The organism is Pseudomonas sp. FEMGT703P (genome assembly GCF_002786345.1).
GTDB lineage: Bacteria > Pseudomonadota > Gammaproteobacteria > Pseudomonadales > Pseudomonadaceae > Aquipseudomonas > Aquipseudomonas peli.
The window spans coordinates 279397-336303 of sequence record NZ_PGCM01000003.1 but is presented as its reverse complement, the minus strand read 5'-3'; the positions used below and the strand labels follow the sequence as shown (position 1 = coordinate 336303).

The following is a 56907-nucleotide window of genomic DNA, read 5'->3' as shown; positions in this document are numbered from 1 at the left end:
CAACTGACCGTGATCGCCGAAGGAGTTGAAACCAAAGCCCAGGAACTGTTCCTAGCTGCCGAAGGGTGCGAGCAAATCCAAGGTTTCGTTGTAAGCCGCGCGATCCATGCGGACGCCTTCGCACAAAACTTCCTCACCCCGCGCCATTCGGTTGGCGCTGCAGAGAAGGCACCGGTATAATCCGCCCGCCTCTGAGGGCCCATAGCTCAGTTGGTTAGAGCAGAGGACTCATAATCCTTTGGTCCACGGTTCGAGTCCGTGTGGGCCCACCACCTTCAAAGCCGCGCATTGCGCGGCTTTTGCGTTTCTACCTGTATCGACTTCATATCTACTCTTCAACCATTTTGCCTCTCCACAAACGCAGTAAACGCTTTTAAGGGCAGCGGCTTGCTGAACAGGTAGCCCTGAAACTGCATGCAGCCGTTACTAAGCAAAACCTGCTGCTGCGCGTCGGTTTCGACACCTTCAGCAATCACGTTCATGCCCATGCTTTGTGCCAGGGCGATAACGGTGCGCACGATGGTTTGGCTGCTGGTGTCGGTGAGCAGGTCGCAGACGAATGAGCGGTCGATTTTCAGGGTGTTGAGGGGCAAGCGTTTGAGGTGGCTGAGGGAGGAGAAGCCGGTGCCGAAGTCATCCAGGGAGAAGCGCACGCCGCGCTCGACCAGGGCGTTCATCTTCCGCAGCAAGTCGTCGATGTCCTGCACGATCAGGGTTTCGGTCAGTTCCAGGTCGAGGTGGCGGGCGTCGATGGCGTGCTCGTCGATCAGCCGCAGCATGTCCGCCACAAAGTTGCTTTGGCGAAACTGCTTCTGGCTGATATTCACCGCCAAACCGATGTCGGCGTAGCGTGGGTCGTCCTTCCAACAGCGCAGCTGGCGAACGGCCTGCTCCAGCACCCATTGGCCGATGGGGATGATCATCCCGGTCTTTTCTGCATGGTCAATGAACTCGCCGGGGCCGAGTAAGCCGCGCACGGGGTGTTGCCAGCGGATCAACACTTCGGCGCCAATGACCTTGCCAGTGCTGTCGAGCTGAGGTTGGTAGTGCAGCACAAACTGCTGCTCGCGCAGTGCTACGTCGAGGTCGCTGTCGAGCATCGAGCGTTCAACGGTATCGCTTTGCAGAATGTGCAACAGCACAAACAGCATCAGCATGGCGGCAATGCCCTGCACCCAGGAGCCGCTGATCCGCACCTCATCCGGGAGGTGATAAGCCGTTGTCGGGCTCCAGGATGAAGAGGCCAGGGCGGTAAACAAACTCAGGCAGAGCAAGGCAACGCCATAGCGCAACCAGATCGGCTCATCGCGAAAAGCCATCAGCGCAGCGACGGCAATCGGCAGCAGGTACAGATGCGTGGCGCGCGGCGCGGCGGCGGTGTGCGGGTCCATCAACAGGGTGGTGCCAACGATCACCAAAATGATCACGCCGAACAGCAACATATTGGCCTGGCGCACCTGGTTGCGCATCGTCAGGGTAAACACACCCATGCCGCAAAGGATCATCGCCAGGTCCATCAAGGCAACCCCCCACTGCCCACGCAGGCTGAAGAAGATGCCCCAGAAGCTGCCCACCAGCAGCAAAACCAGGCTGGCAAGCATGCGCATACGGCGCTCACGGCGCTGCCCAATCAGGGTTAGATCGGGGGAGTACCAGAGTTTGATCACCTGCTTGAGAAAGGCAGACAAAACGGTCATTAAAAGTCCCTGTTTGACCCGTTACTTCGCCAAGGAAGCCGCTGGCGGGCATGCCGACGCAGCGATTAATCGATGGGCCGATCTGAGTGTAGACGGCGTAACAGAGGCGCTATGACCGATTACCATGCAGCGACGTTACTCGCCGGCATGCTCGGCACTGTGCCGACCAACCACGCAGTTACGGCCCTGCTCTTTACCGCGATACAGGCGCTGGTCGGCGCAGCGGTAAAGCTGCTCGGCGCTACTGCCATCGGCGGGCCACTCGGCAAGGCCGAAGGTGGCGGACAAGGGAATGTCCTGGCTGCCATAACGCATCGGTTGGCTACACAGTTGCGCACGCAGGTTTTCCACCAAGGGTTCGGCGCCGCGGCCATCGGTGTTGCGCAGCAGCAGGCCAAACTCTTCACCCCCCAGGCGACCCAGCGTATCGGTGGACCGCAGCCGATGGCTGAGGCTGTTGCAGATGTGCCGCAGCGCTTGATCGCCAGCATCGTGGCCGTACTGGTCATTCACCGCCTTGAAATAGTCGATATCCAATACCACCAGCACCAGCTTGGCCTGGCTGCGTTTCGCCTCGCTGATGCTCTGCTCCAGGGTTTGCTGGAAGCTGCCACGGCTGGCCACACCGGTCAGCGCATCGGTGCGCGCCATATGCTGCAACTTTTGGTAGGCAGTGGCGCGCCGGGCTTCGTAGAGGTAGACGAAGACCAGAATCATCACACCGCAAAACACGGCGTTACCCAGATCGATGAGGCTTTCGGCATCGCGCTGAACCGGGTAGGTGTACAGGTACAGCAGGCAAGCGCCGATCACAAAAGGCAGTGACAGCAAGCTGCCGCGCTTGAGACCAAGCAGAAGGTAGGACAGCACGGGAATGCTGTAGACCCAGACAAAGGCAGTTTTCGAGGCGTTGGGGATAACGATGATGTACAGCAGAAAGCTGAAGGTCGGCACCAGGTAAAGGTAGATCCAGGGCAATAGGTTGCGCACCCGGACAATCCGCCAGGCGCCCCACAGTAACGTTGCGGTGGCAACCAACTCGAAACTGGCGAACAGGTAGTTACCGGCCATAAATTGCAGCGCGCAGAACACTCCGAGGGTCAGCCCGGTACTGGCAAAGATCATACGGATCAACGAACGCTGACCGACGTCCTGCAAGTCGTCGACGGCGGCGTTGCTGTCACTGCCCGGTTTGGTTCGCGGTCGAAAAAACATGGCCCGACGCTGCATGGGTGGCGGTTTGATGGCTCACTGTGCCTCAACTGCCAGGGACTTGACCAGATAGGCAACGTGCGAACCGCCGATCACGGGCGGTTGACTTGCCCGCCAAAGCCCTTAAAGTGCCGCCCCATGCACACGCACATTTGCCCTATTTCCGCGTTTTATTACGCCCTGCCCCCTCTCACCAGGCGGTAGATGCGTTGTTGCATGTCCGATCCGCCTGAGGCGGCCCGGATAGCAAACCCTCACTCCAGTCTCCTCAGGCCTTTGCCTTAACCAGGAGACACGTATGCCCAGTAACACCTTTGATCTGCTCGACCAGCTCGCTGCCCGTGGTTTTATCCACCAGAGCACCGACCTCGATGGCCTGCGCCTGGCGCTCAGCCAGGGCCCGATCACCTTTTACCTCGGTTTCGATGCTACGGCGGACAGCCTGCACGTAGGCCATTTGCAAGCCTTGATGCTGATGCGCCTCCTGCAACGCGCCGGGCATAAACCGATCCTGCTGATTGGCGGTGCCACCACACGCATCGGCGACCCGAGCTTTCGCGACAGCAGCCGGCCGGTGCTGACGGAAGCGCAGATCCAACACAACATCACCGGGATTACCGGCTGCTTTGCCCGCTACATCCAGTTGGGCGATGGCCCCAGCGACGGCCTGGTGGTGGACAACGCCGACTGGCTGGACGGTATCGGCTACCTACAGTTTCTCGATCAAGTCGGCCGGCACTTTTCCATCAACCGCCTGCTGACCTTCGACGCCGTGCGCAACCGCCTGGAGCGTGAACATTCGCTGAGCTTTCAGGAGTTCGGCTACACCCTGCTGCAGGCCCACGACTTCACCGAGCTGGCGCGTCGGCACAATTGCACCCTGCAACTGGGTGGTGCCGACCAGTGGGCCAATATCATCAATGGCGTGGAACTGGGCCGGCGCCAGGGCTGCCAGCCGCTGTTCGGCCTGACCATGCCGCTGCTGACCACCCGTGACGGGCGCAAGATGGGCAAATCCGCCAGCGGCGCGGTGTGGCTGAATGGCGACAAGCTCTCGCCGTATGACTTCTGGCAGTTCTGGCGCAATTGCGATGACGCTGACGTGGGGCGCTTTCTCGCCCTGTTCAGTGATCTACCGCTGGATGAGGTAGCGCGCTTGAGCGCTCTCGAAGGCGCCGAGCTAAATCAGGCGAAAATCATCCTGGCCAACGCCACCACTGCCCTAGCCCATGGCGAGCAGGCCGCACGCGACGCCGCAGCCACCGCCCTGGCGCTGTTCACAGCGCAGGAAACGGATGCCGAACTACCGCAACTAAGCGTTAGCGCGGAAGACCTGGCTAGCGGTTTAAGCCTGACCGACCTGCTGCTGCGCCATGATCTGCAGCCCTCACGCAGTGCAATACGCCGCCTGGCGAGCGGCGGCGGTCTGCTGTTGAATGGCGAACGCCAGAGCAACCCGGACCAGCCGTTGCAAGCCTGGCAGCTGGGTCGACGGCTAAGCCTGGGCAAGAAGCGTCATTACCTGCTGCAGTCGCGGTGACGCAGATCTGCGGCTGATCGCGCACATGGCACTCTGTACTTACCGGCGGTATGCAGATCGCCGCCGGTTGCCCCCTGCGCGCAGCGCCACCCATAATCGGCCGCACCTGATTCTGGATGTACTGCGCCCATGGCCATTGCCCGCGACGACCTCGACCAACACGGCCTGATCATTGGTGTTTCGCCCGAGCGCTTCCGCGCCGTGGCCATGCCGCTGTTGTTCGACCACCTGAACGCGCAATGCGAGGGCACCATCGCGGTCAACCGCCAGGCGCGGATTGTCTGGATCAACGATAAGTACGCCGAAAAGGTTGGCATCAGCGACCCGCGCAGCGTACTCGGCAAAGAGATCGAAGACGTGCTGCCAGCCAGCCGCTTGCGCGAAGTCGTGGAGAGCGGCCAGCCGAGTATGCTCGACCTGATGGCCTTCGGCAGCGAGCATTTCGTGGTCACGCGTATTCCGCTGCGCGACGAGGACGGCACCCTGGTCGGCGCGCTGGGCTTTGTACTGTTCGACCGCGCCCGTCACCTCAAGCCGCTGATGGCCAAATTCAATACCCTGCAGAGCCAGCTGGTCGCCACCCAGCACGAGTTGGCCAAGGCGCGCCGCGCGCGTTACACCATTGCTGGTTTTATCGGCGCCAGCACGGCGGCCAGCGAGGTCAAACGCCAGGCCCGCCGCGCCGCGCAACTCGACGCCACGGTGCTGCTGCGCGGCGAAACCGGCACCGGCAAGGAGCTGCTGGCCCAGGGCATCCACAACCTGTCGCCACGGGCCAACGGGCCGTTTGTCGCGGTCAACGTCGCAGCCATTCCGGAAACCCTGGTCGAGGCCGAACTGTTCGGCACCGCGCCCGGCGCCTTTACCGGCGCGGATCGCAAGGCGCGTATCGGCAAGTTCGAAGTGGCAAACGGCGGCACGCTGTTTCTCGATGAAATCGGCGATCTACCGCTGCCGCTGCAGGCCAAGCTGCTGCGCGTCTTGCAGGAGCAGGAGGTTGAGCCGCTGGGCTCCAATCAGGTCAAACCGTTGAATGTGCGAGTGATCGCTGCCACGCACATTGATCTAGAGGCCAAAGTCGCCGCCGGGCAGTTCCGCGACGACCTCTACTACCGCCTTAACGTGCTGGCCCTGCGCGTGCCGCCGCTGCGTGAGCGCCGCGAGGATATTCCGGCGCTGCTGGAGCATCTGCTCGACGATATTGCCAACCGCTCGACGCAGGCCCCGCTGGAAGTCAGCGATGACGCCCTCGCCCTACTGAGCGCACAACCCTGGCGCGGCAATGTGCGCGAGTTGCGCAACCTGCTGGAACGCGCGCAATTGGATGTCGATGGGCGCCTGAATGCGCAAACCGTGCGCGCGTTGTTGGTCGACCCGGTGACGCCCGCAGTGCACACCCCTGCACCGCAGCCAGCTACCAGCGTGACGCAAACATTGGCGGAGCAACTGGCACAGGCCGAACGCCAGGCGCTGATCGACGCCCTGCAGGCCACAGCCGGCAACCGCCAACAGGCGGCGGAACGTCTGGGCATTTCCCGCGCAGGGCTGTACGCCAAGCTGGCCCTGCATGGGTTGGGTAAGCACGACTAAGCCAGTCGCGCGGCTCCCAAAGCGGACGCAACTCACTGTAGGAACGGCGGGGGTGCCCAACCCTTGGCCGCGATGTTTCTGAACATGCCAAAGATCGCGGGCAAGGAACTAGGCGTCCCCCGCGCCTAAAAAAGCGAAAGTCCATAATTTTGGACTTTAAGCCCATCGAGCAATCCAAAAATTTGGACTGATTCCAAAAATAAAGACACATCGTTCTCCCCCGGCAACCACGCCAAACCGCCTAAGCCCGACGCAACCCATCAAGCACAAGCCTTTCAGCCACCTAGACCAAAGTCGTAGCCCCGTCTGGCACAGCTTTCGCTCTAGTCTGCCCAACGCTTTGTCTCGCTGCCTGGCTTAACGAGCAAGCTCATCAGCGTCGCCATAGAGCGGTGCTTAAAACAACAACAAAAGGAACCAGCCATGGGTACCCTCGGTATTCTGATTTCCCTCGCATTGTTGATGTACCTCGCCTATCGCGGCATCAACGTGCTGATCCTCGCCCCTCTGCTCGCGTTGCTGGCCTTGCTGTTTGCCGGTGACATCCACCTGCTGCTGCCCACCTACACGCAAGTGTTTATGAAGGCCATGGGTGGCTACGTGATTCAGTTCTTTCCGCTGTTTCTGCTGGGCGCGCTGTTCGGCAAGTTGATGGACGACTCGGGATCGGCCCGCGCCATCGCCCAGGGCATCGTCGCGAAAGTCGGCAGCGAGCGGGCGATCCTGGCCATCGTGCTGGCATGCGGCATCCTCACTTACGGCGGCGTGTCGCTGTTCGTGGTGGCCTTTGCGGTGTACCCGATTGGCGCGGCGTTGTTCCGTGAAGCGGGCATTCCCAAGCGCCTGATCCCCGGCGCCATCGCCCTCGGCTCGTTCACCTTCACCATGACCGCGCTGCCCGGCACCCCGGCGATTCAGAACGCCATCCCCAACCCGTTTTTCGGTACCGACGCCTTCGCCGCGCCGGGCCTGGGGGTGATCGCCGGGCTGATCATGTTCGGCCTCGGCACCTGGTGGCTTACCGCACAGTCGCGCAAGCTGATGGCGGCGGGCGAAGGCTATGGCGCGCACCGTGATGACCCGGTCGCCGAGGACAACCGGGCGATCCCGGGTTTCTGGCTGGCGCTGCTGCCGATCTTCGTGGTGATCGTGTTGAACTTCCTGATGGCCAAGCAGATTCTGCCGAGCATCGATACCAGCTACCTGGCCAAGCCGGAATTCGGCGGCCTGCAAGACGCCAAATCGCTGATCGGCATCTGGGCGATCATCGTCGCCCTGAGCGCGGCCATCCTGTTGTTAATCGCCATGCACTGGCAGCGCTGGATGGACCTGAAGAAGAGCGTCAACGACGGCGCCTTCGGCTCCATGCTGCCCATCCTCAACACCGCAGCTGAAGTGGGTTATGGCACGGTGATCGCCTCGCTGGCGGGCTTTGTGATCATTCGCGACCTGGTGCTCGGCGTCTCCGATAACCCGCTGATCTCCGAAGCGGTGGCGGTGAATATCCTCGCCGGCATCACCGGTTCGGCGTCTGGCGGTATGTCGATTGCGCTGAAAACCCTCGGCGAGCAGTACCTGACCATGGCCAACGCCGCCGGCATCAGCCCAGAGCTGCTGCACCGCGTCGCGGCCATGGCCTCTGGCTGCATGGACACCCTGCCGCACAACGGCGCGGTGATCTCACTGCTGGCGATCTGCAAGCTGACGCACCGTGAGTCGTACAAATTTATCTTCGTTAACACCGTGGCGTTCCCGATGGTGGCGCTGGTGGTCGTCATCACCCTGGGCACGCTGTTCGGTAGTTTCTGACGGGCCTGGCATGGCGCCCCTGTGCGCCATGCCGCCCCTACTCAATGTTGTTTAATCGCTTTCGAGTACCCGCTATGAGCAAGATCATGACCGCCGCCGCTGCGGTGGCGCGCATCCCGGACAACGCCAACCTGGCCACGGGCGGCTTCGTCGGCATCGGTTTCGCCGAAGAAATCGCCATTGCCCTGGAGCAGCGCTTTCTGGCTGAACAGGCACCGCGCGACCTGACCCTGGTGTATGCCGCCGGCCAAGGCGATGGCAAGGGCCGCGGCCTCAATCACCTGGCCCACGAAGGCCTGGTGCGGCGGGTGATCGGCGGCCACTGGGGCCTGGTGCCGGGGCTGCAGAAGCTGGCGGTGGATAATCGCATCGAGGCCTACAACCTGCCGCAGGGGGTGATCTCCCAGCTGTTTCGCGATATCGCCGCCGGCAAGCCGGGGCAGCTGTCGCGCGTCGGCCTGGGCACCTATGTCGACCCGCGCCACGGCGGCGGCAAGCTCAATGCGCGCACCACCACCGAGCTGGTGCGGCTAATGCCCATCGACGGCGAGGACTACCTGTTCTACCCGACATTCCCCATTCACGTGGCGGTGGTGCGCGCCACCAGCAGCGATGCCGAGGGTAACCTGAGCTTCGAGCGCGAGGCGCTGACCATCGAGAGCCTGGCCATCGCCATGGCCGCACGTAACTCGGGCGGGCTGGTAATCGCCCAAGTTGAGCGCATTGTCGAACGCGGGTCGCTAAATGCTCGCGAGGTGAAGATCCCTGGGATTCTGGTCGACTGCGTGGTACTGGCCGAGCCGGCCAATCATCAGCAAACCTTTGCCACCGCCTACAACCCGGCCTTCGCCGGCGAAACCCGGGTGCCGATGGACAGCCTGAAAGCCATGCCGCTGGATGTGCGCAAACTGATCGCCCGCCGCGCGGCACTGGAGCTGAAAGCCGGTGCGGTGGTCAACCTGGGCATCGGCATGCCCGAAGGTGTGGCCGGGGTAGCGGCCGAGGAAGGCGTGATCGAGCGCTTGACCCTGACCGCCGAACCCGGGGTGATCGGCGGCATCCCCGCCTCGGGGCTGGATTTTGGCGCGGCGAGCAACCACAGCGCGCTGCTCGACCAGCCCTACCAGTTCGACTTCTACGACGGCGGCGGTCTGGATATCGCCTTTCTCGGCCTGGCTCAGGCGGATGCGGCCGGCAACCTCAATGTGTCGAAATTCGGCAGCCGGCTGGCAGGCGCAGGCGGCTTTATCAACATCAGCCAGAACGCCAAGCAGGTGGTGTTCCTCGGTACCTTCAGCGCGGGTGAGCAGGACATTCGCATCGAAGACGGCCAGTTGCGCATCATCAAGGACGGCGAACTGCGCAAGTTTGTCGCCGAGGTGGAACACCGCACTTTCGCCGGCCACCAGGCTGCCGAACGCGGCCAGCCGGTGCTGTATGTCACCGAACGCTGCGTGTTCCGCCTGACCCTGGACGGCCTGGAGCTGATCGAAGTGGCGCCGGGGGTGGATATCCAGCGCGACATCCTCGACCGCATGGATTTCACCCCCATCGTGCGCACGCCGCAACTGATGGATGCGCGGCTGTTTCTGCCGTCGCCGATCGGCCTGAGCGAGCAACTGAACGCTGATTAACATTTGAGTGTGAGTTTACGGGCCCTCTGGGCCCGTTTTTTTGCCCGGATTTTTCTGTACACCCTAGGTGCGGATCACGCCTCACCGGTCCACCGTGGGTAGCCCAGGCGAACGCCAATGCGTGGACATACACAGCGATTTCTACCCTAGATTTTTTCGCCCAACTTCTGCCGCGCCGCATACAGGCACACCAACTCCATCGCCACGGTGGCACCGGCCAGAGCGGTGACTTCCGCGTGATCGTAAGGCGGCGACACTTCCACCACATCCATGCCAACCAGATTGATCCCACGCAGGGCACGGAGAATTTCCAGCGCCTGATGGGTACTCAGGCCGCCGCACACCGGCGTGCCGGTGCCGGGGGCAAAGGCCGGGTCGAGACAGTCGATATCAAAGGTCAGGTACACCGGGTTATCACCGACCCGCGCGCGGATCTGCGCGGCAATCTGCTCCGGCGTGCTGCGGTGCACCTGGCGTGCATCCAGCACCTGAAAGCCCATCACGTCGTCATTGGTGGTACGCAGGCCGATCTGCACTGAGCGCGACGGATCGACCAGGCCTTCACGGGCCGCGTGGTAGAACATGGTGCCGTGGCTGACGCCTTGCTCACTGTCGTCGAGATCCGGCCAGGTGTCGCTGTGCGCATCGAAGTGCACCAATGACAGCGCGCCGTGTTTACGCGCATGAGCCTTGAGCAGCGGGTAGCTGATGAAGTGGTCGCCGCCCAGGGTGAGCATGGCGCAACCGGCCTGAACGATATGCTCGGCGTGCGCTTCGATGGCCGCCGGGATCTTGTGCGGCAGGGCGTGATCGAAATTGCAGTCGCCGTAGTCGATCACCGCCAGGTGGTCGAAGGGGTCGAACTCCCAGGGGTAATGCCGTTCCCAGGCGCTGGTGATCGACGCCGCGCGAATCGCTCGCGGACCGAAGCGGGTGCCGGGGCGGTTGGTGGTGGCGGTGTCGAAGGGCACGCCGCTGACCACCAGATCCACGCCCGCTAGGTCGCGGCTGTAACGCCGGCGCATAAAGCTGGTGACCCCGGCATAGGTTGGCTCGGAGAAAGTGCCGTAGAGGCTGTCGCGGGTAAATGCCAGGTCGTTGCCGTTGAATGCTTCCATTGCCTTGTCCTCAATACTGACTGCGGAAAGTGGTCCAGATGCGCGTGCGTTCACGCTGTTGGCGCAACGGCATCAGTTGCTCGGCAAACAGGCGGGCGCGCACTGCTTCACCGGGGTAGATATCGGCATCGCCGCTGATCGCCGGGTCGACCAGCGCCGTGGCGGCCTGGTTGGCGTTGGCGAAAAACACGTTGTTGGTCAGCTCGGCGATGGCCTCAGGGCGTAGCATGTAATCGATAAAGGCGTGGGCCGCCTTGGGGTGCGGCGCATCAGCCGGGATGGCCATGGTGTCGAACCACAGCAGCGTGCCTTCACGCGGGATGCGGTACTGCACTTCGAACGGCTGCTTGGCCTCAGCGGCGTTGGCCGCCGCCATATAGGCGTCGCCGTTGTAGGTCAGCGCCAGGCAGATTTCGCCCTTGGCCAGGTCATTGATATGCCGTCCGGCGCCGACGTAACGCAGGTTGGGCTGCAGCTGGGTGAGCAACTGCGCCACCGCATCGAGGTCGGCGCGTTCGCTGCTGTAAGGGTCTTTGCCGAGGTAGTTGAGGACGATGCTGATTACTTCCTGCGGCGAGTCGATCACCGCGATGCCGCAATCCTTGAGCTTGCTGGCGTACTCGGGCTTGAACAGCAGATCCAGGCTGTTCAGCGGCACACCCGGCAGGCGTTGTTCAAGCGCCTGACGGTTGAAACCCACGCCGACCGTGCCCCAGGTGTACGGCAGGCCGTACTGGTTGTCGGGGTCGGCACTGGCGAGCTTGCTCAGCAGCGCCGGATCGAGGTTCTCCAGATGCGGCAGTTGCGTGCGATCCAGCGGTTGCAAAGCTTTGGCCTGAATTGCCCGCGCCAAGCCGCTGGAGGCCGGGAAGACGACGTCATAACCGCTGCCGCCGGTCAGCAGTTTGCTGTCCAGGGCTTCGGCACTGTCGAAGATGTCGTATTTGACGGTGATCCCGGTTTCGTCCTTGAAGCGTTGCAGGGCTTGCTCCGGTAGGTAGGCGGACCAGCTGTACAGGTTCAGGGCTTTCTCTTCGGCCTGAGCGGCGAAGGCGCAACACAGCAGCAGCGGAACAAGGGCCTGACGCATGGGAATGACCTCGGTGAAGGGATGAGCTGGGCACAGCTTGCCTGCCGGTTTGCTTAGCTTAAATATGAAGTGGTCTACTCTGGCATCGACATTCATCAATGTTAGGTGCCGTCATGCTCAGCCAGTTACGCGACCTCGATCTGCAGTTGCTGCGCCTGTTCGTCACCGTAGTGGAGTGCGGCGGTTTTAGTGCCGCCCAAGGCGAACTGGGGATTGGTCAATCGACCATCAGCACGCAGATGGCCAAGCTGGAAACCCGCTTAGGTTTTCGCCTGTGCGAGCGCGGCAAGGGCGGCTTTCGCCTGACGCCCAAGGGCGAACAGGTGCTCAGCGCCACGCGCAAACTGTTCAGCGCCATCGACACTTTCAAGGGTGAAGCCCAAGGCATGGCCGACAAGCTCTTGGGCGAGCTGCGCATCGGCCTGTCGGAAGGGCTTGCAGCCAGTGTGCTGGAGCAAGTGGCCGAGGCCATTGGCAACTTTCGCGGGCGAAACCAGGCGGTGCAGATCGAGCTGCTCACCGCCATGCCGGCCGAGCTGGAACGCCGCCTGCTGCAGGGCCAGCTACACGTAGCGATTGGCTATTTCTCTGGTAACCAGACCGCGCTCGATTATCAGCCGCTGTTTCGTGAGCGCCAGGTGCTGTTCTGTGCCGCCGGCCACACACTGTTCAATCGCCCGCAGATTCGCCTGGAAGACCTGCAGCAGGCTGATCGGGTCCAGCATCCTTATCGCTTTGTGCAGGTGCACGAACCGTTACAGAGCAGCACCAGCTCGGCGCAAACCGAGCAGGTTGATGGTGCACTGGCGTTTATCCTCTCCGGGCGGCATATCGGCTACCTGCCCGAGCATATTGCCGAGCCTTGGCAGGTCCGTGGGCGCCTGAGGGCAATCGAAGCTGACAGCCTCGGTTTTGATGTGCAGTTTCACCTGACCAGCCACCGCGGTCAGCACCCCGGCGATGCGCAGCGAGCGTTTGTCGAGGACCTGCTGCGGGCATTCGGCGTCAGCCCACCCGCCTGCCCTTAATGCCTAGGCGCGCGCTCACGTGCAGACGCCTGTTGCAACTGCGTACTCAGGCGGTCAATCGCAGCAATCGTCTGGCTGATGTCGTGGTGGATGCTCGGCACGCCGAGGCACGGCCAGGGCGATGCATCAGCCGACAGCGGCTCGGCCTCCAGTTGCAGCTGTGGGTCAAAGAGATCGTGGGTCAGGGGAAGCAGGTGCATGACAGGCTCCTTGCCGGACAACCCGGCGTGACGGTTGAGGTCAGGAGGCAGTAAACAAGTGGCCAATCGGCCAAGGGCCAAGTCTTGTTGCTATGACCTCAGCATCGGCAACCGACGTGACAGGTTGATGACCGCGCGGAGCCTGCCGGTTCAGACTCCACCGTGAAGCCGTCGGCGTCAACCCGCCAGCGGCCCGGTGGTCGTGTGCAGCAGCGGCGGCATCGGGCAATCCAGCAGGTCAGCCACGGCACGCAGCAACTCGGCCTCGGCCACCTCGATGCGCCCGTCATGCTCGATGCAGCGCGCCATGGCCTTGAGCAGACGCGGCTTCTGCAAGGGCTGCAGCTGGTTGAGCCGTTTGAGCGCAGCCTCCAGGGCTTTCAGATCGCACTGCGTTGCCGGCAACAGGTTGAGCACGGTGTATGGCAATTCGCTCGCCGCCTTTGCCAACGCTGCTTGCGCCTGATCCGGCGGAACATTGCCGGCATGGGCCAGAAACGACAGCAACACCTGCGCGTCATCCAACACTTCCAGCAGGTGGAAATGCCCACTGAGCCGCCGACTGGGGGCCAGGTTACGCTCTACGATGCGCAGCAACGTCCATTCCAGCAGCTCAACCTGGCCATCGGCACGAATCAGCCGCGCCATCACCGCACACAACCCAGCCGCCTGTTCGGCGCCCAGCTGCTTGAGCGCCGGCATGGCCAGGTCCAGCAGGGTCAGCCGCTGGTTGCCTGGCAGCTGGCGCAGCGGTTGTTCCAGCGCCTGCACATGCTCCATCAGCTCGGCGCTGAGCAGTGGCTGGAGCATCTGCAGTTGCTGGTCACGCAAGGGCGCCGCAGGCGCCAGCAGCAACCCATAAAGTAAGGCCTGGGCGCCGATGCCATGGTGCGCCGCCTGACGCAGCGCCGGGTGCAATTCATCCAGCACTTTATGCGCCTGCTGCAGGTGGGCCGCACGTGGCTCGCCAATGCTGGCGATGGCCGCCGTGGCCGAGGCGGCGCTAAAGCCGGTCAGGGCCTGATCCCAGCCCTGGGCCACTGCACGTTGGTCTGCCGTGGCATTGGTGGGCAGCAGACTGAGGATCGAGACATCCGGGTAGCGCCCATCCCACTCTGGCGTAATACGCCGAATCCGCTCTTCCAGTGGCGGATGGGTCGCCAGCATGCCCTCCAGCGCCCGGCTGATACCGGCGGCGAAGTACATATGACTGAACTCGGCCGCATGCCCGGCGCGCAATTGCGAGCCATACTGGTTGCCGCCGATCTTCTGCAGCGCTCCGGCAATGCTCTGCGGATTGCGGGTGAACTGCACGGCCGAGGCGTCGGCGAGAAACTCGCGTTGCCGGCTCACGGCGGCCTTGATCAGGCTGCCGAAGAACGTCCCGGCATAGCCCAGCAACCATAAAGTAGCGCCCACCGCGATGATCGCTGCCGCCGAATTGTTGCGGCTGGAACGCGAACTGCCACGGGAGCTGCTGCGCAGCAGAAACCCGCCGATAAGCCCCAGCAGCAGAATGCCGTGCAGTACCGCGACCAAGCGTGTGTTGAGGCGCATATCGCCGTGGAAGATATGGCTGAACTCGTGGGCAATCACCCCCTGCAGCTCTTCACGCGAGAGCAGGCTGATTGCCCCGCGGGTAATCCCGATCACCGCATCCTGCGGCGTCAGGCCGGCGGCAAAGGCATTGATCCCCACATCATCCAGCACATACACCGGCGGCACTGGAGTGCCCGAGGCCAGAGCCATCTCCTCCACCACATTAAGCAGGCGCTGTTCCTCCAGGCTCTGCGGCGCGAGGTTGATCAAACGCCCACCCAGCCGTTCGGCCACCGCCTGACCGCCACGGCTGAGCTGCAAGCTCTTGTAGAGGCTGCCCAGCAGCACCACACCGATTACGGCCAGGGCGACCATAGCCACCTGTGGCCAGCTGGGCAGTAACGTGCGCGGACCATCCAGCATGCCCAGAGACTGTGGGTCAGGGCCGAATACCTGCCAGACCACACCCAACGCCAAGCTGGTCAGGCCGATCAGACTGAGTACTGCCAGTATCATCAGGATCAGCAAACGCCCGCTGTTTCGTCGGGCGCGATCCTGTTGCTCGAAGAAGTTCATCCCAGAGAATCCTTAGAATGACACCTTCGGCGCTTCCTGAATCGCCGCGCTGTCGGCGAACTCCAGCAGGCTGGCGTCCTGGGCGTGGCCAAAGCTGGCGGCCAGCAGCACCGTTGGGAATGCCTGCTTGTAGATGTTGTAGGCCATTACCGCATCGTTGAACGCCTGGCGGGCAAAGGCCACCTTGTTCTCGGTGCTGCTCAACTCTTCGCTGAGCTGCTGCATATTCGCCGAGGCCTTGAGGTCCGGGTAAGCCTCAAGCGTCACGTTCAAGCGACCCAAGGCACTGTTCAGCAGCCCTTCCGCGCCGCCCAGCTGCGCCATGCTCTGCGCATTGCCCGGCTGCGCGGATGCGGCCTTGAGCCCGGTCACGGCATTGTTGCGCGCAGCAATCACGGCTTCCAGGGTCTCGCGCTCATGCGCCATATAGCCTTTGGCGGTTTCCACCAAATTGGGGATCAGGTCATAACGGCGTTTGAGCTGCACCTCGATCTGCGCAAAGGCGTTCTGGAAGCGATTACGCAGGGTCACCAACTGGTTGTAGATGCCAATCACGTAAAAAATCAGTGCCGCGAGAACCGCCAGGAAAATCAGCGTGGAAATGGACATGGGGAAATCCTTATCAGCATGCGAAAGAACGCAGATGGTAGCGGAAAAGCGGTGAAGCGACTGCTCACCGCTGCACGCGGGTCGCACACCCAGGGCAGGCACGCGACCAATCCAACTGATGCCATGTCATATCGCCCGGTTATGAGGCAGAAAACCCTTGGCAAAATAGACCGACCGGTCTATATATTTAGCCCATGAAAAAGATCTCGACCCGCGACAAGCTCATTCACGCCATGGCCGACGCCTTGCAACGCAAGGGGCTGCATGGCGTTGGTCTGAATGAGCTTTTGGACATTGCCGGCGCGCCCAAGGGCAGCCTCTATCACCACTTCCCCGGCGGTAAAAGCGAGCTGGCAGTAGCCGCAATTGACCACATCAGCCGCACTATCGACAGCCTGTTTGCCCAACTTTTCAGCCAACGAAGCGACCCACTCAAGGCCATGCACCACTGGTTACAAGGTGCACTGCAGCAGCTGGAAAACAGCCAGTTTGAACGTGGCTGCCCGCTGGCCACCATCGCGCTGGAAAGCGGCCCGGAGGATGTAGAAATCCGCGCCGCTCTGCAGCGCAGCTTCACCGCCGTGCGCCAAGCACTGAGCCAGCAACTGCACGCCTACGGTTACCCCAGCGAACAGGCCGATAACCTCGCCGCGCTGTTTGTCGCGCTGTATGAAGGCGGGTTGCTGCAAGCCCGCGTGGCCGGCAGCAGCGAGCCGCTCAAGCGCGCCGCCACAGCCCTGTTCAACCTGACCCGCGAACAGCTTCCGGGAGGAGTCCGCCCATGAATACCCCAGCCATTCTTAGCGAGACCGTGCAGTTGCCAGCACTCGACGGTTACCCGCTGACCGCCACGCTGTATCACGCCCCGGAACCGGTCGCACAGCTGGTGATTGCCGGCGCCACCGGCGTGCCCCAGGGTTTCTATCGACGCTTTGCCGAATATGCCGCACAGCGCGGTTACAGCACGCTGACCCTCGATTATCGCGGCATCGGTCAATCGAAACCGGCCAGCCTGCGCGGCTTTGCTATGGATTATCTGGACTGGGCGCACCTCGATCTGGCGGCCGCAGTCGACCAACACCGCCACCCACAACGACCGCTGTATATGGTCGGTCACTCCTTTGGCGGACATGCCTTTGGCCTGCTGCCGAACCATGATCAGGTCCAGGGGTTCTACACCTTCGGCACCGGTGCTGGCTGGCACGGCTGGATGCCCAAGACCGAGCAGCTGCGCGTGCTGACTATGTGGCGCCTGATTGGCCCATTGATGACCCGTTACAAAGGCTACCTGGCCTGGAGCACCCTGGGCATGGGCGAGGATTTGCCGCTGGGGGTCTACACCCAGTGGAAGCGCTGGTGCCGCTACCCGCGCTACTTCTTCGAGGACCCGCAGATGCCGGGCCTGGCCGAGCGCTTTGCCACGGTCAGCACGCCGATCATTGCCGCCAATGCCCTGGATGACCTGTGGGCCCCGCCCGCCTCACGCGATGCCTTTATGGCGGCTTACAGAGCCGCGCCCTATCAAGCGCGCACCATCGATTCAGCCGCCAGCATCGGCGCCATTGGCCATATGGGCTACTTCCGTCCTGCGGCGCAGGTGCTGTGGGATGAAACACTGGACTGGTTCGCTGCGTTGCAGGCACAGCGCCAAGCCGCCTGACGAACCCACAACACAGAAGGTATCGCAGATGAGCATGGTTCCCGAGGGCTTTACCCCATTGTTTCGCAGCAGCCCCTTTCTCGATTTGCTGGGACCCATATACAACCAGCGCACTGATAAGGGCCTGGTGATTGGCTTATGGGCCGAAGAGAAACACTGCAACGCCCGCGGCCTGGTGCATGGCGGCGTGCTCAGCAGCCTGGCCGACGTAGCACTGGGCTATAACAGCGCCTTCGCCCAGGAACCGCCCACGCCAATCGTCACCAGCAGCCTGACCATCGACTACGCCGGCACCGCCAAACGCGGCGACTGGATAACCCTGGAAACCGATGTGCAAAAGGTCGGCAAAAGCCTGGCGTTTGCCAATTGCTACGTTGTGGTTGAGTCAGTGCGGATTGCCCGTGCCAGCGCGGTATTCAGCGTGGTCACGCAATAGGTTCGGTAGGTCGAGAAGGGTTCTGCGGTTTGGCGAACGCCATAAAAAAGAAAACCCCGCATTGCGGGGTCTTTGCAGACTGTTTGCTGACATCCTTGATCTGCTTGCCGTCCTGGCAGCTGTCCCACGTATCCTTGTTGCTAAAGTGCGCTTCCTGCGCGACGTCCACAGGGAGCAGATTAGCCAGCGCGAGTAACTCGGCATAGTGGCGATCTGCAGCACGCCGTGTAAGCCATAGCCTACACAACCGCTTCTTGGGTAAAACCGAGCAAACGCTCGGCTTTATTTTGTGACGCAGGTCTTGTTAGACTCGATCTTGTCTTACAAAAACAACAGACCCCGTCAACGGCGGTCACTGGGGCCACACATGCGCTCATTGCTTTTCGCCATCGGCTGCCTGACAGCCACCCTCAGCTCACTGGCATCCGCCAACGGGCAAAACCAGCTTTCTGATCCCAAGGCCGCGACGCAGTTATTCTGGAGTCAGCTGTATGGCCAGGGTGGAAGCACACTGTATTGCGGCAAAGCCTTCACGGAAGAAAGCGGCCAACTCAAAGCCAGCCCGATATACAGCAGCAAACAGCTGAAAAGCTCGCTGCGCTGCATCACCGACCGTCAGTGCGGGATCATGAACCCGCGTTACGTCTTCATGGCTTCAGACCTGCACAACCTCTACCCAGCACTCACCCGCGTGGAACTGGTTCGGCGCAATGCGCAGTTCGGTGAGCTGGATGACAGCGTGCCGAGCAAGTTCGACGATATCGGCTGCGACATGAAAACCAGCTTCCAGCTAGTGGAGCCGCGCGATGAAGCCAAGGGCAATGTGGCCCGGGCGATTTTCTACATGCACGTGGAATATGCCCTGCCGATTGTTGGTCAGGTGCAGGTGTACAAGAAATGGCACCAGATGGACCCACCCGATGCCGAGGAAAAAGCGCGCAACGACAAGATTGCCAGCCTGCAAGGCACGCGTAACCGCTTTATCGACAATCCGGAACTGGTTGAGCAGTTGATCAATAACTGAGAGCCCCGCACACAGCCGCTGAGCACTGATCCCAGACACAAAAAAACCGGCACTTAGGCCGGTTTTTTTGTCATACCGAACGCCTTAGAACTGCGCAGCATCCAGCAGGTACAGCGACTCGCTACCGGCTTTGACCGACGCGGTCAGGGAGTGGATACGCGGCAGCAGGCGGGCGAAGAAGAAACGCGCGGTACCCAGCTTGCTCACGTAGAACTCGTCCTGATCCTGCTTGGCCAGTGCGGTACGGGCCATCAGCGCCCACATGTAGGCGTAGGCGGTGTAACCGAACACTTGCAGGTACTCGACCGAGGCGGCGCCGACTTCATTCGGGTTGGCCTTGGCGCGCTCCAGCAGGTCGCTGGTCATCAGTTCCAGATTGGCGATGGCGTCTTTCAGTGGGTTGACGAACTCGGCCAGCGAGGCATCGGCGCTGTCAGTGAAGGCTTTGATCTCTTCAGCGAAGTGCTTGTAGAACGCACCGCCGCTGCCGACCACTTTACGGCCGACCAGGTCGAGCGCCTGAATGCCGTTGGTGCCTTCGTAAATCTGAGTGATGCGGCAGTCGCGGATCAGCTGCTCTTGGCCCCACTCGCGGATAAAGCCGTGGCCGCCGAAGATCTGCTGGCCGTGCACGGTGGTTTCCAGCGCCATGTCGGTGAGGAAGGCTTTGGCCACGGGCGTCAGCAGAGCGACCAGTTCTTCGGCGCGCTTGCGGGTGGTGGCGTCTTCGCTGTACTTGGCGGTGTCCAACTGCATAGCCACATAGCTGGAGAAGGCACGGCCGCCTTCGTTCAGGGCTTTCATGGTCAGCAGCATGCGGCGCACGTCCGGGTGCACGATGATCGGGTCGGCGGCTTTGTCTTTAGCCACCGGGCCGGTCGGCGCACGGCTCTGGATACGGTCGCGGGCGTATTCCACAGCGTTCTGGTAGCTGCGCTCACCCAGGGACAGGCCCTGAATACCAACGCCCAGACGCTCGTAGTTCATCATGGTGAACATCGCGGCGAGGCCTTTGTTCGGCGCATCGACGATCCAGCCGGTGGCGCCGTCGAAGTTCATCACGCAGGTGGCCGAAGCCTTGATGCCCATCTTGTGTTCGATCGAGCCGCAGGACAGGGCGTTTTTCTCACCCAGCGAACCGTCGTCATTGACCATGACTTTCGGCACCAGGAACAGCGAGATGCCTTTCGGGCCAGCCGGTGCGTCCGGCAGCTTGGCCAACACCAGGTGGATGATGTTTTCGGTCAGGTCGTGCTCACCGCCGGTGATGAAAATCTTGGTGCCGCTGATCTTGAAGCTGCCGTCAGCTTGCGGCTCAGCCTTGGTGCGGATGATGCCCAGGTCGGTGCCTGCATGCGGTTCGGTTAGGCACATCGAGCCCGCCCAAACACCGGAGTACATGTTTGGCAGGTATTTTTCTTTCAGCTCTTCGCTGGCGTGGGCGTTGATCGACAGGCAAGCACCGGCGGTCAACATCGGGTACAGGCCGAAGGACAGGTTGGCCGAGTTGACCATTTCCTCGACCTGGGCCGAAATCACCTTGGGCATGCCCATGCCGCCGAATACCGGGTCACCACCAACACCAACCCAGCCGCCATCGGCGTAGGTCTGGTAAGCCTCAGGGAAGCCGGCTGGGGTTTTCACCGCACCATCGGCCCAGGAGCAGCCTTCTTCATCGCCACTGCGGTTCAGCGGAGCAATAACGCCGCCGGTGACCTTGCCCGCTTCTTCGAGAATGGCCGCAGCCGTGTCTTCATCAACAACTTCAGCCAGGGCCGGCAACTGGGCCCACAGCTTGGAAACTTCAAACACTTCATTGAGCACGAAGCGCATATCGCGCAGGGGAGCTTTGTAGTCGGCCATGGGGTAAATCCTCGAGCGAAGCAACAGGTATACAGATGTACAGAAAGTCTAACCGAACAACTTTTTAGACACATAGCGTCGCGTACAGACTGAACAGTCACAACTCATTCATTCGGCCACACACAGTAAAAACCCGCCAATTGGCGGGCCTTTACCTGCACGTACCGTCCGTCAGAGCGCGAAATGCTCGGCGGGCAGACGCATCAAGCATTCACTGCCGGCTTCAGCACCAGCCAGGTGAGTCGCGGTACGCGGCAACAAGCGCTTGAAATAGAACTCGCAGGTGGCCAACTTGGCCTGATAGAACGCAGCATCACTCGCGCCCGCCGCCAACTGCTGCTCGGCGACCAGCGCCATGCGCAACCAGAAGTAGGCCAGGATGACGTAGCCGGAGTACATCAGGTAGTCCATCGACGCCGCCCCGACTTCGTCCGGGTTCTTCATGGCCGCCATACCAATTTTCTGGGTCAGTGTGCCCCACTGCTGATTCAGCGTGGCCAGTTGAGCGACATAGCCCTTGAGCTGCGGATGCTCGGCCTGCGCTTCGCAGAATTTATGCACGATTTTGGTAAACCCGCGCAGCAACTTACCCTGGCTACTCAGCACCTTGCGCCCCAGCAGGTCGAGGGCCTGGATACCGTTAGTGCCTTCGTAGATCAGGGCAATGCGGCAGTCGCGCACCAGCTGCTCCATGCCCCACTCGCGGATAAACCCGTGGCCACCGAATACCTGCATGCCATGGTTGGTCACCTCCAGACCGGTTTCGGTCATAAAGGCTTTGCAGATCGGCGTCAAAAAGGCCAGCAGGTTCTCGGCTTCCTCACGCTGTTCGGCACTGGCACCGCTGTGGGCTTGATCGATCAGCTGTGCGGTGAAATAGGCCAGCGCACGGTTGCCTTCGTTGAACGCCTTCATGGTCAGCAGCATGCGCCGCACATCAGGGTGCACGATAATCGGGTCAGCGGCCTTATCCGGGGCTTTCGGCCCGGTCAGCGCACGCATCTGCAGGCGATCAGTGGCGTACTTGATCGCGCCCTGGAAGCTGGTTTCACCCAGACACAGCCCCTGCATGCCGGTGCCAAGGCGCGCATGGTTCATCATGGTGAACATGCAGTTAAGGCCTTTGTTGGCCTCGCCGATCAGGTAACCGGTGGCGCTGTCGAAGTTCATCACGCAGGTGGCCGAGGCCTTGATGCCCATCTTGTGCTCGATCGAGCCACAGCTGACCCCATTGCGCGCCCCGGCCTGACCTTCAGCATCGGGCAGGAACTTGGGCACGATAAACAGCGAGATGCCTTTGGTGCCCGCAGGCGCGTCAGGCAGCTTGGCCAAGACCAGGTGCACGATGTTTTCGCTCATATCGTGCTCGCCAGCCGAGATAAAGATCTTGCTGCCGGTTACCGCATAGCTGCCATCGGCCTGAGGCACGGCGCGGGTTTTAATCAGCCCCAGGTCGGTGCCGCAGTGGGCCTCAGTCAGGCACATGGTGCCAGTCCAACGGCCTTCGGTAAGTTTGCTCAGGTAGGTCTGTTTCTGTGCTTCGGTGCCATGGGCATGAATGGCCGACATGGCGCCGTGGGTCAGGCCCGGGTACATACCCCAGGACAGGTTACTGGACCCCACCATCTCACTGATGATTAACCCCAATGAAGACGGTAACCCTTGGCCACCATAGGCCGTATCAGCGGAGAGCCCATTCCAGCCGCCCTCCACATACTGGGCAAAGGCTTCCTTGAAGCCCGCAGGCGTGGTCACCACGCCATTGTTAATCTGGCACTCTTCTTCATCGCCTGAGCGATTCAATGGCGCCAGCACCTGCTCACAGAACTTGGCACCCTCGGCCAGAATGGCGCTGACCATGTCCGGGGTGGCATCGCTGGCACCCATCGCGGCATAGCTCGCGTGAAAATCGAAAACTTCGTCGATCAGAAACTGCATATCGCGCTGGGGGGCTTTGTACTCGGGCATGCTGGGTTCTCCGTCAGCTAGAGCGTGGGTTAGCGCACTACGCTACGGCTCATGCGGCGCGCCAACAATCACCGTGCAAATGCTGAATACACTGCCATTAGCCGGCGCGTTTAACCCCGCACGTTATCCAGCTTGACCGCACCGCGACGCTGGCCGTAACTGCGTACACAGTTACGGCCGGCGCCCTTGGCGTTATACAACGCCTGGTCAGCGGCCTTGAGCACCTCATCCGGATTACGCTGTTCCACCCCGCGTTCGGCCACGCCCATGCTGACCGTCACCGACACCTGATTGGCCGCACTGCCAGCCCGCCGCGCCCGGCCTTGCTTGTCGTCCTGCGGGCGCTGCTGTTTGTCGCGCAACTGAATGCGGTAGGTCTCAATGGCCTGGCGCACCACTTCAAGGTGGGGTAGGCACTCTTCAAGCGTTTTGCCGGGGAACACTAGGGTGAATTCCTCGCCGCCGTAGCGGTAGGCCTTGCCCCCGCCACCGATCTTGCGCAGCTGAGCGGCGACCAGGCGCAGCACCTGATCACCGACATCGTGACCATGGGTGTCGTTGAATTTCTTGAAGTGATCGACGTCGGCCATAGCGATCACATAACTGCGGCCCAAGCGCTGCAAGCGCTCATTCAATGCACGTCGTCCCGGCAGGCCCGTAAGCTCGTCACGGAAGGCCATCTGATAGGCCTCGTGAGCCAAGGCTGCTACCAATATCAGCATGACCTGACTGCTCATCACATTCAGCGCATTGGGCTGGATAAAGGTGTTCGGCAACATCCACAGCACGCCGCACAAGCCGAGCAGCTGGGCCGCATGCAACGGCCTTGGCGCCCGCAGGTACTGCACTGCCAGGAGGATCAGGCCGAGGATAAACACCGGATAAGCCAGCTGCACCAGCGCCAACCACTCCACCTGCAACGCCGGCCAGCGCACCCGCGATAGCCAATGCAGCAGCGCATCGGGAAAGCGCTGCGCCAGGCCCACCGCCACCGCACCGACTGCCAACAGAACCGCTGCACGGGCAATCAGGTCCTGCAGCAGATGGGTGCGTTCCTGCCAGGCCGCGTAGAGGCTGTAGAGCAGCGGCAACAACAGGCTGCACAGATGGAAGATCAGCGCCGCATCACTGCGCACCTGCCCTGTGGCACGAAAATGATCAACCTGGCTATCCAGCAGGAAGTAAGCGAGGTACAGCGTCAGCAGCAGAAACACTTCGCGCTGACGGCCATACACCAGGCAAAAGGCGCCGCCGAGTAACAGCAGGAGGGTGGGCAGCACGTTGAACAGCGAGGTGAAGAACTCGCTCAGCACAGCCAACCGCGCCAACAGCACACCGCCAAGCAGCAGCAGCAGCGAAGGCAGAAAATGACTGAAGCGCACAGCAGCAAGACGCGACAAGACAGGCTCCACACCGCGATAAAAGTGGATAACGTCGCGCAGTTTGCCTGTAACGCGCGCGTTGCGCACGGAACCTAACGACAAATCGACAAGCGAGCTGGCGCGTTTTATTTGCCCCATAAAAAAACCGCCACCCAAGGGCAGCGGTTCTTTCGACCTAAAGGACGAAGGCTTAGTAGCCCAGGGCGAAGTTCTCTTCGGCCATGTCCATTAGGTTGTTGGCGCCAGACAGCATCGCCTCTACGTGCATACGGGTACGCGGCAGAATACGGGCGAAGTAGAAGTTGGCAGTCTGCAGCTTGGCTTTGTAGAACGCCTCGTCTTCAGCACCGGCAGCAATCTTCTCAGCAGCCAGGCGAGCCATGTCGGCCCAGAAGTAAGCCAGGCAGGCATAACCGGAGTACATCAGGTAGTCCACCGAAGCGGCACCGACTTCTTCACGGTCTTTCATAGCGGCCATGCCCACTTTCATGGTGATGTCGCCCCACTCTTTGTTCAGCTTGGCCAACGGCTCAACCAGGCCTTTGATGGCGTCGTTAGCTTCGTTGGTCTGGCAGAACTTGTGCACGATCTTGGTGAAGTTCTTCAGCGCGCCGCCCTGGGTCATCAGAATCTTACGACCCAACAGGTCGAGGGCCTGAATACCGGTGGTGCCTTCGTACATCATCGAGATACGGCAGTCGCGAACGTTCTGCTCCATGCCCCACTCGGCGATAAAGCCGTGGCCACCGTAGATCTGCATGCCGTGGTTGGCGGCTTCGAAGCCGACTTCGGTCATGAAGGCTTTGGCGATTGGCGTGAGGAAGGCCAGCAGTTCGTCTGCAGCTTTCTTCTCGGCTTCGTCTTTGCTGTATTTGACGATGTCCACTTGCTTAGCAGTGAAGTACACCATCGCACGGTTACCTTCAGCGAAGGCTTTCATGGTCAGCAGCATACGACGCACGTCCGGGTGGACGATGATCGGGTCAGCGGCTTTGTCCGGCGCTTTCGGGCCAGTCAACGAACGCATCTGCAGACGCTCGCGAGCGTACTTCAGACCACCCTGGAAACCGATTTCAGCGTGAGCCAGACCTTGCAGAGCAGTACCCAGGCGGGCCGTGTTCATGAAGGTGAACATGCAGTTCAGGCCTTTGTTGGCTGGGCCGATCAGGAAGCCGGTGGCGCCGTCAAAGTTCATCACGCAGGTGGCGTTACCGTGGATACCCATCTTGTGCTCGATCGAGCCACAGGAAACGGCATTGCGTGCGCCAACAGAGCCGTCAGCGTTGACCGAGAATTTCGGCACGATGAACAGCGAAATACCTTTGGTGCCTTGCGGCGCGTCGGGCAGGCGGGCCAGAACGATATGGACGATGTTATCGGCCATGTCGTGTTCGCCAGCGGAGATGAAGATCTTGGTGCCGGACACTTTGTAGGTGCCGTCAGCTTGCGGCTCAGCCTTGGTGCGCAGCATGCCCAGGTCGGTACCGCAATGTGGCTCGGTCAGGCACATGGTGCCAGTCCACTCGCCGGAAACCAGCTTGGTCAGGTAGGTGTGCTTCTGATCATCGGTGCCGTGTTCGGCAATGGTGTTCATCGCACCGTGCGACAGGCCTGGGTACATGCCCCACGACCAGTTGGACGAACCCACCATTTCGCTCAGCACCAGACCCAGCGACTCAGGCAGGCCTTGGCCGCCATGGTCAGCGTCGTGCGCCAGGCTCGGCCAGCCGCCTTCAACATACTGCTGATAGGCTTCTTTGAAGCCGGTAGGGGTTTTCACGCCTTCCGGGGACCAGGTGCAACCTTCGGTGTCACCTACACGATTCAGTGGCGACAGCACTTGCTCACAGAACTTGGCGCCTTCTTCAAGGATGGCGTCGACCATGTCCGGAGTAGCGTCCTGGCAGCCAGGCAGGCTCTGATAATGCGCTTCGTAGCCGAGCAGTTCGTCGCGTACGAAACGGATATCACGCAAGGGGGCCTTGTAATCAGGCATAGCGGTTAACCTCTGCGGTGGATTCTTAGTGTGTAGGTGACCGGGTATTCGGTCGGTTTCGGGAGCAATCCCGGCGCTCGCCTGCCCCTTGGCAATCGAGCTAATCAAACAAGCGTTTGAAACATACGTTTATGCCTATTTAATGTCAAGCACCCCACGTGCCGTTCAGGCCACCAGATCGACAATCGGGGCCGGCGTCTGCAACCCGCTGAGCTGCTTGTACAGATCAAGACTAGGTGGTGGTGGCACATCCTGCTGGGCGGGCGCGGTGGATTTCTCTTCCTCGTCCGACGGCGGCTCTTCCTCTTTGCTGCGTTGCTCGGCACGCGCCTCACGGGCGGCCTCAACCTCACTGCGCTGCTGTTGTGCCAGCTCGACACGGGCCTCGGCCATCTGCAACTGAGCTTGCGCGGCCACCTGACGATCCTGCGCAGAGGGCTCTGCGGGCGCCAGTGCAGCACGGATGACAACTTCCATCTTGCGCAGGGTGGCTTCCGGGTCGTTCGGAATGGGGCTGGTGTCGATGCCGACCTCACCACCCACCGCGTAGCGCTTGCCATCAGGGCCGCGCTCATAGGTGTAGCTCGGCGCGCCGGCATAGCGGCCACCGACGGCGGCATGCGCCTGCTCGTGGGTGCGCACTTCCTGATCACGGCTGACCAGCTTGGCGATTTCCAGTTGCTCAAGACGCTGCTGCTGAGGGCTGGGCTCGCCTTCGCGGCTTTTCGCGTTTTCGGGATTGGTCGAGGCGTCAGCAGGTTTATCCGCTTCTTCACGCGCCGAAGCCGACTGCTCATCGGCCAGTGGCTGGGCCGCGGTTACCGGCGACTGAGCTGCGCGGGTGATGTCCGGGGATACATCAGGGGAAATATTGGACGCAAGAAGACGAGCCGGCAGTAACGTGGCTGCAGGCGCAGGATAAGACGATGCGCCGCCAATCTGCATGCAATGACTCCTCGCCCCGCAGTTGCTGCCTCATTACCAGGCATGAGAACGCTCGGGGCGGGCGACTCAGGCCGTTGTATCGATCAGGGTACCGAGCACTTCGTCAGCGGTTTTGACCACCTTGGCGCCGGCTTCAGCCTCATTTTGACCTTGGCGCAAAGCGACCAGGCTTTCCGCCAGATCAGGGCGCGTCTGCTCGGCCGAACTCGGCGAAGGGTTAACCTGATTAGCCGGCGGCGCAGAAGTGGGCTGCGGTTGCGGACCCAGCGCATTGCTGGCGATATCCGCCGCAGCCTGATCGACCCGGCGCTGGCCAGACTGAATGGTGCTGATGCCCGAGTTGAAGGCGCTTCCTGAAATTTCCATGTCCAAGCTCCCGCTATGGCAAACCACTAACAGCTTCAATTGAAGCAGAAGTTGCTCGAAAAACGTACAAGCAAAAAGCTATGGCACTTGGCCTGCTTATAGCGCGCGGTGCAATAGATCGAGGTTGAGGTAGCCAGAAACCGCAGCCGGCGTGGCTTCGGCCAGGCGCGGAACATAGCCCAGACAGGGGGCTGGTAGCCGTTCGGCTAGGGTGGCCAGATTGTCCTCAAGCTGAGAGGTCTGAGGATCGACCAGATTGGCCACCCAGCCCGCCAGCAGAAGGCCGTCACGCAGGATGGCCTCCGCAGTGAGCAACGCATGATTGATGCAGCCCAGGCGCACGCCGACCACCAGAATCACCGGCAACTGCAAAGCAATCGCCAGGTCCGACAGGGCTTCCTGACCGGCCAACGGCACCCGCCAACCGCCCGCCCCTTCGACCAAAGTAAAGTCCGCCTGCTTGTCCAGAATTGCCTGTACCGGCCCCTGCAACGCGGCAACATCCAGCAATATACTCACCTCGCGCGCCGCCAGATGCGGGGCAATCGCCGGCTCGAAGGCCAGCGGATTGACCTCTTCATAGCGCAGCGCCAGGGTGCATTCGCCGAGCAATGCCAGGGCGTCGTCGTTGCGCAGGCCATCCACTGTGCGCACACAGCCGGATGCCACCGGTTTGGCCGCAGCAGTCGACAGCCCCGCCATTCGTGCCGCGTGCAGCAGCCCGGCGGCGATGGTGGTTTTGCCAATTTCGGTGTCGGTGCCTGTAACGAAAAATGCTTGGCTCATAGCGATCTCTGACGAGGGGTATTGGCTACGTTCTGAAGTAACTCTGGGCAAGCGGGGCTTATCTCAACCCTTGCGCAATACGCCGTAAACCACCTTATAGGTCGCTGGCAGGCCTTGTGGCTGACGGAACTGCTCATAGGCGTTAAGCAGCGCCAGCATGCGCGCCCGCCCCGTCAAACCGCCGGGCCGGCCGGGGTTGAGGTTGTGCGCGCCCAGGGCTTTCAGTTCATGGGTCAGGCTGCGCACATCCGTGTAGTGCAGGGTTTCCGGGGTGGTTTGCAGGCTTACACAGGTCAACCCGCTACCAGCGCACAGGCGCTGGTAATCCTCGAAACGGCGGAAGCGGTTGACGTGGACAAAGCCATCCACCGCTTGCCAGCTGTCGCGCAGTTCCTGCAGGGTGCCGACACACAAGCTGCTAAACGCCAGCACGCCGCCAGGGCGCAGCACACGCTCGGCTTCGCTAAGCACGGCGGAAAAATTCGCGCACCACTGCAAGGCCAAGCTGGAAAACAGCAGCTCGCAAGACGCATCGCGCAACGGCAGGCGCTCGGCATCGCCGGCAATAAACTGCTGCGCGCCGCCCAGCGGCCGAGCGTGCTGCAGCATGCCCTCGGCGATATCCACAGCCACGCCCTGGCTGGCCGGAAAACGCTCGCCCAGCGCACGACTGAAATAACCGGTGCCACAACCCAGGTCGAGCCAACGCACCGGGCTGATCGCTGCCGGTAACTGCGCCAGCAACTGCTGACCCACGTTGCGCTGCAGAGCCGCCACGCTGTCGTAGCTTTGCGCCGCGCGGGAGAAGGATGCCGCCACCTGGCGCTTGTCCGGCAGGCCGCCGAGAGGATCATTGGCCAGATCAGTCATCACCGGCCTCGTGCAGAAAGGCCTGAATCGCCGCCGCAATTTCATGCGGGCGCTCTAGGGCAAAGGCGTGGCTGGCGTTATCAATCAGGCCGACTTCGACATCTGGCAACAACTCCAGCAAGGCCTGCGCGGCACTTGCAGGAACCAGTGCATCGGCGCCGGCGAACAGATGCAACTGTGGGCCGGCAAAGGACTGTAACGAGGTCCGCGTATCCAGATTGGCAAGCAGATCCAGCCCAGCCAACAGAGTGGCGGACTGCGGTTGTGGAGCCGCGCCGAGCAACTGCCGCGACAGGCCACGGGCATCCGCAGCGCCTTGGGCGCAAAGCAGGGAGAAACGCTTCAGGGTAGCGGACGCATCAGCAGCGCAGCCCTGACGAAAAGCCTTAAACGTCTCGGCGGGCATAGCCGCAGACCAGCTTGGCTCGGCGACAAAACGCAGGTTACTGGCCAGGGTCAGCAGACCGCTGCAACGTTCACCTCGACGCGCTGCCAGCTCAGCGGCAAGCATGCCGCCGAGGGACCAGCCGCCAAGCCAGGCGTCCTCTGGCAGGTTGGCGTCGAGTTCGTCCAGCCAGTCGGCTAGATCGCTAGAAACCAATAAAGGCAGCGGCTCGACCTGCACCTGCAAGCGCGGATCGAGGCCGCGCAGGGCCTCGGCCAGCGGCTGCAAGGGCGCAGTACCCAACCCCCAGCCGGGCAGCAAAATCAGTCGATCACGCATGTACGGCCGCCTCACCAGCCAGCAGCGGCCAGCATTCAGCCAGAGCCTCCAGCAGCAGTTCCAGCTGTTCCAGGCTGTGCGCAGCGGACAACGTGACGCGCAAACGTGCACTGCCGGCGGGTACGGTAGGCGGACGAATCGCCGTCACCAGCAGACCGCGCTCGCGCAGCATCTGTGACAGTTGCATCGCACGGCCACTGTCGCCAATCAGAATCGGCTGAATCGGCGTGGCGCTATCCATCAGTTCAAGACCGATGGCCTGTGCGCCTTCACGGAAGCGCTTGATCAGGGCGTTCAGGTGCTCACGCCGCCAGTGCTCGCTGCGCAGCAATTCCAGGCTTTGCAGGGTGGCGCAAGCCAACGCCGGCGGCTGACTGGTGGTGTAGATATAGGGGCGGGCGAACTGCACCAAGGCTTCGATCAGGTCGTCACTGCCGGCGACAAAGGCACCGGCCGTACCGAAGGCCTTGCCCAGGGTGCCGACCAGCACCTGCACATCATCCAGGCCCAGGCCGAAGTGCTCGACAATGCCGCCGCCGGTGGCGCCCAGTGGACCAAAACCGTGGGCATCATCGACCATCACCCAGGCATTGGCACGGCGCGCTTCAGCGCACAGTGAAGGCAGATCAGCCAGATCGCCGTCCATGCTGAACACGCCGTCGGTGACGATCAGGGTATTACCGATGACCTTGCGCAGGCGATTGGCCAGACTGACGCCATCGTTATGCAGGTAACGGGAAAACCGCGCACCGCTGAGCAAGCCGGCATCCAGCAGGGATGCGTGGTTAAGGCGATCCTCCAGCACGCTATCGCCCTGCCCCACCAGCGCGGTGACCGCACCGAGATTGGCCATATAACCGGTGGAAAACAGCAGCGCGCGAGGGCGTCCGGTGAACTCGGCCAGTGCTTCTTCGAGCTGGTGATGTGGAGTGCTATGACCGATCACCAGATGCGAGGCACCGCCGCCCACACCCCATTTCTCCGCGCCAGCGCGCCAGGCTTCGATGACCTGCGGATGATTGGCCAGGCCGAGGTAGTCGTTGGAACAGAAGGCCAGCAGCTGCCTACCATCGACCTGCACCAGCGGCCCCTGCGGTGATTCCAGCAGCGGGCGTTGGCGATAGAGGTTGGCAGCGCGGCGTTCAGCGAGGCGAGCGGATAGATCGAAAGGCATAGGCAGACCTGGCAGAAACTCGTTTGCTAAGACCCGATCCATTAGCGATCTGCGGCGATCACCGAGAGACCGAACTGCCGCAAACGGGCTTCTGCATAAACAGCGGTTTAGGCCGAAGCGGCGTTATAGAACAGCTTGGAATCACGCTGTTCGACCAGCGCCTGCTCAATGGCCGCCTGATGCACTTCATCGGCATGCTCTTCACGCTCCTCCGGCTTGATGCCGAGGCGGGCGAATAATTGCATGTCCTGGTTGGCTTGCGGGTTGGCAGTGGTCAGCAGTTTTTCGCCGTAGAAGATCGAGTTGGCGCCGGCGAAAAACGCCAGGGCCTGCATCTGCTCGTTCATCGCCTCGCGGCCGGCGGACAGCCGCACATGCGACTGCGGCATCATGATCCGCGCGACGGCGAGCATGCGGATAAAGTCGAACGGATCGACATCCTGCTCATCAGCCAGCGGCGTGCCTTTGACTTTCACCAGCATGTTGATCGGCACCGACTCCGGGTGCTCCGGCAGGTTGGCCAGCTGAATCAACAGGCCAGCGCGATCGTCCAGCGACTCGCCCATGCCGAGGATGCCACCGGAGCAGATCTTCATCCCCGAATCACGCACATAGGCCAGGGTTTCCAGGCGATCGGCGTAAGTGCGGGTGGTGATGATGTTGCCGTAGAACTCCGGCGAGGTGTCCAGGTTGTGGTTGTAGTAGTCAAGGCCGGCAGCGGCCAGGGCCTGGGTCTGCTCTTTATCCAGCTTGCCCAGGGTCATGCAAGTTTCCAGGCCAAGAGCTTTAACGCCCTCGACCATTTTCAGCACGTAGGGCATGTCCTTGGTCGACGGGTGCTTCCACGCCGCGCCCATGCAGAAACGGGTGGAACCGATGGCCTTGGCCTCGGCGGCGGCTTCCAGCACTTTCTGCACTTCCAGCAGCTTTTCCTTTTCCAGGCCGGTGTTGTAGTGGCCGGATTGCGGGCAGTACTTGCAGTCTTCTGGGCAGGCACCCGTCTTGATCGACAGCAGGGTCGAGACCTGCACACGGTTCTGGTCAAAATGCGCGCGATGCACGGTCTGCGCCTGGAACAACAGGTCGTTGAACGGTTGCTCGAAGAGCGCCTTGACCTCATTCAAAGTCCAGTCGTGACGCAGGTTGGCGGCGGTAGTGGCGCTCATCGGTAATTCCTTATTGTTGGCGGCGTCCTGCTAGATTCAGCGGACGCGACACGGATGTTCGGCATAGTTATGGAAGGCGTATGCGCTGTCAACCCGACTCACAGCACCCGGTTTACAACTGGTTAAAAAGCAAGCAAATCTGCCTGCTCTGCGATGAAGCCGCAGACGCTGCGCTGGCCATCTGCACCAGCTGCGAAGCCGAGCTGCCCTGGCTTGGCGGGCATTGCCAGGTCTGCGCTCTGCCGCTGCCCAGCCAAGGCTTGGTATGCGGCGCCTGCCTGAACAAGCCGCCGAGTTTTAGCAAAGTCGAAGTGCCCTGGCGCTACGCCTTCCCCATCGACAGCCTGATCACCCGGTTCAAGCATCAGGCCAAGTGGCCATTGGGACGTCTGCTCGGTGAGCTTTTGTCACATCACCTGCAACATGCCTTCGATGAAGGACTGCCTAAGCCTGACCTGCTGCTGCCTGTGCCCCTGGCCAATAAACGCCAACGCCAACGGGGCTTCAACCAGGCCGGCCTGCTCGCTGAATGGCTGAGCGCCAGCCTACAACTGCCGCAACAGGCACACTGGCTGCAGAGGGTGATCGACACACCGGCGCAACAGCAGCTGGATGCGGCCACCCGTAAACGTAACCTGCGTAAAGCCTTCGCCTTGGCGCCGAACAGTGCAGTCAGCGGCCTGCATGTGGCGCTGGTCGATGATGTACTGACCACCGGCGCCACCGCCGAAAGCCTGGCGCGCCTATTAAAGAAGGCCGGCGCGGCGCGGGTTGATGTCTACTGCCTGGCGCGCACACCGAGGCCAGGCGACTGAGTAATGAGTTGCAGGAAAGAGCCTGTTCAAAGGCTCGCGAGCTAGAGCCATGCAAGGCGCTACGTAGTAACAGCCTCCGGCTGGTCAAAACGGCGAGGAAGCGGAGTTTACTGGTGTAAATGAGCATTCCGAGCCTGTTTTTAACGCAGCAGGGCCGACGCGCAGCAAACTTTGGACAGGCTCTAAGCGGTACACTTTGCGGCCCACCTGCTGGAGTCACCTATGTCCCATCCATTTGCCGCACTCACACCCGACCTGGTGCTGGATGCCGTGGAGAGCATCGGCTACCTCAGCGACGCCCGCGTACTGGCGCTGAACAGCTATGAAAATCGCGTCTATCAAGTGGGCATCGAGGACGAGACACCGCTGATCGCCAAGTTCTACCGTCCGGATCGCTGGACCGATGACGCAATTCGCGAAGAGCACAGCTTTACCTTCGAGCTGGCCGAATGCGAAGTACCGGTTGTAGCGCCCCTGGTACGCGACGGCGAAACCCTGTTCAGTTACCAGGGCTTTCGCTTCGCCCTGTTTCCGCGCCGTGGCGGCCGGGCGCCGGAACCTGGCAACCTCGATCAGCTGTATCGCCTCGGCCAACTGCTTGGCCGCCTGCATGCGGTCGGCTCACTCAAGCCGTTTGCCCACCGTGAGGCCTTGCAGGTGAGCAACTTCGGCCATGCATCGCTGGCCACCCTACTCGATGGCAACTTTATTCCACGCAGCCTGCTGCCGGCCTACGAGTCAGTGGCTCGTGATCTGCTCAAACGCCTAGATGTGCTGTTCGCCGCCAACCCGGTGCAGTCGATCCGTCTGCATGGCGATTGCCACCCCGGCAACCTGCTGTGCCGCGACGAGACCTTCCATATGGTCGACCTCGACGACTGCCGTATGGGCCCGGCGGTGCAGGATTTGTGGATGATGCTGGCTGGCGACCGCCACGAACGCCTCGGTCAGCTGTCGGAGTTGATGGATGGCTATCAGGAGTTTCACGACTTCAACCCGCGCGAACTGCCGCTGATCGAAGGCCTGCGCACCCTGCGCCTGATGCATTACAGCGCCTGGCTGGCACGCCGCTGGGACGACCCGGCCTTCCCCATGAGTTTCCCCTGGTTTGGCAGCGAGCGTTACTGGGGTGAGCAGATCCTGATCCTGCGCGAGCAGCTGTCGGCGTTGGATGAAGAGCCGCTAAAGCTGTTTTGACGCCTAGCCCGGACGCAACCCGAGTTACCGGGCTGACCACTACAGTTAGCCCTGTCGCCGTAACGTCTTTGTTACAGCCAAGTGGCCTAGGGCGCCGAAGAAAATTCTGCCCATCCAGACAAGCCCGCGCCGCGCCGACTAGAATCGCAAGCCTCTCGTTAGCAGCCTAAGCAAGGACCCTGCATGGCCACCGCCAACCCGCGCCGCGGGTATATTCTCGGCCTGACCGCCTACATCATCTGGGGCCTTTTCCCGCTCTATTTCAAAGCTATCCAGAGCGTGCCTGCGCTGGAAATCATCGTTCATCGCGCACTCTGGTCCGCGCTGTTCGGCGCGCTGTTGCTGCTAGTGTGGAAGCACCCCGGCTGGCTGCGCGAGCTGCTCAACAATCCCAAACGCTTTGCCGTACTGGCTTTGAGCGGTGTGCTGATCGCCAGCAACTGGTTGGTGTATGTGTGGGCGGTAAATAACGAGCGCATGCTTGAGGCCAGCCTGGGCTACTACATCAACCCGCTGGTCAACGTGCTGCTGGGCATGTTGATTCTCGGCGAGCGTCTGCGCCGCCTGCAGTGGCTGGCCGTGGCCCTGGCCGCGCTGGGTGTATTACAGCAGCTGTGGCAGGTCGGCAGCATTCCCTGGGTATCCCTGGTACTGGCGCTGACCTTCGGCTTCTACGGGCTGATCCGCAAACAGGCGCCGGTTGCCGCGCTGCCCGGCCTGGTCGTGGAAACCTGGCTGCTGCTGCCACTGGCGCTCGGCTGGCTGCTGATGCACCCAGCGGCGATGAGCACCCAGGCCGACTTCTGGAGCACCCCGGAAGCCCTCTGGCTGATCGCCGCTGGGCCGATTACCTTGGTGCCGCTGGTGTGTTTCAACGCCGCCGCCCGCCATCTGCCCTACACCACCCTGGGTTTTCTGCAGTACCTGGCGCCGACCCTGGTGCTGCTGCAGGCGATCTTTCTGTTTGATGAGCATTTCGACCCGAGCAAACTGCTGGCCTTTATCTGCATCTGGACGGGTTTGGCGATCTACAGCGTGGATGCCTGGCTCAGCCTGCGCAAACGCCAGGCTGACTAAAAAACAACCAGCACCCTGTAACGCCCGAGGCCGCTGGTCTGCAGCCAGTTGCCCCCGGCTTATCCACAGAAGCATCCCCGGCCTTTGTGCACAACCAGTTGCTAAGTGCTTAAAAAATAAGCACTTAGCAAAAAGCCCCGGGGCACTAAGCAGTGCTCCGGGGCTCCTCATGCTACGCACAGAGTTATCCACATTGATCGTGGATAAACCTCGACGTTACTCTTCAACCTGCAGCTTTAGCTCCACCATCAGATCATCCGCCAGGGTTTCCAGATGCGTCTGCAACTGCTCCAGGCTCAGACTCTGCGGCACGCCCAGCACAGCCTGGGCCTGGAACAGCAGCTCGCCGCTCATGGGCGCAGGCACCACTTCGGTGTTCAGGCTTTCCAGGTTGACCCCATGACTGCTGAGCAGGCGGGTGATATCGCGCACGATGCCCGGACGATCATTGCCCACCAGCTCCAGGCGAATAGCCTGCAAAACCGTTACCGGCTCGGTGCCGCCTGCGGCGATCTGCACACGGATGCCATGGGCCTGCAATTCCTCCAGCGCTGTGACCAGGCCGGAATGCGCGTCCAGCGGCACATCCACCCGCAGGATCCCGGCGAACTGCCCGGCCATGCGCGACATGCGGCTTTCCAGCCAGTTACCACCGTGCTCGCTGATGCACTGGGCGATACGCTCGACCAGCCCCGGCTGATCCTGGGCAATAACCGTCAATACCAGATGGTCCATGAACAACTCCTTATACGAGGCTTATTTGAGCGCCAGCCAATAGGTAAAAAACACCTCATCACGCACATAACCCAGGCGTTCGTAGAGGGCTTGTCCTGGCAGATTGCTCTTTGCCGTCTCCAACTGCAAACCGCATGCGCCTGTGGCCTCGGCATGGGCGCGAGCGGCGTTCATCAGCGCTTCGCCAACACCCTGACGGCGCACCTGCTCGCTGACGTACAGGTCACTCAGTAGCCAGGCTGGCTGCAGCGCCAGCGAAGAGAAAAAGGCATAGAGCTGGACGAAGCCTTGCGCCGCACCTTGCGCATCACGGGCCAGCAGAATGACCGAATCGTTGTTGCGCAGGCGCGCGGCGAGAAAATCCCTCACCTGCGACTGAGGTTTGGCCACCTCATAAAAGCGCAGATACGCGCCAAACAGCTCGGCCAGTTCGTCCAGATCTGCGGCAGTGGCTGCCTGTATATCCATGGTGATCACACTCCATAAGCGGTGGAGCAGCAGTATAGGCAGACGCGCCTAAAGCAGTAGATCGAGAAACATGCGCAATAAACTGTGTACTGTTTTTTAATTTATATGAAACAATATTCAAATATTACCGCGACAATACGCCACACACAGTGACTGCAAAGCACTTCTTGGTCGCAGAGCGACGCGCACCCACTGATTTTCCCCGGATCTTGATGTAGTATGCCGCGCCTCGGACTACATGACGTATTTCCCATGTCCGACGCGGCTATTGAGTAGAGCTGAGCAGAGTGAGGCAAGTGATGACTGAACGCGTTCAAGTAGGCAGCCTGCAGGTTGCCAAAGTGCTGTTCGACTTCGTGAATAACGAAGCCATCCCCGGTACCGGCATTGCTGCCGATAAGTTCTGGGCGGGTGCCGAAGCGGTCATCAATGACCTGGCCCCGAAAAACCGTGCGCTGCTCGCCAAACGCGATGCGATTCAGGCGCAGATCGACGGCTGGCACCAGGCCCGCGCAGGTCAGGCCCATGACGCCGCTGCCTACAAAGCCTTCCTCCAGGAAATCGGTTACCTGCTGCCAGAGCCGGCTGACTTCCAGGCCACCACGCAGAACGTCGACGAAGAAATCGCCCGTCTGGCCGGCCCGCAGCTGGTAGTGCCGGTGATGAACGCGCGTTTCGCCCTCAACGCTTCCAACGCCCGCTGGGGCTCGCTGTACGACGCCTTATACGGCACCGACGTGATCAGCGAAGAAGGCGGCGCCGAGAAAGGCCGTGGCTACAACAAAGTTCGCGGCGACAAGGTGATTGCCTTCGCCCGCGCCTTCCTCGACGAAGCCGCGCCGCTGGCTGCTGGCTCCCACGTCGACTCCACCGGTTACCGCATCGAAGCCGGCAAGCTGGTTGTCAGCCTTAAAGGCGGCAGCAACAGCGGCCTGCAAGACGACGCGCAGCTGATCGGCTTCCAGGGCGACGCCAGCGCACCGACCGCCGTGCTGCTCAAGCACAACGGCCTGCATTTCGAGATCCAGATCGACGCCAGCACCCCAGTCGGCCAGACCGACGCGGCCGGTGTTAAAGACGTGCTGATGGAAGCTGCGCTGACCACCATCATGGACTGCGAAGACTCTGTAGCGGCCGTCGATGCTGACGACAAAGTGGTGATCTACAAGAACTGGCTCGGCCTGATGAAGGGCGACCTGGCGGAAGAAGTGGTCAAAGGCGGCCAGACCTTTACCCGCACCATGAACCCGGATCGCGTCTATAGCACCGTTACTGGTGGCGAGCTGACCCTGCACGGTCGCAGCCTGCTGTTCGTGCGTAACGTTGGCCACCTGATGACCAACCCAGCGATTCTCGATGCCCAGGGCAACGAGATTCCGGAAGGCATCCAGGACGCGCTGTTCACCAGCCTGATTGCCATCCACAACCTGAATGGCAACACCAGCCGCAAGAACACCCGCACCGGTTCGGTCTACATCGTTAAGCCGAAGATGCACGGTCCGGAAGAAGTGGCCTTCACCACCGAAATCTTCGGTCGCGTGGAAGACGTCCTCGGTCTGGCACGCAATACCTTGAAAGTCGGCATCATGGACGAAGAGCGCCGCACCACCGTCAACCTGAAAGCCTGCATCAAGGCCGCCAGCGAGCGCGTGGTGTTTATCAACACCGGCTTCCTCGACCGTACCGGTGACGAAATCCACACCTCCATGGAAGCTGGCGCCGTTGTGCGCAAAGCTGCCATGAAAGGCGAGAAGTGGATCAGCGCCTACGAAAACTGGAACGTCGATATCGGCCTGGCCACCGGCCTGCAAGGTCGCGCGCAGATCGGTAAAGGCATGTGGGCCATGCCCGACCTGATGGCCGGCATGCTCGAGCAGAAGATCATGCACCCACTGGCCGGCGCCAACACCGCCTGGGTACCGTCGCCGACCGCCGCCGCGCTGCACGCGCTGCACTACCACAAGGTCGACGTGTTCGCCCGTCAGGCCGAACTGGCCAAGCGTGAGCGCGCGTCCATCGACGATATCCTCAGCATTCCGTTGGCCAAAGACACCAACTGGTCGGCTGACGAGATCCAGAACGAACTGGACAACAACTCCCAGGGCATCCTCGGTTATGTAGTGCGCTGGATCGACCAGGGCGTCGGCTGCTCCAAGGTGCCGGATATCAATGACGTCGGTTTGATGGAAGACCGCGCTACCCTGCGCATCTCCAGCCAGCTGCTGGCCAACTGGCTGCGTCATGGCATCGCCACTGAAGAGCAGATCGTTGCCAGCCTCAAGCGCATGGCCCCAGTAGTTGACCGTCAAAACGCCAGCGACCCGCTGTACCGTCCGCTGGCACCGAACTTCGACAGCAACATCGCCTTCCAGGCTGCCCTGGAACTGGTGGTCGAAGGCGCCAAGCAGCCGAACGGCTACACCGAGCCAGTCCTGCACCGCCGCCGCCGCGAGTTCAAAGCCGCCAACGGACTGTAACCCGCAGCTGTAGCCACATAAAAAACCGCCCTTCGGGGCGGTTTTTTATTATTGGCCGCCAGCAAAGCACAGGCACAGTGACTTGCATCAGGCTGGCGGCCTCGCTTTTGTTCGACAATTTCAAGCAGATACTCACTTTATTGGCTATAGGAATAGGCATGCCAGCCGAAACCATAATATAGCCATAACGGAATATGACTAAAAAATGACCGAAAAGCGGCATTACGCCACTATATGAACTCGGTATACTCCGCGCCCCTCTTTGGGTACATCTGCCATGTTGAAAAATCTCTCGCTGACACTGAAGTTCTTACTGCTGCCCGCCATTGCCTTGCTGGGTCTGCTGCTGTTCGTGGGCTACACCTCGCTACAACTGGCAAACAACGATGTGCGCCTGGTCACCCTGGAAACCAATAGTTTTCCGACCCTGGAGAAGGCCGATGCGGTGATCTTCCAGTACTCACGTTTACCGGGCCTGCTTAATAGCGCAGTCGCCGCCGGAGAGCTGGAAACCCTCGATGAAGCGCGCAAAGTCCTGACTGACATTGCGGACATGCAGCAGGAACTGCAGACCCTGGTCACCCAAGCGAACCGCCGTCAGGAACTGGACGCCTGGCGGAGCGCCATACAGCGTTACGCGGACAACGCCCTGCCCGCCTCGGAGCAGCTAATTAAAGGCAGCGCCAGCTTTGAGGACCTGGCGCCCAACCTGGGCCGCATGGCCAGTGACTTGGGTGAAGCGCAAAAACTCGGCAATGCGTTCCGTACCCATGCTTATGAGGACTTTCAGGAAACCCTGGCGCAAACCCGCACGGATAACGCCACCACCACCCGCGTTGGCTTTGCTCTGTCAGCCATTCTGGTACTGCTGATCAGCATTGCGTCAGTGCTGGTAATTCGCGGCACCATGGCCAACGTGCGTGGCGTGATTACCTCACTGCAGGCAATCGCCCGGGGTGATGGCGACCTGACTCGCCGAGTGAATGTCGACTCCAATGATGAAATCGGTGAAATGATTCAGCTGTTCAACAGCTTTATCGACAAGCTGCAAGGCACCATCCGCCAGATCATCGAAGCTGCCAGCCCGCTCGCCGGCATGTCCCAGGAACTGTACCGGCTGACTCAAGACTCCAAGGAAAACTCACGTTCGCAACAAGGCCATACCGACTCGATCAGCCGTGACATCCTGACCATGACCAACAGCATTCAGGAGGTTGCCCACCGCTCACAACAGGCCTCCGAGGAAGCCGGGGCAGCCTCGCAGCAGGCCGACCAGGCGCGCAAAAACATCGGCAGCCTGTCGAGCAGCATCAGCGACCTCGGCAGCAGCGTAATGGGTGCCGTCAGTGCCATGCAGCAGCTGGAAGAGGAAACCCAGCAGGTGGGCTCAGTGCTGACCGTGATTCGCAGCATTGCTGAGCAAACCAACCTGCTGGCACTCAACGCCGCCATCGAGGCCGCGCGGGCGGGCGAGCAAGGCCGGGGGTTTGCCGTAGTGGCCGATGAAGTGCGCAACCTGGCCTCGAAAACCGCCGCCTCCACCGCAGAAATCCAGAACATCATCCTGCGTCTGCAGAACAGCGCCAATGGTGTACTCAGCGTGATGACCGCCAATGGCGAAAAAGCTCAGGCGAGCATCGAGCGCTCCGTGCAAGCCACCCAGATACTCGAAGCGATTGCCGGCGCCGTCGGCCATATCAATCAGCTTAATGCTGGTATCGCGCAGTTCACCCAGGAACAAATCGGCCTTTCCAGTTCCATCCAGCAAGATACACAAGTGTTGCAGCAGGACGCACAAGCAACCGCTCAAGGTGCAGAAGCAACGGCTCGTCTCGGCGAACAGTTGGTCAGCACAGGGGATCATCTGCGCGCGGCGACAGCCCAATTCCGCGTTTAACCTGAACACAGGAGCATCACTGCATGTTTAAAGCTCGTCTGCTTCCCTTGGCCATCTGCCTGGCCGCTGCTCCAGCTTTCGCGCTGGAGCAAGGCGAACACCGCTTCAATACCTTTGGTACGGTCGGCATCACCCACCTCGGTGGCGAAGATGATGGCCGTAGCTATGGCATCACCGGCCAGACCACTGATTCCTGGCGCGGCGACCAGCTGTCGAAATTCGGAGCCCAGATCCAGTACGGCCTGACCGACACCGTGGGCATCACTGCGCAAGTCACTGCCAAGCCGGCGCAGGACGACTGGCAGGCCAATATCGAGTGGCTGTACCTGTCCTGGCAGACAACTGACAACCTGATGCTGCGCGTCGGCCGCCTGCGCACCCCGGTGTACATGTACTCGGAAAGCATCGACGTAGGCTTCAGCTACCCGTGGCTGCGCTTGCCTGACGAGGTGTACAGCCAAGTCCAGCTGTCCAACTACGAAGGTGTAGACGCGGTCTACAACATGCCGCTGTCCTTCGGTTCACTGGCCTTCCAGGTCGCCGGTGGCCAAGCTAAAAACCGTGACATCTTCGCCTTCGATGAGATGCACGACATCGACTACGAGAAAGTCTTTGGCGCCAATATCAGCCTGGCCACCAATGACTTCGGTACCCTGCGCGTAGGGTATGTAGAAGCGGATATCAGCACCGAGATCGAAGACTTCGTCAACCGCCCGAACATCCCTTTCCTCGGCTTGAATGGCCCAGGCGTTCAGCGCTTCCAGACCATTGATAAGCAAAAGGGTAAGTTCACTTCCATTGGCTATCAGTACGACAACGGCACCTGGCTGACCAGCAACGAGTGGACCTCGCGTAGCATCGAAGCTGACAACAGCGGCACCATTGATGCGTTCTACCTGATGGGCGGCCGTCGCTTCGGCGAGTTCCTCACTCACGTGACTTACGCCCAACTGGACGACGATGCTGGTCGGCAGAACTCCTGGACTCTGGGCCTGAACTACAACCTGCTGCCCAACGTCGTGTTGAAAAGCGAATACAAACGCGTAGACACCTCCGGTGGCTATGACGGCGTATTCGTCCGTACCGCACAGGAAGCCTTCGATAACGCCCTGTCCGACAGTTCCAACGGTGCCCTCGGCAGCCCAGCCCGCAACTTTGACGGTGACATCATCAGCGTCGGCGTTGACTTCGTATTCTGAGGAGAGCATTGATGAAGCATTCCATTCAAACGCTCTGCGCCGCCATTTGCCTGGTAGCAAGCGGGCTGGCGCAGGCCGAAGTTGCCGTCATCGTCAATCCCGGCGCTGCCAAGGCTCCAAGCCAGGCAGACGTCAGCAACATCTTTCTGGGCAAAGACAAGTCCATGAAAGGCGTTGACCATAAGGATTGGTCTGCAACCAAGGACAAGTTCTACAGTGCGGTGACCAACAAGAGTGAATCACAGCTCAAATCGTACTGGTCTGGACTCGTTTTCACCGGCAAGGGTCAACCGCTACCAAGCGTTGGCGGCGACGCTGATGTCATCGCCAAGGTAGCCGCTGAAGCCGATGCGATTGGCTATGTAGATGCCGCCGCAGTGAATGACAGTGTGAAGGTTCTCTTTACCCTGCCTTAATCATTGCAGCATCGTCATCAGAGCCCTTGGATTGAAAAATCCAAGGGCTTTTTTATGCCTCTTGCACAGGGCGCCCAACGCCTAGACTTACGTCCAATGGCCTACCCCACAGCGCCAGTCGATCATGCTCATAGAGAAAACCGTGAGGCCGCCCATGAGCAGCGCAGATGCAATCGCCCAAGCGGGCAAAACGGCGGTGTTGCAGAACATCCATGGCACCATGGCCTTTCTGCAGAAATTTCCGCCGTTCAATCAGATGGATGCCGCTCATCTGGCGTATCTGGTGGAGAACTGTCAGCTGCGTTTCTATGGCGAAGGTGAAACCATCATCAAGCCGACCGACGGCCCGGTTGAGCACTTCTACATTGTCAAACAGGGCCGCGTGCATGGCGAACGCCCGCATTCCGCACGGCGCGGCACGGAAACCACCTTCGAGATCACCAGCGGGGAATGCTTCCCGCTGGCTGCGCTGATCGGCGAGCGCGCCACCCGCACCGAACACCTGGCCGCCGAAGACACCTTCTGCCTGCTGCTGAACAAGCCGGCGTTTATCAAGCTGTTCTCATTGTCCAACCCGTTGCGCGACTTTGCCTTGCGCGGGGTCAGCAGCCTGCTCGATCAGGTCAACCAGCAGGTGCAGATGCGCGCGGTGGAAACCCTTGGCGCGCAGTATTCGCTCGACACCCGCCTCGGCCAGCTGGCCATGCGCACCCCGATCAGCTGCAGCCCGGACATGCCACTGCGTGATGCGGTCAAGCTGATGCACGAGCAACAGGTCGGCAGCATTGTGATCGTTGATCCCAAACTCAAACCACTGGGCATTTTTACCCTGCGCGACCTGCGTCGCGTGGTGGCTGACGGTGTCGATCTGGCGCAGCCCATCGACTGCCTGATGACGCAATCACCCTTTGATCTGCCACCGGATGCCAGCGCCTTCGATGCGGCGATGGCCATGACGGAGCGGCATATCGCTCACGTCTGCCTGGTTGAGAACGGCCAGCTATGCGGGGTGATTTCCGAGCGGGATCTGTTCAGCCTGCAGCGGGTCGATCTGGTGCATCTGGCGCGCACCATTCGCCACGCCGGGCGGGTGGAAACCCTGGCAGCGCTGCGCAACGATGTGCGCCAACTGGTCGACAGCATGCTCGCCCACGGCGCCAGCTCGACGCAGATCACCCAGCTGATCACCCTGCTCAACGACCATACTGTCTGCCGGGTGATCGAGCTGACGTTGGAAGACCTGGGCGACCCTGGCATACCGTTCACCTGGCTGGTATTCGGCAGCGAAGGCCGCAGCGAACAAACGCTGCACACCGATCAGGACAACGGCATCCTCTTCGAAGCCGCCGATGCAGCCGAAGCTGCGGCCATTCGCGGCCGCCTGCTGCCGCTGGCCCAGGAGATCAACCAACGCCTGGCGCAGTGCGGCTTTACCCTGTGCAAGGGCAACATCATGGCCGGCAACCCCGAGCTGTGCCTGTCACGCCACGAGTGGTCACGGCGCTTCAGCAGTTTTGTTCAGGAAGCCACGCCGGAGAACCTACTGGCTTCGAGTATCTATTTCGACCTGCGCGCCGTGTGGGGCGCAACCGAGGGTTGCGATCACCTGCGCGAAGGCCTGCTGCAGCAGGTGGGAGGCAACAGCCTGTTTCAGCGCATGCTGGCGGAAAACGCCCTGCGCCAGCGACCGCCGGTGGGCATGTTCCGTGACTTTGTGGTCGCTCGCAGCGGTGCTGAGAAGGACACCCTGGACCTCAAAATGCAGGGCCTGACGCCCTTTGTTGATGGCGCCCGCCTGCTCGCTCTTGCCCATGGCGTGAACGCCTGTAACACCCTGGAGCGCCTGCGCGCGCTGATTCAGCAGGGAGTGATCGAAGCCCAGGATGGCGCAGCCTATGAAGAGGCCTACCACTACATTCAGCAGGCACGGATGCAGCAGCACCAGCTGCAGGCACGCGATGGCCTGCCCTACTCCAACCGCGTCGATCCCGATCACCTCAACCACCTCGACCGGCGCATCCTGCGTGAATCGTTCCGCCAGGCACAGCGCCTGCAGAGCAGCCTGGCGCAGAGGTATCAGTTATGAGCAAGTTCACCTGGTTTACCGGGCAACGACCGGCTCTGACGCAAGCACAACTCACGCGCCGACAGGCGCTGGCCGAGACCTCCTGCCTTAACGATGGTCCGCTGAATGAGCAGCGCCTTGTGGTGCTGGACCTGGAAACCAGCGGACTGAATATGCGCCGTGATCAAGTCCTGTCCATTGGTGCGGTGGTAATCGACCAGGGCGCCATCGACCTTGGTCAGCAATTCGAATGCACCTTGCTCCGCGAAGGCCACCAGGCCAGCGCCAGCACGCTGATCCATGGCATCGCGCCCAGCGAAATCGCCAATGGCGAGGACCCAGCCGAAGCCCTGCTGAGCTTTATGGAGTTTGTCGGCGACAGCCCGCTGCTGGCATTCCACGCCGAGTTCGACCAGCGCATGCTGGCCCGCGCGCTCAAGCAGAGCCTGGGCTACCGCTTGCAGCATGCCTTCTTCGATGTCGCGGAAATCGCCCCACTGGTCTGCCCCAAGGCAAAACTGCCGCACGCAGGCCTAGACGACTGGACGCAGCATTTCGGCCTGCAGGTACAACAACGTCACCACGCCAGCGCCGACGCTCTGGTGACTGCAGAGCTGGCGCTGATTCTGTTCAGCAAGGCGCGCCAGCAACACCTCGACAACCTGCCGGCACTGCTGCAGCAACTCAACAGCCGTCGTCGCCAGCGCGCGCATTCGATGTAAGAGCAGCGCCTACAGATCGCGCATCAGGAGGCCATATTCCAGCTGCACCTCAGGCGGCACCGGCAGGTAGAGCACATGGCCGTCGCCCGGCGCGACTGCCACAGCATGGCCCTTGCTGTTTTCCAGCTGTTCGAGGGTGAAGCGCAGATTGCCCTCGGGCGTCATCAGCTCCAGACCATCGCCAACGGCAAAGCGGTTTTTTATCCGCACCTCGGCCAGTTCGCCACGCCGCTCGCCAGTCAGTTCACCGACAAACTGCTGCTGCTCGGACACCGAGCTGCCGCGCTCATAGTTCTGATATTCATCGTGCACATGACGGCGCAGAAAACCCTCGGTGTAGCCGCGATGGGCCAGGGACTCCAGGGTCGTCATCAGGGATTTATCGAAGGGCCTGCCGGCCACCGCATCATCGATGGCCTTGCGGTACACCTGAGCGGTGCGCGCCACGTAATAGTGGGATTTGGTACGGCCCTCGATCTTCAGCGAATGCACGCCCATCTGCACCAGGCGCTCAACATGCTGCACCGCGCGCAGGTCCTTGGAGTTCATGATGTAGGTGCCATGTTCGTCCTCATAGGCGGCCATCTGCTCGCCAGGGCGACTGGCATCTTCCAGCAGAAACAGCTGCTCAGTGGGTGCACCCACGCCCAAAGTCGGCTCGACAATCTGCACCACCTCGCCCAGTTCGTTCTCGCCGGCCAGAGTCGCCTGGTACTGCCAGCGACAGGCGTTGGTGCAGCTACCCTGGTTGGGATCGCGCTTGTTGATATAGCCCGACAGCAGGCAGCGCCCGGAATAGGCCATGCACAGCGCGCCGTGGACAAACACCTCCAGCTCCATGCCCGGCACTTCACTGCGAATCTCGGCAATCTCCTCTAGCGACAGCTCGCGCGACAGAATCACCCGGCTCAAGCCCTGCAGCTGCCAGAACCTCACGCTGGCCCAGTTCACCGCATTGGCTTGCACCGACAGGTGAATCGGCATTTGCGGGAAGTGTTCGCGCACCAGCATGATCAACCCGGGATCGGACATGATCAGCGCATCCGGCCCCATTAGTACCACCGGCAGCAGGTCACGCAGAAAGGTCTTCAGCTTGGCGTTATGCGGCGCGATATTGACCACCACATAGAACTGCTTGCCCTGGGCATGCGCCTCGCGGATACCCGCCTCCAGATTGGCGTGGTCGAACTCGTTATTGCGCACCCGCAGGCTGTAACGCGGCTGCCCGGCGTACACCGCATCCGCGCCATAGGCGAAGGCGTAACGCATGTTTTTCAGGGTGCCGGCTGGCGAGAGCAGCTCGGGGTAACGCGGAGTCGGTGCCATGGATAAAGCGCTCAGCCAACAGGGCCGGGCACTCTAGCGCGGCAGCGGCCAGCGGCTATTGATCTGCATCTATGTCACTGCGGTGTCATGGCATAGCGCAACCACCCATCGCGGCAGCGCATCGGCTGATTGCAGCGCAGGGGGCGGCGCTGTCATCATATGCGAATAATTCTTGATTTGTTTCCTATCTCCTATTGCGAGGTCCGCGTGTCGGCCGGCGATTCCACCCACCAGCAAGTTGTCGGTCTGTTCTATCGCGATCACCGTGACTGGCTGCTCGGCTGGCTGCGCAAAAGCCTGTATAGCCCGGAACGCGCCGAAGACCTCAGCCAGGACACCTTTGTCCGCCTGCTCGGCCGCAGTGACCTGGATCAGGCCCGCGAGCCGCGCGCACTGCTGACCACCATCGCTAAAGGTCTGCTGATCGATCACTTCCGCCGCAGCGCGTTGGAACGTGCCTACCTCGAAGAACTCGGGCAACAGCAGCAGGACGTGCAACCCAGCGCCGAAGAACAGACGCTGGCCCTGGACGCGCTGCGCGAGATCGACCGCTTGCTTGGTGAGCTGTCGAGCAACGCCCGCGCGGCCTTTCTGCATAACCGCCTGGATGGCATGGGCCACGCGGAAATCGCCGAGCGCCTCGGCGTGTCAGTATCCCGCGTGCGCCAGTACCTGGCTCAGGGCCTGCGTCAGTGCTACATCGCCCTTTACGGAGCACCGCAATGAGCGCGGTATCGGCGCAGGTGCTGGATGCCGCCATCGAATGGCAGCTGTGCCTGGACTCCGGCACGGTCAACGCCGAACAGCAGCACGCGTTCGCCGCATGGTTGGCGGCGCATCCCGACCATGCGCGGGTCTGGCAACAACTCAATGGCCTGGATATCCGCCTGGCGTCAGCCGCTGCCGCACCCGCACGCCAGGCCTTGCTGCACAGTGCGCGCAGCAAAGGTTTGCGTCGTATGGGCGGCACCGCGCTCGGCCTTCTGCTGAGCAGCGCGCTGGTGCTCGGCCTGTTGGCGCAACAACGCCCGCTCGGCGATTACCTGGCCGATGAACACACCGGCCGTGGCGAACAGCGCGAACTGCTGCTGAGCGACCACAGCCTGGTGCGCCTGAACAGCGCCAGCGCCGTGGACATCGAATTCAGCGACAGCCAGCGCGCAGTGCGCCTGCACAGCGGTGAAATCCTGGTGCAGACCGCTCACGGCGATTCGCGACCCTTTGTGGTGCTCACTGAACACGGCAGCCTGCGCGCCCTCGGCACGCGCTTTCTGGTGCGCCGCGAAGGCACCAGCACGCGCCTCACCGTGCTGCAGTCGGCCGTCGCCGCGCACCCGGTCGAAGGCAGCAGCGAGCGGATTATCCAGAGCGGTGAGCAGGTGCTGATGCAGCGCCAGCGCCTGGGCAGCGTGCTGCCTGCGCCACTCAGCGCTGCGGCCTGGAGCCACGGCATGTTGGTAGCCGATAACCTGCGCCTGGCCGACCTGCTCGACGCCCTGGGCGAATACCGCAGTGGCTACCTGGGCCTCGACCCAAGCCTGGCCGACCTGCGCATCAGCGGCAGCTTCCCCCTGCACGACAGTGACAAGGCCCTGGCGGCCCTGCCGCCGAGTTTGCCCGTGCGTATTGAGCGCCTTGGCAACTGGTGGGCCAAGGTCGTACCTGCCGCGCAGTAGGTGTCGCGCTGCGCCGCCGGTTGATACGCCAGGGCGTTGGTAAATTATTTTTAACGAGCCCTGTCACTTTTTCATTCTGCTTCGGCAACAGGTCATTGAGATACATTCCCGCTTAGGAGAGTTTCGTAATGACCCGCGTCATGCCCCTGTTTCGCCCCGGCCTGCTGGCCGCTGCCATCAGCCTTGCCAGCGTCTGCGCTCCCGCCCTGGCGGATAGCTACCAACTGCCGGCCGCACCGCTGGCCAGCACCCTGACGCAGATCGCCAGCCAGGCCGGCATCGTCCTGAGCATCGACCCCGCGCTGACCGCAGGCAAACAATCGACACCGGTGGCAGGTGACTACGACGCCCTCGACGCCCTGCACCAGGCGCTGCAAGGCAGTGGTTTGCAATTGCAGCAGAACAGCGCCGGCAGCTACAACTTGGCACCCGTGCCGCAAGCAGCGGTGGCGTTGCCGGATGTGACGGTGACCGCCGCGCAGAATGTGGAAAGCGCCTGGGGCCCTGCGCCCGGCTACCTGGCCAATCGCACTGCAACCGGCAGCAAGACCGACACACCGCTGCTGGAAGCACCACGCTCGATCTCGGTGGCCACCCGCGAGCAGATGCAGGATCGCAAGGTGCAGAACCTCGATGACGCTGTGCGCTATATGCCCGGTGTCATTGCCAGCAGTTACGGCAGCGACAGCCGCGCCGACTGGATGAAGATCCGCGGTTTCGAACCGATCCAGATGCTCGACGGCCTGCCGCTGCCAAAGGGCAGCTACACCATGGCCAAGCTGGAAACCTGGAACCTGGAACGCGTCGCCGTACTGCGCGGTCCGGCCTCGGCCGTGTATGGCCAGACCCCGCCAGGCGGCCTGGTGGATGCCGTCAGCCGCCGCCCGCAGACCGAAAGCAGCCATGAAGTGCAGGTGCAAGTCGGTAACTACAATCACAAGCAGATCAGCTTCGACAGCACCGGCAAGATCGACGATGAAGGTCGCTTCCTCTACCGTCTCAGCGGTACCGGCCGTGACAGTGGCACCGTTATCGAGCATATGGACGACCAGCGTTTCAACCTCGCGCCCAGCCTGACGTGGAACATTGCCGACGACAGCAAACTGACCTTCCTCGGCCAGTTCAACCGTGACGATACCGGCGGCACCAGCCAGTTCCTGCCACTGCAAGGCACCCGGCTGAGCACCCCTGCCGGCAAGGTCGACTACAACAAGAACCTTGGCGACCCTGACTGGGAGTTCTACGACAAGACGTTCTACGCCCTGGGCTACGCCTTCGAGCACCGCATCAACGACATCTGGCAGTTCAATCAGAACCTGCGCTATAGCAAGCTCGAACTGGATAACCAGATCATCACCGCTGGCGGCTGGGCCACTGCGGTGGCCGATGACGGCGCGGTGGCGCGCGGTGCCAACGTGTACGACGAAAACATCAGCCACTTCGCTGTGGACAACAACTTTCAGGCTGATTTCAACACGGACGCAATCGGCCACACGCTGTTGCTCGGCGTCGACTATCTGCGCGTCAACACCGATTACCGCTGGCTGTACGGCACGGCTCCCAGCAGCAACATCATTCGCCCGATTTACGGCCAAGACTTCAGCGGTGTCGCCTACACGGCTTTTCAGAACTACAACCAGAAGCGCACAAGCACTGGCCTCTATCTGCAGGATCAGATGGCTCTCGACGCCTGGCGCCTGACCCTGGGCGGCCGCTGGGACAAACTGGATACCGACTCGGTGTTCTACAACGCCAACGATGCCCAAGACAGCCGTCGCGACAGCCAGTTCAGCGGTAACGCAGCACTGAGCTATGTGTTCGATTCCGGCTTCACCCCTTACATGTCTTACGCCGAATCCTTTCAGGCAGAAGCGGGTGGCAGTGAAGGCAAAGCATTCCAGCCGAGCACAGGCAAACAGTATGAATTGGGGATCAAGTATCAGCCGCCGGGCAGCGACATGCTGTTCACCGCTGCGGCGTATGACCTGAAACGGCAGGACATCGTCAGCACCAACACGTTGGGGGCCAGCCAGCCTCTGGAGGAAGTGCAAGTTCGTGGTTTCGAGTTGGAAGCGATCGGCAACGTGACCGAAAATTTCACGCTGACCGCCTCTTACACCTACGCCAACAGCAAGATGACCAAAGTCGGTGATCCGCGCGACAAAAACCGCGCGCTGCCGCTGACCCCCGAGCATCAAGCGGCGATCTGGGCCGACTATGACTGGGCCGCGGGTCCGCTGGCCGGCTTCGGTGTTGGCTTCGGCGCGCGCTACATCGGCTCCACCGACAATATTTCTGTCGGCAGCATCGGCTTTGTGCGTGACACATCAGATGGTCACTCCAACGCCTACACCGTTTACGACGCCGCTGTGCGTTATGACCTCGGCCACCTCGATAGCAGCCTGCACGGCGCCAGCGTGGCGCTCAACGCCAACAACCTGTTCGACAAGGAATACCTGGCCACCTGCGACGGTTTCTACTGCTATGCCGGTGATCCTCGCCGCGTGACCGCCAGCCTCAACTACGCCTGGTAAGCCCCCACGCAGCCACCCTGCGCCGCCACATAGGGCGGCGTAGGCATTTCTGGATATGCCGATGAAAGCCACCACCATCCGCCGTTGGTCCCAGGTGCACACCTGGACCAGCCTGATCTGCACTCTGTTTCTGTTGCTGCTGGCCCTGACCGGGCTGCCACTGATCTTCCACCACGAGCTGGAACACCTGCTCGGCGAAGCGCCCGAGCTGCGCGAGCTGCCAGCCGAGACGCCACACCTGAGCCTGCAGCAACTGGTCGAAGCGGCCGAGCGTCATCGGCCGGGGGAAGTGGTGCAGTATTTCGGTTTCGAGGACGACGAACCCAACGGCGTAGTGGCGATTACCGCCGCCACAGCCGGCACCGAGCCGAATTCCTCGCACACTTTTATGCTCGATGCGCGCAGCGGCGAGGCGGTTGAGATGCCAGCAGCCAACGGCGGCATCCTGATGGTCATTCTGCGTCTGCACGTGGACATGTTCGCTGGCCTGCCGGGCAAGCTGTTGCTGGCGTTTATGGGCGTGCTGTTCGTGGTGGCGATCATCTCCGGCGTGGTGCTTTACGCACCCTTTATGCGCCGGCTGAAATTCGCCGAAGTGCGCCATGAGAAATCCACCCGCACGCGCTGGCTCGACCTGCACAACCTGATCGGCATCGTCACCCTGACCTGGGCGCTGGTGGTGGGCGTGACCGGGGTGATCAGCGCCTGCGCCGATCTGCTGATCAGCGCCTGGCGTACCGAAGCCCTTGCCGCGATGGTCGCGCCTTACCGCGACGCGCCGCCGTTAACCGAGCGTGCACCAGTCAATCAGGTGCTGAGTATCGCTGCGCAGGCCACGCCGGGTATGCAGCCGGACTTTATCGCCTTCCCCGGCACGCGCTTCTCCAGCGAGCACCACTACAGCGTATTTATGAAGGGCAATACGCACCTCACCGCCCACCTGTGGACGCCGGTGTTGATTGATGCGCGCAGCCTGGACGTCACCGCCATCGGCCAACGGCCCTGGTACATGGATGCGCTGTCGATGTCGCAACCGCTGCACTTTGGCGACTACGGCGGCATGCCGATGAAAGTGCTCTGGGCAGTGCTGGATGTGCTGACCATCAGCGTGCTCGGCAGCGGCCTGTACCTCTGGTGGGTACGCCGGCGAACCCCGGCGACGCAACGTGAGCGCGCGGAGACCCCAGCATGAACTGGCGCCAATCGACCTTCACGCTGCCGCTGCTGCTCGGCCTGCTTAGCGCCATCGGCCTGACCAGTGCCCTGCTCGGCGATGGCGGCTGGGATGCCGTGGCCTGGCTGGGCCTGGGTCTGCCGGCCGTGATTGGTTGCTGGCCATTGCTGCAACGCAGCGGAATCCGGCGCCCGTAGCCCTGAACGGGGCCAGGGCTAGCCGGTGATTAGCGAGGAGAATTGACGATGCTGCGACCTGCTACTGGCAGACCTGCTGGTAGAGCGCATCCTCTTTGGCTACGACCTTCAACTGATCCAGCAGCGGCTTTTTCTCTGCGTCCAAGGGCAGCAGTTCTGCCGTGCTGCAATTGAGCAGATGCGCCTGATGGCTGACATGGTCGATGTGCTGTTTTTCAAAACGGTACAGGTTAAAGGCGCTGATCACGCCACCCTCGGTTTCCTGGTGCTGCACGCTTTTGCTGTCGAGCACGGTGAACGCCGTGGTCATCGGCCAGTAAAACGTCCAGGGCCGCCAGAACACCTCGCCGTTTTCGCTGGCTACCAGCACCGACTCTGCTGGCTGACGCTGCAGCTGGTGCTCGAACCAAGAATACTCGTAGTAAATCTGGTAGCTCAGCATGCCCAAACCGCCAAACGCCGGAATGATCCACTTGGGCAAGCGGTTGCGTGTCAGTTTGCGCAGCAGCATGGCAATACCAGCCGCCCCCAGCCCTGAAACCACGATGGCAAGTATTGTCCACAACATGTACTGACTCCCGATAATAAAAACTGCCTGGCGCAGTTGATGACGCTGCACCGCAACGCGCCAGAAGGTATGCGCCATGGATAGCTGGAAATAAAACGGGCCTCCTTAGGAGGCCCGCTGGTAAGACCCTGATCAAACATGATCCGGGGTGATTATGCTCAGTGGCTCAATGCGCCACCAGCACCTTTGGGAGTGCGTACGCTTTCTACCAGCTCCTGAATCTCCTTCGGCGGCGCTACGGTCGCAAGCGACACGGCGTAGGCAACCGCGAAGTTGATCACTGCACCCACAGTGCCAATAGACAGCGGCGAGATACCGAACATCCAGTTCTCCGGAGTGTTGGCAAGGGTCGCAGTGCCTGGAATAAAGAACCAACCCAAGTACAGGAAGATGTAAACGACGGTGAAGACCAGGCCTACCAGCATGCCGGCAATCGCGCCCTTATCGTTTACCCGTTTTGAGAAGATCCCCATCATCAGCGCAGGGAACAGCGTGGCCGCGGCTATACCGAAGGCCAACGCCACCACCTGCGCCGCAAAGCCTGGCGGATTGAGCCCCAGCCAAGTGGCCAGCAAGATAGCCGCCGCCATAGAGAGCCGCGCAGCGCGCATTTCGTTCTTCTCGCTGATCTTCGGATTTATCAGCGTCTTGATCAGGTCATGACTCACGGCCGAAGAAATGGCCAGCAACAGACCCGCAGCCGTGGACAACGCAGCCGCAATGGCACCCGCCGCGATCAGACCAACAACCCAGCTAGGCAGGTTGGCGATTTCCGGGTTGGCCAATACCAGAATGTCGTTGTTAACGGTCAGCTCATTGCCTTTCCAGCCGCGAGTTTCAGCAGTTGGGGTGAAGGCTGGAGCGGCATCGTTGTACAGCTGGATACGACCGTCAGTGTTCTTGTCTTCCCAGGTGATCAGACCGGTTTTCTCCCAGTTCTTCACCCACTCAGGACGCTCTTCATACGCCAGCGCTGGAGCCTCGACACCTTGTGGATAGACGGTGGTCAGCAGGTTCAGGCGCGCCATGGACGCCACAGCCGGAGCGGTGAGGTACAGCAGAGCGATAAAGATCAGGGTCCAGCCAGCCGACCAACGTGCGTCAGCGACTTTCGGCACGGTGAAGAAGCGAATGATTACGTGCGGCAGACCGGCCGTACCAATCATCAGCGACATGGTGAAGAGCACCATGTTCAGCTTGTTGGTGACATCCGCGGTGTAGTCGGTAAAGCCCAGACCCGCTACGACTTCATTGAGCTTCTGTAGCAGCGGTACACCTGACTCAGTGTGCTCGCTGAACATGCCGAACATCGGAATCGGATTACCCGTCAGTTGCAGGGAGATGAATACCGCCGGGATGGTGTAGGCGATGATCAACACCACGTACTGCGCCACCTGGGTGTAGGTAATGCCCTTCATACCGCCGAACACCGCGTAGCAGAACACCACGCCAGCAGCGATCCAGATACCGGTGGAGTTGCTCACTTCGAGGAAGCGCGAGAACGCCACGCCAGCACCAGCCATCTGACCGATCACGTAAGTAACGCAGATAATGATCAGGCAGACCACTGCAGCCAGGCGTGCGCCGTTGCTATAGAAGCGATCGCCGATAAAGTCCGGCACAGTGAACTTGCCGAATTTGCGCAGGTACGGCGCCAACAGCATGGCCAGCAGCACATAGCCACCGGTCCAGCCCATCAGGAAAGTTGAGTTGGCATAACCACCGGCAGCAATCAGGCCCGCCATGGAAATAAACGAAGCCGCGGACATCCAGTCGGCTGCAGTCGCCATGCCGTTGGTAATGGGGTGAACGCCACCGCCGGCGACATAGAACTCTTTAGTCGATCCGGCACGGGCCCAGAACGCGATGCCGAAGTAGAGCGCAAAGGAGGCGCCCACAAACAGCAGGTTTATTGCAAACTGGCTCATGGATTATTCCTCGACACCGAATTGTTTATCGAGTCTGTTCATTTTCCAGGCGTAAAAGAAAATGAGTCCGATAAAGGCAATGATCGAACCTTGCTGGGCGAACCAGAAGCCAAGGTCAGTACCGCCGACAGAGATACCTGCCAGCATGGGTCGAAGAAGTATGGCGAAGCCGAAAGACACCAGGGCCCAGACAATCAGGCTCCAAGTAATCAGCCGAACATTCGCCTTCCAGTACGCTGCAGCGTTAGCTTGATCAGAAGTCATAAACTCCTCCGGTTATTGTTATTCTCATGCACCTTCAAGCTAGCAGCAGGCCACTAGGGCCGACAGATAGACATTGGTATTAGCTGCTTAACAACGCCTTGAGTGCTGTTTTTTATCCAGTAATAAGAAGCCGTTAAGCACGCATAAAAAAGCACCGAAGTCGGCGCTAAGCCGTGAACCGAGCATCATCACGATTGCGCCCTTGTAACAGCCTCCGTTTAAGCCCTGCCCGGCCAACTTCCACTCGCCGTTACTCAGGCCGCGCCGGCTTAGCGCCAAGCGTAGCCGGCGCATTCGGCATACGCTTAGGCGACTGACACACCGCGTAGGTAAACAACCGGGCAATACGCCGCGCCAGCAGATGCCCGGCACGCGACTCTTCGCGTAAACCCACATGCCCGCTCATCGCACATACCACAGACGAAAGAAGCCAAACGCCAGCAGCAGCCCCACCTGGCCCAGCGCCGTGCACAGACTGAGAAAGGACTGCACTTCAAGGTTCTGTGGGGCGTTGGCCAAGCCAGTCAGGCCCTTCCAGAAGGCTTCTGGCAATAGCACCAGGCTCAATTGCGCCAGGGGTTGTCCGGTCAACTGCAGGCCTTTGATCAGGTCAAACTGGCCGCAGAACATCAGGCCCAACAGCACCATAAAGGCCACCGCCAACCCTAGAGCGAAGCAGGCAGAAAACTGCATCAATAAACGCATCATGTTCAACTCCCACGCAGGTAAAAAGCGGCGCAAGCTGAACCTGCGCCGCAAGGGTTTAGCGATCGCTGACAGGGCTGGCCAGTGGCAGGCGACCGACGCCGTACCAGTCGAGTTTGCGGGTCAGCACCATCACCCCGGCGAGCACACCGAACACCAGCACCGAGCCCATCAGCAAGGCGTAGTCCTCAGCCCCAAGCAGGCCGAACAACATGCCGTAGAGCAGCGCCAGCAACGCACCAAAGCCCACTCCGCGCAGGGCGCTGTGCAGCACGTAACTGACGTAGAAACCAATCAGCAGCACACAGGCGGTCGCGGCAATGCCGTAGGCCAGGGCAAAACTCAGGTGCTCGGACAGCGACAGCAGCAACAGGTAGAACAGCGCCAGCGACATGCCCACCAAGGCGTATTGCACCGGGTGTACGGCCATGCGTTTGAGCACTTCAAAGAGGAAGAACACGGCGAAGGTCAGGCCGATAAACAGCAGCGCATATTTGATCGCCCGCTCGGTCTTCAGGTACTGGTCCACCGGGTCGACAAAGCTCACGCCAAAGTTGCGCGCGGTCAGCGCATTGCAGCTGTCGCCTTGCACGCAATCAGCCAATGCTTCTTCCAGGTTGGTGGCGAAGAAACTGGTCTGCCAGTGCGCTTTGAATCCGGCGGCCGAAACCTCACGGCTGCTCGGCAGGTATTCCCCGACAAAGCTTGGGTGCGGCCAGCCGGAGGTCAGCTCAACCCGGCTGTCACGCCCCACCGGGGTGATGCTCAGTTGCTCAGTACCCTGCAGTTTGAGGTTGAAGGCGAACTCCAGCACTTGCCCACCCTGGGTGTCCAGCAGCGGCAGCGGCGCATGCACACCTGCACCGAAGCGCTCTTCAGCGCTGCCCGGGGCGAAGCTCAGGCTCATGCCGTTGAAGCGCAGTTGCAGGTCATTGCTGATGCCCCGCACATCGCTGATGCCGACCGAGAGGAACGGCCGGTCAAACTGGTACAAACCCAGCTCATCACCCAACCCCAGACGCGCCGGTAGCTTAAAGGCGCCACTGATCTGGTTGTCGCTGCGGTACAGCAGCGCTTTATAGATGCCGCGTGCACGCTCCTCGGTGCTTACCTGGCCATTGAGCACAAAGCGCTCTGGCAAGAAGTACAAACGGCCACGGCTCTTCTGCTCTTCCAGGTAACGCTCGCCAGTCTTGGCGTGGGTTTTCCACTGGTTCCACACCTTGGTGTAAGGCATTACCAGAATCGGTCCGGTCAGCTGCTGGCGGTAGCTGGAACTGCGCGCGATGTCCTGCAGCACCTCGGCACGTTGATACTGCCGCTCGCTCACCAGCCCGCCAATCATCGACAGCGGGATCAGCAATAACAAAATCAGCAGGGCAATGGCGCCCAGCTTGAAACCCAGAATGCGGCTCATGGTGCAACTCTCCGATACGGTTTAGGTGGGCAGAGTCTGGGTGGCGCA

General features: G+C 61.2%; 50 protein-coding genes, 1 tRNA gene and 2 pseudogenes (1 of these 53 only partly in view). 26 read left to right on the top strand and 27 right to left on the bottom strand.

Annotation, left to right across the window (positions count from 1 at the left end):
- On the top strand, nt 1–180 hold the 3' end of the coding sequence (locus CUR33_RS02465) for a bifunctional diguanylate cyclase/phosphodiesterase (RefSeq protein ID WP_289238592.1). Its footprint begins 3555 nt before the window's first position; the window shows 180 of its 3735 coding nt (coding positions 3556–3735); its start codon lies off the left edge, out of view; its stop codon occupies nt 178–180.
- A gap of 15 nt (nt 181–195) precedes the next feature.
- Nucleotides 196–272 (top strand) — tRNA-Ile (locus CUR33_RS02460).
- Nucleotides 273–335: 63 nt separating this feature from the next.
- Here the strand turns inward: CUR33_RS02460 and CUR33_RS02455 are convergent.
- Nucleotides 336–1697, bottom strand: coding sequence for a putative bifunctional diguanylate cyclase/phosphodiesterase (locus CUR33_RS02455; protein WP_289238591.1), 1362 nt, complete (start codon nt 1695–1697; stop codon nt 336–338).
- A 135-nt stretch (nt 1698–1832) separates the two neighbouring features.
- Nucleotides 1833–2912, bottom strand: coding sequence for a GGDEF domain-containing protein (locus CUR33_RS02450; RefSeq protein WP_289238590.1), 1080 nt, complete (start codon nt 2910–2912; stop codon nt 1833–1835).
- A gap of 295 nt (nt 2913–3207) precedes the next feature.
- On the opposite strand from CUR33_RS02450, the gene tyrS reads away from it, so the two are divergent.
- From tyrS to CUR33_RS02430, 4 genes are all read left to right on the top strand, one after another.
- Entirely contained in the window at nt 3208–4449 is a 1242-nt protein-coding gene (gene tyrS, locus CUR33_RS02445; RefSeq protein ID WP_289238589.1) for a tyrosine--tRNA ligase, read from the top strand.
- Between the two features lie 129 nt (nt 4450–4578).
- Nucleotides 4579–6039, top strand: a complete 1461-nt coding sequence (locus tag CUR33_RS02440; protein ID WP_289238588.1) for a sigma-54 interaction domain-containing protein — start codon at nt 4579–4581, stop codon at nt 6037–6039.
- A gap of 423 nt (nt 6040–6462) precedes the next feature.
- A complete protein-coding gene (locus tag CUR33_RS02435) occupies nt 6463–7848 on the top strand; it encodes a GntP family permease (RefSeq protein WP_090255109.1) in 1386 nt (461 codons plus the stop codon).
- A 74-nt stretch (nt 7849–7922) separates the two neighbouring features.
- Nucleotides 7923–9482: an acyl CoA:acetate/3-ketoacid CoA transferase gene (locus CUR33_RS02430; RefSeq protein WP_289238587.1), complete on the top strand. Its 1560-nt coding sequence runs from the start codon at nt 7923–7925 to the stop codon at nt 9480–9482.
- A 146-nt stretch (nt 9483–9628) separates the two neighbouring features.
- Here CUR33_RS02430 and speB read toward each other — a convergent pair whose 3' ends face one another.
- Nucleotides 9629–10600 carry an agmatinase gene (gene speB / locus CUR33_RS02425; protein WP_289238586.1) on the bottom strand — a complete coding sequence of 324 codons (972 nt, stop codon included), beginning with the start codon at nt 10598–10600 and terminating at the stop codon, nt 9629–9631.
- A 10-nt stretch (nt 10601–10610) separates the two neighbouring features.
- Nucleotides 10611–11690 carry a polyamine ABC transporter substrate-binding protein gene (locus CUR33_RS02420; RefSeq protein ID WP_289238585.1) on the bottom strand — a complete coding sequence of 360 codons (1080 nt, stop codon included), beginning with the start codon at nt 11688–11690 and terminating at the stop codon, nt 10611–10613.
- A 113-nt stretch (nt 11691–11803) separates the two neighbouring features.
- On the opposite strand from CUR33_RS02420, the gene CUR33_RS02415 reads away from it, so the two are divergent.
- Nucleotides 11804–12718, top strand: coding sequence for a LysR family transcriptional regulator (locus tag CUR33_RS02415; protein ID WP_090255101.1), 915 nt, complete (start codon nt 11804–11806; stop codon nt 12716–12718).
- Here CUR33_RS02415 and CUR33_RS02410 read toward each other — a convergent pair.
- The 3 genes from CUR33_RS02410 to CUR33_RS02400 form a co-directional block, all read right to left on the bottom strand.
- The gene (locus CUR33_RS02410) at nt 12715–12918 is read right to left on the bottom strand and encodes a hypothetical protein (protein WP_289238584.1); all 204 of its coding nucleotides are present in this window, start codon (nt 12916–12918) and stop codon (nt 12715–12717) included. The two genes, CUR33_RS02415 and CUR33_RS02410, sit on opposite strands and share 4 nt — an antisense overlap.
- Before the next feature lie 177 nt (nt 12919–13095).
- Entirely contained in the window at nt 13096–15033 is a 1938-nt protein-coding gene (locus tag CUR33_RS02405; RefSeq protein ID WP_289238583.1) for a M48 family metallopeptidase, read from the bottom strand.
- Between the two features lie 12 nt (nt 15034–15045).
- Nucleotides 15046–15642: a LemA family protein gene (locus CUR33_RS02400; protein WP_289238582.1), complete on the bottom strand. Its 597-nt coding sequence runs from the start codon at nt 15640–15642 to the stop codon at nt 15046–15048.
- Between the two features lie 194 nt (nt 15643–15836).
- On the opposite strand from CUR33_RS02400, the gene CUR33_RS02395 reads away from it, so the two are divergent.
- The 4 genes from CUR33_RS02395 (at nt 15837) to CUR33_RS02380 (ending at nt 18762) form a co-directional block, all read left to right on the top strand.
- Nucleotides 15837–16427: a TetR/AcrR family transcriptional regulator gene (locus CUR33_RS02395; RefSeq protein ID WP_170049242.1), complete on the top strand. Its 591-nt coding sequence runs from the start codon at nt 15837–15839 to the stop codon at nt 16425–16427.
- Entirely contained in the window at nt 16424–17302 is an 879-nt protein-coding gene (locus CUR33_RS02390; RefSeq protein WP_289238581.1) for an alpha/beta hydrolase family protein, read from the top strand. The genes CUR33_RS02395 and CUR33_RS02390 overlap by 4 nt, the downstream gene beginning before the upstream one ends.
- A 28-nt stretch (nt 17303–17330) precedes the next feature.
- Nucleotides 17331–17738 carry a PaaI family thioesterase gene (locus CUR33_RS02385; protein ID WP_282874189.1) on the top strand — a complete coding sequence of 136 codons (408 nt, stop codon included), beginning with the start codon at nt 17331–17333 and terminating at the stop codon, nt 17736–17738.
- A 367-nt stretch (nt 17739–18105) separates the two neighbouring features.
- Nucleotides 18106–18762 carry an endonuclease I family protein gene (locus tag CUR33_RS02380; protein ID WP_090255085.1) on the top strand — a complete coding sequence of 219 codons (657 nt, stop codon included), beginning with the start codon at nt 18106–18108 and terminating at the stop codon, nt 18760–18762.
- A gap of 84 nt (nt 18763–18846) precedes the next feature.
- Here the strand turns inward: CUR33_RS02380 and CUR33_RS02375 are convergent, their stop codons facing one another.
- The 11 genes from CUR33_RS02375 to bioB form a co-directional block, all read right to left on the bottom strand.
- Nucleotides 18847–20625 (bottom strand): acyl-CoA dehydrogenase C-terminal domain-containing protein, encoded by a 1779-nt coding sequence (locus tag CUR33_RS02375; RefSeq protein WP_090255083.1) that lies wholly within the window; start codon nt 20623–20625, stop codon nt 18847–18849.
- A gap of 171 nt (nt 20626–20796) precedes the next feature.
- Entirely contained in the window at nt 20797–22593 is a 1797-nt protein-coding gene (locus CUR33_RS02370) for an acyl-CoA dehydrogenase C-terminal domain-containing protein (RefSeq protein WP_289238580.1), read from the bottom strand.
- A gap of 110 nt (nt 22594–22703) precedes the next feature.
- Entirely contained in the window at nt 22704–23993 is a 1290-nt protein-coding gene (locus tag CUR33_RS02365) for a GGDEF domain-containing protein (RefSeq protein ID WP_289238579.1), read from the bottom strand.
- A gap of 172 nt (nt 23994–24165) precedes the next feature.
- Complete coding sequence (locus CUR33_RS02360) at nt 24166–25971, bottom strand: phenylacyl-CoA dehydrogenase (protein WP_090255079.1); 1806 nt, start codon at nt 25969–25971, stop codon at nt 24166–24168.
- 165 nt (nt 25972–26136) lie between these two features.
- Nucleotides 26137–26916, bottom strand: a complete 780-nt coding sequence (locus CUR33_RS02355; RefSeq protein ID WP_289238578.1) for a putative metalloprotease CJM1_0395 family protein — start codon at nt 26914–26916, stop codon at nt 26137–26139.
- 66 nt (nt 26917–26982) lie between these two features.
- Nucleotides 26983–27282, bottom strand: a complete 300-nt coding sequence (locus CUR33_RS02350; RefSeq protein ID WP_160089514.1) for a hypothetical protein — start codon at nt 27280–27282, stop codon at nt 26983–26985.
- Nucleotides 27283–27378: 96 nt separating this feature from the next.
- Nucleotides 27379–28068, bottom strand: a complete 690-nt coding sequence (gene bioD, locus CUR33_RS02345) for a dethiobiotin synthase (protein WP_289238577.1) — start codon at nt 28066–28068, stop codon at nt 27379–27381.
- A gap of 63 nt (nt 28069–28131) precedes the next feature.
- Nucleotides 28132–28938, bottom strand: coding sequence for a malonyl-ACP O-methyltransferase BioC (gene bioC, locus CUR33_RS02340; protein WP_289238576.1), 807 nt, complete (start codon nt 28936–28938; stop codon nt 28132–28134).
- Nucleotides 28931–29662, bottom strand: a complete 732-nt coding sequence (locus CUR33_RS02335) for an alpha/beta fold hydrolase (RefSeq protein WP_289238575.1) — start codon at nt 29660–29662, stop codon at nt 28931–28933. The genes bioC and CUR33_RS02335 overlap by 8 nt, the downstream gene beginning before the upstream one ends.
- Nucleotides 29655–30836, bottom strand: a complete 1182-nt coding sequence (gene bioF, locus CUR33_RS02330; RefSeq protein WP_170049250.1) for an 8-amino-7-oxononanoate synthase — start codon at nt 30834–30836, stop codon at nt 29655–29657. The genes CUR33_RS02335 and bioF overlap by 8 nt, the downstream gene beginning before the upstream one ends.
- Before the next feature lie 107 nt (nt 30837–30943).
- Nucleotides 30944–32002, bottom strand: coding sequence for a biotin synthase BioB (bioB, locus tag CUR33_RS02325; protein ID WP_289238574.1), 1059 nt, complete (start codon nt 32000–32002; stop codon nt 30944–30946).
- Nucleotides 32003–32082: 80 nt separating this feature from the next.
- On the opposite strand from bioB, the gene CUR33_RS02320 reads away from it, so the two are divergent.
- From CUR33_RS02320 to rarD, 3 genes are all read left to right on the top strand, one after another.
- Nucleotides 32083–32817: a ComF family protein gene (locus tag CUR33_RS02320; RefSeq protein ID WP_289238573.1), complete on the top strand. Its 735-nt coding sequence runs from the start codon at nt 32083–32085 to the stop codon at nt 32815–32817.
- 222 nt (nt 32818–33039) lie between these two features.
- Entirely contained in the window at nt 33040–34014 is a 975-nt protein-coding gene (locus CUR33_RS02315) for a serine/threonine protein kinase (RefSeq protein ID WP_289238572.1), read from the top strand.
- A gap of 183 nt (nt 34015–34197) precedes the next feature.
- A complete protein-coding gene (rarD, locus tag CUR33_RS02310) occupies nt 34198–35091 on the top strand; it encodes an EamA family transporter RarD (RefSeq protein ID WP_282874200.1) in 894 nt (297 codons plus the stop codon).
- 216 nt (nt 35092–35307) lie between these two features.
- Here the strand turns inward: rarD and CUR33_RS02305 are convergent, their stop codons facing one another.
- Together CUR33_RS02305 and CUR33_RS02300 are read right to left on the bottom strand one after the other, a co-directional pair.
- Nucleotides 35308–35826: a glycine cleavage system protein R gene (locus tag CUR33_RS02305; RefSeq protein ID WP_289238571.1), complete on the bottom strand. Its 519-nt coding sequence runs from the start codon at nt 35824–35826 to the stop codon at nt 35308–35310.
- A gap of 21 nt (nt 35827–35847) precedes the next feature.
- The gene (locus CUR33_RS02300; RefSeq protein WP_289238570.1) at nt 35848–36294 is read right to left on the bottom strand and encodes a GNAT family N-acetyltransferase; all 447 of its coding nucleotides are present in this window, start codon (nt 36292–36294) and stop codon (nt 35848–35850) included.
- A 299-nt stretch (nt 36295–36593) separates the two neighbouring features.
- Here CUR33_RS02300 and CUR33_RS02295 point away from each other — a divergent pair, with 299 nt between their 5' ends.
- From CUR33_RS02295 to CUR33_RS02270, 7 genes and pseudogenes are all read left to right on the top strand, one after another.
- On the top strand, nt 36594–38771 hold the full coding sequence (locus tag CUR33_RS02295; RefSeq protein WP_289238569.1) for a malate synthase G: 2178 nt from the start codon (nt 36594–36596) through the stop codon (nt 38769–38771).
- Between the two features lie 277 nt (nt 38772–39048).
- Nucleotides 39049–39810: pseudogene (locus CUR33_RS20650) on the top strand (HAMP domain-containing protein); the annotation flags it as partial.
- A 336-nt stretch (nt 39811–40146) separates the two neighbouring features.
- Nucleotides 40147–40668, top strand: a pseudogene (locus CUR33_RS20645) (methyl-accepting chemotaxis protein); the annotation flags it as partial.
- Between the two features lie 23 nt (nt 40669–40691).
- A complete protein-coding gene (locus CUR33_RS02285; protein ID WP_289238567.1) occupies nt 40692–41867 on the top strand; it encodes a porin in 1176 nt (391 codons plus the stop codon).
- Nucleotides 41868–41878: 11 nt separating this feature from the next.
- Nucleotides 41879–42283: a phosphate ABC transporter substrate-binding protein gene (locus tag CUR33_RS02280; RefSeq protein ID WP_289238566.1), complete on the top strand. Its 405-nt coding sequence runs from the start codon at nt 41879–41881 to the stop codon at nt 42281–42283.
- Nucleotides 42284–42437: 154 nt separating this feature from the next.
- Nucleotides 42438–44369 (top strand): putative nucleotidyltransferase substrate binding domain-containing protein, encoded by a 1932-nt coding sequence (locus CUR33_RS02275; RefSeq protein ID WP_289238565.1) that lies wholly within the window; start codon nt 42438–42440, stop codon nt 44367–44369.
- Entirely contained in the window at nt 44366–45070 is a 705-nt protein-coding gene (locus CUR33_RS02270) for a 3'-5' exonuclease (protein ID WP_289238564.1), read from the top strand. The genes CUR33_RS02275 and CUR33_RS02270 overlap by 4 nt, the downstream gene beginning before the upstream one ends.
- Before the next feature lie 9 nt (nt 45071–45079).
- On the opposite strand, the gene trhP is transcribed toward CUR33_RS02270, so the two are convergent.
- A complete protein-coding gene (gene trhP, locus CUR33_RS02265; RefSeq protein ID WP_289238563.1) occupies nt 45080–46396 on the bottom strand; it encodes a prephenate-dependent tRNA uridine(34) hydroxylase TrhP in 1317 nt (438 codons plus the stop codon).
- Nucleotides 46397–46603: 207 nt separating this feature from the next.
- Between trhP and CUR33_RS02260 the strand changes: the two genes are divergently transcribed.
- The 5 genes from CUR33_RS02260 (at nt 46604) to CUR33_RS02240 (ending at nt 51977) form a co-directional block, all read left to right on the top strand.
- On the top strand, nt 46604–47122 hold the full coding sequence (locus tag CUR33_RS02260; RefSeq protein WP_289238562.1) for an RNA polymerase sigma factor: 519 nt from the start codon (nt 46604–46606) through the stop codon (nt 47120–47122).
- The gene (locus CUR33_RS02255) at nt 47119–48072 is read left to right on the top strand and encodes a FecR domain-containing protein (protein ID WP_289238561.1); all 954 of its coding nucleotides are present in this window, start codon (nt 47119–47121) and stop codon (nt 48070–48072) included. The genes CUR33_RS02260 and CUR33_RS02255 overlap by 4 nt, the downstream gene beginning before the upstream one ends.
- A 128-nt stretch (nt 48073–48200) precedes the next feature.
- The gene (locus tag CUR33_RS02250) at nt 48201–50606 is read left to right on the top strand and encodes a TonB-dependent siderophore receptor (RefSeq protein ID WP_289238560.1); all 2406 of its coding nucleotides are present in this window, start codon (nt 48201–48203) and stop codon (nt 50604–50606) included.
- A 61-nt stretch (nt 50607–50667) separates the two neighbouring features.
- Complete coding sequence (locus CUR33_RS02245) at nt 50668–51798, top strand: PepSY-associated TM helix domain-containing protein (RefSeq protein WP_289238559.1); 1131 nt, start codon at nt 50668–50670, stop codon at nt 51796–51798.
- On the top strand, nt 51795–51977 hold the full coding sequence (locus CUR33_RS02240; protein ID WP_160089556.1) for a hypothetical protein: 183 nt from the start codon (nt 51795–51797) through the stop codon (nt 51975–51977). Before CUR33_RS02245 ends, CUR33_RS02240 begins: the two co-directional genes overlap by 4 nt.
- 61 nt (nt 51978–52038) lie before the next feature.
- Here the strand turns inward: CUR33_RS02240 and CUR33_RS02235 are convergent, their stop codons facing one another.
- From CUR33_RS02235 to creD, 6 genes are all read right to left on the bottom strand, one after another.
- Entirely contained in the window at nt 52039–52545 is a 507-nt protein-coding gene (locus CUR33_RS02235) for a hypothetical protein (protein ID WP_289238558.1), read from the bottom strand.
- Nucleotides 52546–52703: 158 nt separating this feature from the next.
- Nucleotides 52704–54473: a sodium:solute symporter family protein gene (locus tag CUR33_RS02230; protein WP_090255026.1), complete on the bottom strand. Its 1770-nt coding sequence runs from the start codon at nt 54471–54473 to the stop codon at nt 52704–52706.
- A gap of 3 nt (nt 54474–54476) precedes the next feature.
- Entirely contained in the window at nt 54477–54737 is a 261-nt protein-coding gene (locus CUR33_RS02225) for a DUF4212 domain-containing protein (protein WP_090255024.1), read from the bottom strand.
- 250 nt (nt 54738–54987) lie between these two features.
- Entirely contained in the window at nt 54988–55143 is a 156-nt protein-coding gene (locus tag CUR33_RS02220) for a hypothetical protein (protein ID WP_289238557.1), read from the bottom strand.
- The gene (locus CUR33_RS02215; protein WP_289238556.1) at nt 55140–55445 is read right to left on the bottom strand and encodes a hypothetical protein; all 306 of its coding nucleotides are present in this window, start codon (nt 55443–55445) and stop codon (nt 55140–55142) included. The genes CUR33_RS02220 and CUR33_RS02215 overlap by 4 nt, the downstream gene beginning before the upstream one ends.
- Nucleotides 55446–55500: 55 nt before the next feature.
- Nucleotides 55501–56859, bottom strand: coding sequence for a cell envelope integrity protein CreD (gene creD / locus CUR33_RS02210; RefSeq protein WP_160089566.1), 1359 nt, complete (start codon nt 56857–56859; stop codon nt 55501–55503).
- Nucleotides 56860–56907 lie beyond the last annotated feature (48 nt).

What these genes read in the sequence shown, in the direction of transcription:
- CUR33_RS02455 (WP_289238591.1), bottom strand. Translation starts at nt 1,697, where the DNA reads ATGACCGTTTTGTCTGCCTTTCTCAAGCAGGTGATCAAACTCTGGTAC.
- CUR33_RS02450 (WP_289238590.1), bottom strand. Translation starts at nt 2,912, where the DNA reads ATGTTTTTTCGACCGCGAACCAAACCGGGCAGTGACAGCAACGCCGCC.
- tyrS (WP_289238589.1), top strand. Translation starts at nt 3,208, where the DNA reads ATGCCCAGTAACACCTTTGATCTGCTCGACCAGCTCGCTGCCCGTGGT.
- CUR33_RS02440 (WP_289238588.1), top strand. Translation starts at nt 4,579, where the DNA reads ATGGCCATTGCCCGCGACGACCTCGACCAACACGGCCTGATCATTGGT.
- CUR33_RS02435 (WP_090255109.1), top strand. Translation starts at nt 6,463, where the DNA reads ATGGGTACCCTCGGTATTCTGATTTCCCTCGCATTGTTGATGTACCTC.
- CUR33_RS02430 (WP_289238587.1), top strand. Translation starts at nt 7,923, where the DNA reads ATGAGCAAGATCATGACCGCCGCCGCTGCGGTGGCGCGCATCCCGGAC.
- speB (WP_289238586.1), bottom strand. Translation starts at nt 10,600, where the DNA reads ATGGAAGCATTCAACGGCAACGACCTGGCATTTACCCGCGACAGCCTC.
- CUR33_RS02420 (WP_289238585.1), bottom strand. Translation starts at nt 11,690, where the DNA reads ATGCGTCAGGCCCTTGTTCCGCTGCTGCTGTGTTGCGCCTTCGCCGCT.
- CUR33_RS02415 (WP_090255101.1), top strand. Translation starts at nt 11,804, where the DNA reads ATGCTCAGCCAGTTACGCGACCTCGATCTGCAGTTGCTGCGCCTGTTC.
- CUR33_RS02410 (WP_289238584.1), bottom strand. Translation starts at nt 12,918, where the DNA reads ATGCACCTGCTTCCCCTGACCCACGATCTCTTTGACCCACAGCTGCAA.
- CUR33_RS02405 (WP_289238583.1), bottom strand. Translation starts at nt 15,033, where the DNA reads ATGAACTTCTTCGAGCAACAGGATCGCGCCCGACGAAACAGCGGGCGT.
- CUR33_RS02400 (WP_289238582.1), bottom strand. Translation starts at nt 15,642, where the DNA reads ATGTCCATTTCCACGCTGATTTTCCTGGCGGTTCTCGCGGCACTGATT.
- CUR33_RS02395 (WP_170049242.1), top strand. Translation starts at nt 15,837, where the DNA reads ATGAAAAAGATCTCGACCCGCGACAAGCTCATTCACGCCATGGCCGAC.
- CUR33_RS02390 (WP_289238581.1), top strand. Translation starts at nt 16,424, where the DNA reads ATGAATACCCCAGCCATTCTTAGCGAGACCGTGCAGTTGCCAGCACTC.
- CUR33_RS02385 (WP_282874189.1), top strand. Translation starts at nt 17,331, where the DNA reads ATGAGCATGGTTCCCGAGGGCTTTACCCCATTGTTTCGCAGCAGCCCC.
- CUR33_RS02380 (WP_090255085.1), top strand. Translation starts at nt 18,106, where the DNA reads ATGCGCTCATTGCTTTTCGCCATCGGCTGCCTGACAGCCACCCTCAGC.
- CUR33_RS02375 (WP_090255083.1), bottom strand. Translation starts at nt 20,625, where the DNA reads ATGGCCGACTACAAAGCTCCCCTGCGCGATATGCGCTTCGTGCTCAAT.
- CUR33_RS02370 (WP_289238580.1), bottom strand. Translation starts at nt 22,593, where the DNA reads ATGCCCGAGTACAAAGCCCCCCAGCGCGATATGCAGTTTCTGATCGAC.
- CUR33_RS02360 (WP_090255079.1), bottom strand. Translation starts at nt 25,971, where the DNA reads ATGCCTGATTACAAGGCCCCCTTGCGTGATATCCGTTTCGTACGCGAC.
- CUR33_RS02355 (WP_289238578.1), bottom strand. Translation starts at nt 26,916, where the DNA reads ATGCAGATTGGCGGCGCATCGTCTTATCCTGCGCCTGCAGCCACGTTA.
- CUR33_RS02350 (WP_160089514.1), bottom strand. Translation starts at nt 27,282, where the DNA reads ATGGAAATTTCAGGAAGCGCCTTCAACTCGGGCATCAGCACCATTCAG.
- bioD (WP_289238577.1), bottom strand. Translation starts at nt 28,068, where the DNA reads ATGAGCCAAGCATTTTTCGTTACAGGCACCGACACCGAAATTGGCAAA.
- bioC (WP_289238576.1), bottom strand. Translation starts at nt 28,938, where the DNA reads ATGACTGATCTGGCCAATGATCCTCTCGGCGGCCTGCCGGACAAGCGC.
- CUR33_RS02335 (WP_289238575.1), bottom strand. Translation starts at nt 29,662, where the DNA reads ATGCGTGATCGACTGATTTTGCTGCCCGGCTGGGGGTTGGGTACTGCG.
- bioF (WP_170049250.1), bottom strand. Translation starts at nt 30,836, where the DNA reads ATGCCTTTCGATCTATCCGCTCGCCTCGCTGAACGCCGCGCTGCCAAC.
- bioB (WP_289238574.1), bottom strand. Translation starts at nt 32,002, where the DNA reads ATGAGCGCCACTACCGCCGCCAACCTGCGTCACGACTGGACTTTGAAT.
- CUR33_RS02320 (WP_289238573.1), top strand. Translation starts at nt 32,083, where the DNA reads ATGCGCTGTCAACCCGACTCACAGCACCCGGTTTACAACTGGTTAAAA.
- CUR33_RS02315 (WP_289238572.1), top strand. Translation starts at nt 33,040, where the DNA reads ATGTCCCATCCATTTGCCGCACTCACACCCGACCTGGTGCTGGATGCC.
- rarD (WP_282874200.1), top strand. Translation starts at nt 34,198, where the DNA reads ATGGCCACCGCCAACCCGCGCCGCGGGTATATTCTCGGCCTGACCGCC.
- CUR33_RS02305 (WP_289238571.1), bottom strand. Translation starts at nt 35,826, where the DNA reads ATGGACCATCTGGTATTGACGGTTATTGCCCAGGATCAGCCGGGGCTG.
- CUR33_RS02300 (WP_289238570.1), bottom strand. Translation starts at nt 36,294, where the DNA reads ATGGATATACAGGCAGCCACTGCCGCAGATCTGGACGAACTGGCCGAG.
- CUR33_RS02295 (WP_289238569.1), top strand. Translation starts at nt 36,594, where the DNA reads ATGACTGAACGCGTTCAAGTAGGCAGCCTGCAGGTTGCCAAAGTGCTG.
- CUR33_RS02285 (WP_289238567.1), top strand. Translation starts at nt 40,692, where the DNA reads ATGTTTAAAGCTCGTCTGCTTCCCTTGGCCATCTGCCTGGCCGCTGCT.
- CUR33_RS02280 (WP_289238566.1), top strand. Translation starts at nt 41,879, where the DNA reads ATGAAGCATTCCATTCAAACGCTCTGCGCCGCCATTTGCCTGGTAGCA.
- CUR33_RS02275 (WP_289238565.1), top strand. Translation starts at nt 42,438, where the DNA reads ATGAGCAGCGCAGATGCAATCGCCCAAGCGGGCAAAACGGCGGTGTTG.
- CUR33_RS02270 (WP_289238564.1), top strand. Translation starts at nt 44,366, where the DNA reads ATGAGCAAGTTCACCTGGTTTACCGGGCAACGACCGGCTCTGACGCAA.
- trhP (WP_289238563.1), bottom strand. Translation starts at nt 46,396, where the DNA reads ATGGCACCGACTCCGCGTTACCCCGAGCTGCTCTCGCCAGCCGGCACC.
- CUR33_RS02255 (WP_289238561.1), top strand. Translation starts at nt 47,119, where the DNA reads ATGAGCGCGGTATCGGCGCAGGTGCTGGATGCCGCCATCGAATGGCAG.
- CUR33_RS02250 (WP_289238560.1), top strand. Translation starts at nt 48,201, where the DNA reads ATGACCCGCGTCATGCCCCTGTTTCGCCCCGGCCTGCTGGCCGCTGCC.
- CUR33_RS02245 (WP_289238559.1), top strand. Translation starts at nt 50,668, where the DNA reads ATGAAAGCCACCACCATCCGCCGTTGGTCCCAGGTGCACACCTGGACC.
- CUR33_RS02240 (WP_160089556.1), top strand. Translation starts at nt 51,795, where the DNA reads ATGAACTGGCGCCAATCGACCTTCACGCTGCCGCTGCTGCTCGGCCTG.
- CUR33_RS02235 (WP_289238558.1), bottom strand. Translation starts at nt 52,545, where the DNA reads ATGTTGTGGACAATACTTGCCATCGTGGTTTCAGGGCTGGGGGCGGCT.
- CUR33_RS02230 (WP_090255026.1), bottom strand. Translation starts at nt 54,473, where the DNA reads ATGAGCCAGTTTGCAATAAACCTGCTGTTTGTGGGCGCCTCCTTTGCG.
- CUR33_RS02225 (WP_090255024.1), bottom strand. Translation starts at nt 54,737, where the DNA reads ATGACTTCTGATCAAGCTAACGCTGCAGCGTACTGGAAGGCGAATGTT.
- CUR33_RS02220 (WP_289238557.1), bottom strand. Translation starts at nt 55,143, where the DNA reads ATGAGCGGGCATGTGGGTTTACGCGAAGAGTCGCGTGCCGGGCATCTG.
- CUR33_RS02215 (WP_289238556.1), bottom strand. Translation starts at nt 55,445, where the DNA reads ATGATGCGTTTATTGATGCAGTTTTCTGCCTGCTTCGCTCTAGGGTTG.
- creD (WP_160089566.1), bottom strand. Translation starts at nt 56,859, where the DNA reads ATGAGCCGCATTCTGGGTTTCAAGCTGGGCGCCATTGCCCTGCTGATT.